Source organism: Brevundimonas diminuta, from assembly GCF_022654015.1.
Classification (GTDB): domain Bacteria; phylum Pseudomonadota; class Alphaproteobacteria; order Caulobacterales; family Caulobacteraceae; genus Brevundimonas; species Brevundimonas diminuta_C.
The window spans coordinates 2,235,798-2,291,667 of record NZ_CP073063.1 but is presented as its reverse complement, the minus strand read 5'-3'; the positions used below and the strand labels follow the sequence as shown (position 1 = coordinate 2,291,667).

53 protein-coding genes and 1 tRNA gene (2 of these 54 only partly in view) are annotated in these 55,870 nt (G+C 66.8%); 26 read left to right on the top strand and 28 right to left on the bottom strand.

What is annotated here, in order from left to right; translation table 11 throughout:
- Window positions 1–499, bottom strand: the 5' portion of a protein-coding gene (locus KAK88_RS11410; protein WP_242076733.1) for a site-specific tyrosine recombinase XerD. The gene continues 404 nt to the left of window position 1, outside the view; only the first 499 of its 903 coding nucleotides appear in the window; it begins with the start codon at window positions 497–499; its stop codon lies off the left edge, out of view.
- 125 nt (window positions 500–624) lie between these two features.
- Here KAK88_RS11410 and KAK88_RS11405 point away from each other — a divergent pair, with 125 nt between their 5' ends.
- From KAK88_RS11405 to KAK88_RS11395, 3 genes are read left to right on the top strand one after another with little or no spacing between them, the layout of a single operon-like run.
- The gene (locus tag KAK88_RS11405) at window positions 625–1,191 is read left to right on the top strand and encodes a shikimate kinase (protein ID WP_165117140.1); all 567 of its coding nucleotides are present in this window, start codon (window positions 625–627) and stop codon (window positions 1,189–1,191) included.
- On the top strand, window positions 1,188–2,294 hold the full coding sequence (aroB, locus tag KAK88_RS11400; RefSeq protein WP_242076732.1) for a 3-dehydroquinate synthase: 1,107 nt from the start codon (window positions 1,188–1,190) through the stop codon (window positions 2,292–2,294). Before KAK88_RS11405 ends, aroB begins: the two co-directional genes overlap by 4 nt.
- On the top strand, window positions 2,294–2,881 hold the full coding sequence (locus KAK88_RS11395; RefSeq protein ID WP_242078595.1) for a GNAT family N-acetyltransferase: 588 nt from the start codon (window positions 2,294–2,296) through the stop codon (window positions 2,879–2,881). The genes aroB and KAK88_RS11395 overlap by 1 nt, the downstream gene beginning before the upstream one ends.
- Here KAK88_RS11395 and KAK88_RS11390 read toward each other — a convergent pair.
- Together KAK88_RS11390 and tadA are read right to left on the bottom strand one after the other, a co-directional pair.
- Entirely contained in the window at window positions 2,878–3,303 is a 426-nt protein-coding gene (locus KAK88_RS11390) for an MliC family protein (RefSeq protein ID WP_084140420.1), read from the bottom strand. The genes KAK88_RS11395 and KAK88_RS11390 overlap by 4 nt on opposite strands.
- Window positions 3,304–3,353: 50 nt before the next feature.
- Complete coding sequence (gene tadA, locus KAK88_RS11385; protein WP_242078594.1) at window positions 3,354–3,812, bottom strand: tRNA adenosine(34) deaminase TadA; 459 nt, start codon at window positions 3,810–3,812, stop codon at window positions 3,354–3,356.
- A 12-nt stretch (window positions 3,813–3,824) separates the two neighbouring features.
- On the opposite strand from tadA, the gene KAK88_RS11380 reads away from it, so the two are divergent.
- The 3 genes from KAK88_RS11380 to rsmD are packed head-to-tail and all read left to right on the top strand — an operon-like array spanning window position 3,825 to window position 6,578.
- Complete coding sequence (locus KAK88_RS11380; protein WP_242076731.1) at window positions 3,825–5,339, top strand: pseudouridine synthase; 1,515 nt, start codon at window positions 3,825–3,827, stop codon at window positions 5,337–5,339.
- A gap of 22 nt (window positions 5,340–5,361) precedes the next feature.
- The gene (locus KAK88_RS11375; protein ID WP_242076730.1) at window positions 5,362–6,003 is read left to right on the top strand and encodes a TMEM175 family protein; all 642 of its coding nucleotides are present in this window, start codon (window positions 5,362–5,364) and stop codon (window positions 6,001–6,003) included.
- Window positions 6,003–6,578, top strand: a complete 576-nt coding sequence (gene rsmD, locus KAK88_RS11370; protein ID WP_242076729.1) for a 16S rRNA (guanine(966)-N(2))-methyltransferase RsmD — start codon at window positions 6,003–6,005, stop codon at window positions 6,576–6,578. The genes KAK88_RS11375 and rsmD overlap by 1 nt, the downstream gene beginning before the upstream one ends.
- Window positions 6,579–6,612: 34 nt before the next feature.
- Here the strand turns inward: rsmD and KAK88_RS11365 are convergent, their stop codons facing one another.
- From KAK88_RS11365 to topA, 5 genes are all read right to left on the bottom strand, one after another.
- Window positions 6,613–7,083, bottom strand: coding sequence for a low molecular weight protein-tyrosine-phosphatase (locus KAK88_RS11365; protein WP_242076728.1), 471 nt, complete (start codon window positions 7,081–7,083; stop codon window positions 6,613–6,615).
- Window positions 7,083–8,219 carry an XRE family transcriptional regulator gene (locus KAK88_RS11360; RefSeq protein ID WP_242078593.1) on the bottom strand — a complete coding sequence of 379 codons (1,137 nt, stop codon included), beginning with the start codon at window positions 8,217–8,219 and terminating at the stop codon, window positions 7,083–7,085. Before KAK88_RS11360 ends, KAK88_RS11365 begins: the two co-directional genes overlap by 1 nt.
- A gap of 5 nt (window positions 8,220–8,224) precedes the next feature.
- Window positions 8,225–8,896: a hypothetical protein gene (locus tag KAK88_RS11355; protein WP_242076727.1), complete on the bottom strand. Its 672-nt coding sequence runs from the start codon at window positions 8,894–8,896 to the stop codon at window positions 8,225–8,227.
- A 96-nt stretch (window positions 8,897–8,992) separates the two neighbouring features.
- The gene (gene mutL, locus KAK88_RS11350; RefSeq protein ID WP_242078592.1) at window positions 8,993–10,882 is read right to left on the bottom strand and encodes a DNA mismatch repair endonuclease MutL; all 1,890 of its coding nucleotides are present in this window, start codon (window positions 10,880–10,882) and stop codon (window positions 8,993–8,995) included.
- A gap of 199 nt (window positions 10,883–11,081) precedes the next feature.
- Window positions 11,082–13,706, bottom strand: coding sequence for a type I DNA topoisomerase (gene topA, locus KAK88_RS11345; RefSeq protein ID WP_242076726.1), 2,625 nt, complete (start codon window positions 13,704–13,706; stop codon window positions 11,082–11,084).
- Between the two features lie 201 nt (window positions 13,707–13,907).
- Here topA and KAK88_RS11340 point away from each other — a divergent pair, with 201 nt between their 5' ends.
- Window positions 13,908–14,045, top strand: a complete 138-nt coding sequence (locus KAK88_RS11340; protein ID WP_242076725.1) for a hypothetical protein — start codon at window positions 13,908–13,910, stop codon at window positions 14,043–14,045.
- Here KAK88_RS11340 and dprA read toward each other — a convergent pair.
- Window positions 14,042–15,115: a DNA-processing protein DprA gene (gene dprA / locus KAK88_RS11335; protein WP_242076724.1), complete on the bottom strand. Its 1,074-nt coding sequence runs from the start codon at window positions 15,113–15,115 to the stop codon at window positions 14,042–14,044. The two genes, KAK88_RS11340 and dprA, sit on opposite strands and share 4 nt — an antisense overlap.
- Entirely contained in the window at window positions 15,112–15,750 is a 639-nt protein-coding gene (gene plsY, locus KAK88_RS11330; RefSeq protein ID WP_242076723.1) for a glycerol-3-phosphate 1-O-acyltransferase PlsY, read from the bottom strand. The genes dprA and plsY overlap by 4 nt, the downstream gene beginning before the upstream one ends.
- Window positions 15,751–15,878: 128 nt before the next feature.
- Here plsY and KAK88_RS11325 point away from each other — a divergent pair, with 128 nt between their 5' ends.
- On the top strand, window positions 15,879–16,811 hold the full coding sequence (locus KAK88_RS11325; RefSeq protein ID WP_242076722.1) for a glycerophosphodiester phosphodiesterase family protein: 933 nt from the start codon (window positions 15,879–15,881) through the stop codon (window positions 16,809–16,811).
- Window positions 16,812–16,819: 8 nt separating this feature from the next.
- On the opposite strand, the gene pyrC is transcribed toward KAK88_RS11325, so the two are convergent.
- The 4 genes from pyrC to ruvX are packed head-to-tail and all read right to left on the bottom strand — an operon-like array spanning window position 16,820 to window position 20,513.
- Window positions 16,820–18,094 carry a dihydroorotase gene (pyrC, locus tag KAK88_RS11320; RefSeq protein WP_242076721.1) on the bottom strand — a complete coding sequence of 425 codons (1,275 nt, stop codon included), beginning with the start codon at window positions 18,092–18,094 and terminating at the stop codon, window positions 16,820–16,822.
- Window positions 18,091–19,074, bottom strand: a complete 984-nt coding sequence (locus tag KAK88_RS11315; protein WP_026108614.1) for an aspartate carbamoyltransferase catalytic subunit — start codon at window positions 19,072–19,074, stop codon at window positions 18,091–18,093. Before KAK88_RS11315 ends, pyrC begins: the two co-directional genes overlap by 4 nt.
- 39 nt (window positions 19,075–19,113) lie before the next feature.
- Window positions 19,114–20,037 (bottom strand): AEC family transporter, encoded by a 924-nt coding sequence (locus tag KAK88_RS11310; protein ID WP_242076720.1) that lies wholly within the window; start codon window positions 20,035–20,037, stop codon window positions 19,114–19,116.
- Window positions 20,034–20,513, bottom strand: a complete 480-nt coding sequence (ruvX, locus tag KAK88_RS11305) for a Holliday junction resolvase RuvX (protein WP_242076719.1) — start codon at window positions 20,511–20,513, stop codon at window positions 20,034–20,036. Before ruvX ends, KAK88_RS11310 begins: the two co-directional genes overlap by 4 nt.
- Before the next feature lie 73 nt (window positions 20,514–20,586).
- Here ruvX and KAK88_RS11300 point away from each other — a divergent pair, with 73 nt between their 5' ends.
- The 4 genes from KAK88_RS11300 (at window position 20,587) to gatB (ending at window position 24,492) form a co-directional block, all read left to right on the top strand.
- Window positions 20,587–21,132: a hypothetical protein gene (locus tag KAK88_RS11300; RefSeq protein WP_242076718.1), complete on the top strand. Its 546-nt coding sequence runs from the start codon at window positions 20,587–20,589 to the stop codon at window positions 21,130–21,132.
- A 95-nt stretch (window positions 21,133–21,227) separates the two neighbouring features.
- Window positions 21,228–21,515 (top strand): Asp-tRNA(Asn)/Glu-tRNA(Gln) amidotransferase subunit GatC, encoded by a 288-nt coding sequence (gene gatC / locus KAK88_RS11295; protein WP_039247681.1) that lies wholly within the window; start codon window positions 21,228–21,230, stop codon window positions 21,513–21,515.
- A 2-nt stretch (window positions 21,516–21,517) separates the two neighbouring features.
- Window positions 21,518–22,996: an Asp-tRNA(Asn)/Glu-tRNA(Gln) amidotransferase subunit GatA gene (gene gatA, locus KAK88_RS11290; protein WP_242076717.1), complete on the top strand. Its 1,479-nt coding sequence runs from the start codon at window positions 21,518–21,520 to the stop codon at window positions 22,994–22,996.
- A gap of 2 nt (window positions 22,997–22,998) precedes the next feature.
- Window positions 22,999–24,492: an Asp-tRNA(Asn)/Glu-tRNA(Gln) amidotransferase subunit GatB gene (gene gatB / locus KAK88_RS11285; protein WP_242076716.1), complete on the top strand. Its 1,494-nt coding sequence runs from the start codon at window positions 22,999–23,001 to the stop codon at window positions 24,490–24,492.
- 119 nt (window positions 24,493–24,611) lie between these two features.
- On the opposite strand, the gene KAK88_RS11280 is transcribed toward gatB, so the two are convergent.
- Both KAK88_RS11280 and KAK88_RS11275 read right to left on the bottom strand, forming a co-directional pair.
- On the bottom strand, window positions 24,612–25,661 hold the full coding sequence (locus KAK88_RS11280) for an RcnB family protein (RefSeq protein ID WP_242076715.1): 1,050 nt from the start codon (window positions 25,659–25,661) through the stop codon (window positions 24,612–24,614).
- A 162-nt stretch (window positions 25,662–25,823) separates the two neighbouring features.
- Window positions 25,824–26,408: an RcnB family protein gene (locus tag KAK88_RS11275; protein WP_045811611.1), complete on the bottom strand. Its 585-nt coding sequence runs from the start codon at window positions 26,406–26,408 to the stop codon at window positions 25,824–25,826.
- Between the two features lie 314 nt (window positions 26,409–26,722).
- On the opposite strand from KAK88_RS11275, the gene KAK88_RS11270 reads away from it, so the two are divergent.
- Window positions 26,723–27,028, top strand: coding sequence for a hypothetical protein (locus KAK88_RS11270; protein WP_039247692.1), 306 nt, complete (start codon window positions 26,723–26,725; stop codon window positions 27,026–27,028).
- A 9-nt stretch (window positions 27,029–27,037) separates the two neighbouring features.
- On the opposite strand, the gene KAK88_RS11265 is transcribed toward KAK88_RS11270, so the two are convergent.
- Window positions 27,038–27,787, bottom strand: coding sequence for a polysaccharide biosynthesis/export family protein (locus KAK88_RS11265; RefSeq protein WP_242076714.1), 750 nt, complete (start codon window positions 27,785–27,787; stop codon window positions 27,038–27,040).
- Between the two features lie 121 nt (window positions 27,788–27,908).
- Between KAK88_RS11265 and KAK88_RS11260 the strand changes: the two genes are divergently transcribed.
- The 4 genes from KAK88_RS11260 to KAK88_RS11245 all read left to right on the top strand — a co-directional run bounded on the left by KAK88_RS11260 (window position 27,909) and on the right by KAK88_RS11245 (window position 32,397).
- Window positions 27,909–29,348: a GumC family protein gene (locus KAK88_RS11260; protein WP_242076713.1), complete on the top strand. Its 1,440-nt coding sequence runs from the start codon at window positions 27,909–27,911 to the stop codon at window positions 29,346–29,348.
- Window positions 29,349–29,395: 47 nt separating this feature from the next.
- A complete protein-coding gene (locus tag KAK88_RS11255; protein ID WP_242076712.1) occupies window positions 29,396–30,097 on the top strand; it encodes a hfsB in 702 nt (233 codons plus the stop codon).
- A 120-nt stretch (window positions 30,098–30,217) separates the two neighbouring features.
- A complete protein-coding gene (locus KAK88_RS11250; RefSeq protein WP_242076711.1) occupies window positions 30,218–31,882 on the top strand; it encodes an FAD/NAD(P)-binding protein in 1,665 nt (554 codons plus the stop codon).
- An 11-nt stretch (window positions 31,883–31,893) separates the two neighbouring features.
- Window positions 31,894–32,397, top strand: a complete 504-nt coding sequence (locus tag KAK88_RS11245; protein WP_242076710.1) for a DUF1543 domain-containing protein — start codon at window positions 31,894–31,896, stop codon at window positions 32,395–32,397.
- Here KAK88_RS11245 and KAK88_RS11240 read toward each other — a convergent pair whose 3' ends face one another.
- From KAK88_RS11240 to KAK88_RS11225, 4 genes are read right to left on the bottom strand one after another with little or no spacing between them, the layout of a single operon-like run.
- Window positions 32,398–33,330: a glycosyltransferase family 2 protein gene (locus KAK88_RS11240; RefSeq protein ID WP_242076709.1), complete on the bottom strand. Its 933-nt coding sequence runs from the start codon at window positions 33,328–33,330 to the stop codon at window positions 32,398–32,400.
- Window positions 33,331–33,332: 2 nt separating this feature from the next.
- Window positions 33,333–34,265, bottom strand: coding sequence for a glycosyltransferase family 2 protein (locus KAK88_RS11235; protein WP_242076708.1), 933 nt, complete (start codon window positions 34,263–34,265; stop codon window positions 33,333–33,335).
- Window positions 34,262–35,722: a lipopolysaccharide biosynthesis protein gene (locus KAK88_RS11230; RefSeq protein WP_347264863.1), complete on the bottom strand. Its 1,461-nt coding sequence runs from the start codon at window positions 35,720–35,722 to the stop codon at window positions 34,262–34,264. The genes KAK88_RS11235 and KAK88_RS11230 overlap by 4 nt, the downstream gene beginning before the upstream one ends.
- Window positions 35,719–37,203 carry an exopolysaccharide biosynthesis polyprenyl glycosylphosphotransferase gene (locus KAK88_RS11225; protein ID WP_242076707.1) on the bottom strand — a complete coding sequence of 495 codons (1,485 nt, stop codon included), beginning with the start codon at window positions 37,201–37,203 and terminating at the stop codon, window positions 35,719–35,721. The genes KAK88_RS11230 and KAK88_RS11225 overlap by 4 nt, the downstream gene beginning before the upstream one ends.
- Window positions 37,204–37,342: 139 nt before the next feature.
- On the opposite strand from KAK88_RS11225, the gene KAK88_RS11220 reads away from it, so the two are divergent.
- Window positions 37,343–37,434: transfer RNA gene (locus tag KAK88_RS11220), tRNA-Ser, on the top strand.
- A gap of 98 nt (window positions 37,435–37,532) precedes the next feature.
- Here the strand turns inward: KAK88_RS11220 and KAK88_RS11215 are convergent.
- Entirely contained in the window at window positions 37,533–38,240 is a 708-nt protein-coding gene (locus tag KAK88_RS11215; protein ID WP_242076706.1) for a fatty acid desaturase, read from the bottom strand.
- Between the two features lie 98 nt (window positions 38,241–38,338).
- On the opposite strand from KAK88_RS11215, the gene crtY reads away from it, so the two are divergent.
- From crtY to KAK88_RS11200, 3 genes are read left to right on the top strand one after another with little or no spacing between them, the layout of a single operon-like run.
- Window positions 38,339–39,505, top strand: coding sequence for a lycopene beta-cyclase CrtY (crtY, locus tag KAK88_RS11210; protein ID WP_242076705.1), 1,167 nt, complete (start codon window positions 38,339–38,341; stop codon window positions 39,503–39,505).
- Window positions 39,505–40,986, top strand: coding sequence for a phytoene desaturase (locus KAK88_RS11205; protein WP_242076704.1), 1,482 nt, complete (start codon window positions 39,505–39,507; stop codon window positions 40,984–40,986). Before crtY ends, KAK88_RS11205 begins: the two co-directional genes overlap by 1 nt.
- Entirely contained in the window at window positions 40,983–41,915 is a 933-nt protein-coding gene (locus KAK88_RS11200) for a phytoene/squalene synthase family protein (RefSeq protein WP_242076703.1), read from the top strand. Before KAK88_RS11205 ends, KAK88_RS11200 begins: the two co-directional genes overlap by 4 nt.
- Window positions 41,916–41,918: 3 nt before the next feature.
- Here the strand turns inward: KAK88_RS11200 and KAK88_RS11195 are convergent, their stop codons facing one another.
- Genes KAK88_RS11195 through KAK88_RS11185 form a run of 3 tightly spaced genes read right to left on the bottom strand, consistent with a single transcriptional unit; the run spans window position 41,919 to window position 44,786 of the window.
- Window positions 41,919–42,932, bottom strand: coding sequence for an ABC transporter permease (locus KAK88_RS11195; RefSeq protein ID WP_242076702.1), 1,014 nt, complete (start codon window positions 42,930–42,932; stop codon window positions 41,919–41,921).
- Between the two features lie 50 nt (window positions 42,933–42,982).
- On the bottom strand, window positions 42,983–43,900 hold the full coding sequence (locus tag KAK88_RS11190) for an ABC transporter ATP-binding protein (protein WP_242076701.1): 918 nt from the start codon (window positions 43,898–43,900) through the stop codon (window positions 42,983–42,985).
- On the bottom strand, window positions 43,890–44,786 hold the full coding sequence (locus KAK88_RS11185) for a polyprenyl synthetase family protein (RefSeq protein ID WP_242076700.1): 897 nt from the start codon (window positions 44,784–44,786) through the stop codon (window positions 43,890–43,892). Before KAK88_RS11185 ends, KAK88_RS11190 begins: the two co-directional genes overlap by 11 nt.
- A gap of 109 nt (window positions 44,787–44,895) precedes the next feature.
- Between KAK88_RS11185 and fni the strand changes: the two genes are divergently transcribed.
- Window positions 44,896–45,939, top strand: coding sequence for a type 2 isopentenyl-diphosphate Delta-isomerase (gene fni, locus KAK88_RS11180; protein ID WP_242076699.1), 1,044 nt, complete (start codon window positions 44,896–44,898; stop codon window positions 45,937–45,939).
- Here fni and KAK88_RS11175 read toward each other — a convergent pair.
- Window positions 45,906–46,391 carry a sterol desaturase family protein gene (locus tag KAK88_RS11175; RefSeq protein WP_242076698.1) on the bottom strand — a complete coding sequence of 162 codons (486 nt, stop codon included), beginning with the start codon at window positions 46,389–46,391 and terminating at the stop codon, window positions 45,906–45,908. The genes fni and KAK88_RS11175 overlap by 34 nt on opposite strands.
- 74 nt (window positions 46,392–46,465) lie before the next feature.
- Here KAK88_RS11175 and KAK88_RS11170 point away from each other — a divergent pair, with 74 nt between their 5' ends.
- Window positions 46,466–47,215, top strand: coding sequence for a sterol desaturase family protein (locus KAK88_RS11170; RefSeq protein WP_242076697.1), 750 nt, complete (start codon window positions 46,466–46,468; stop codon window positions 47,213–47,215).
- Between the two features lie 20 nt (window positions 47,216–47,235).
- Here the strand turns inward: KAK88_RS11170 and KAK88_RS11165 are convergent, their stop codons facing one another.
- Both KAK88_RS11165 and KAK88_RS11160 read right to left on the bottom strand, forming a co-directional pair.
- Window positions 47,236–48,570 (bottom strand): sigma-54-dependent transcriptional regulator, encoded by a 1,335-nt coding sequence (locus tag KAK88_RS11165; RefSeq protein ID WP_277928790.1) that lies wholly within the window; start codon window positions 48,568–48,570, stop codon window positions 47,236–47,238.
- Window positions 48,567–50,318: an ATP-binding protein gene (locus KAK88_RS11160; RefSeq protein WP_242076696.1), complete on the bottom strand. Its 1,752-nt coding sequence runs from the start codon at window positions 50,316–50,318 to the stop codon at window positions 48,567–48,569. Before KAK88_RS11160 ends, KAK88_RS11165 begins: the two co-directional genes overlap by 4 nt.
- Window positions 50,319–50,639: 321 nt before the next feature.
- On the opposite strand from KAK88_RS11160, the gene KAK88_RS11155 reads away from it, so the two are divergent.
- The 3 genes from KAK88_RS11155 to KAK88_RS11145 form a co-directional block, all read left to right on the top strand.
- A complete protein-coding gene (locus KAK88_RS11155) occupies window positions 50,640–51,992 on the top strand; it encodes a dicarboxylate/amino acid:cation symporter (protein WP_431307218.1) in 1,353 nt (450 codons plus the stop codon).
- Window positions 51,993–52,054: 62 nt separating this feature from the next.
- Window positions 52,055–55,126: a TonB-dependent receptor domain-containing protein gene (locus KAK88_RS11150; RefSeq protein ID WP_242076694.1), complete on the top strand. Its 3,072-nt coding sequence runs from the start codon at window positions 52,055–52,057 to the stop codon at window positions 55,124–55,126.
- Window positions 55,127–55,140: 14 nt separating this feature from the next.
- Window positions 55,141–55,870, top strand: the 5' portion of a protein-coding gene (locus KAK88_RS11145) for a hypothetical protein (RefSeq protein ID WP_242076693.1). 623 nt of this gene lie beyond the right edge of the window; the window shows 730 of its 1,353 coding nt (coding positions 1–730); its start codon is at window positions 55,141–55,143; its stop codon lies beyond the right edge, outside the window.

The window sequence follows — 55,870 nt, the reverse complement described above, 5'->3', positions numbered from 1 at the left end:
GCACGATCAGATAGGCGGGGTCGCGCCGAACGGCCTCGACTTTGAGCCCCAGCAGTTCGGACACGCGCAGGCCGGACGCGTAGGCCATCTCGACCAGGGCGACCAGGCGCAGGCCCGCCGCCGCATCGCGGGCGGCCGAGGCGGCCAGCAGGGCGTCGATCTCGACGCGGCTCAAGACCTTGGGCAGGGGCCGCCCCTGTTTGGGCGCGTCGAGGCGGCGCGAGGGATCGTCGGTGCGCCAACCCTCGGCCAGGGCGAAGCGGTAGAACTGGCGCGCGGAGGAGCGACGACGGGCGGCGGTGGCTGCGGACAGGCCGCGCCGCGACAGGTCCGCGAACCAGGTCTCGACGGCCTCGGCGTCGGCCTTCATCAGCCCGCCGGCGTCCGACAGCGCCATCTCCGCGTCCGCCAGATCGCGGCCATAGGCGGACAACGTATGGGGCGATGCGTCGCGTTCGACCGCCATCATCTCCAGAAAGGCCTCGATCTGGGGCGTCATGCGGCGATCCTCGGCCTGAACGACTGGCGCAGGGTCAGGCTTGGTGTAGAGGTTTTCTGGATCATGCCTGCCCGCGCCGCCGCCTTCGCCTTCCTCTCGACCGACCGTTCCGCCGGAGCCGCCGGATGAGGCGGCGCGCGAATCCGGGTCCGACCCGCACCATAGCCCTGGTCGGCCTGATGGGGGTGGGCAAATCGTCGGTCGGTCGTCGGCTGGCCAATCGGCTGCGACTGCCGTTTGCGGACGGGGATGTAGAGATCGAGGCGGCGGCCGGAATGACGGTTTCGGAAATCTTCGCCGCCCTGGGCGAGGCTGAGTTCCGCGCGGGCGAGGCGCGGGTGATCCGCCGCCTGCTGGAGGGGCCGCCCATCGTGCTGGCGACCGGCGGCGGGGCGATGATGAACCCGGAGACGCGGGCGCTGCTGAAGGCCAAGGCCGACACGGTCTGGCTGAGGGCCGATCTGGCGGTCATCGCGGAACGGGTGGCGCGCCGCGACACCCGGCCCCTGTTGCGCGGCAAGGACCCGCTGGAGGTGCTGACCGGCCTGGCCGAAGCCCGCTATCCCATCTACGGCGAGGCCGATGTGACCGTGGACGTCGGGCAGGGCTCGCACGGCCAGGCGGTGGACGCCATTCACAAGAACCTGCGCCGACACTGGCGCCAGAGACGACGCACGGAGACCCCGCAATGACGATCATTCCGGTCAGCGGCGGGGCCTTTGCCGCCTATGACGTCGTGGTGGGGCGCGGGCTGCTGGCGCAGGCCGGCGCACACATCGCACCGTTGGCCAAGGGGCGGACGGTCATCGTCACCGACGAGACGGTTGCGGGCATCCACGCCCAGACCCTGACCGCGTCGCTGACGGCGGCGGGCGTGACCAGCGAGATCGTGGCGGTGCCGGCAGGCGAGGGCTCCAAGTCCTTCGCCGAGCTGGAGCGCGTGCTGGACCGGCTGCTGGAGATCGGGCTGGACCGCAAGGATGTGGTCATCGCCCTGGGCGGCGGGGTCGTGGGCGATCTGGCTGGCCTGGCGGCGGCGCTGTTCATGCGCGGCATCGACTTCGTGCAGATCCCGACGACCCTGCTGGCCCAGGTCGATTCCTCCGTCGGCGGCAAGACGGCCATCGATACGCCGCGCGGCAAGAACCTGGTCGGCGCCTTTCATCAGCCGCGTCTGGTGCTGGCGGACATCGACGTGCTGGCGACGCTTCCGGAACGCCAGGTGAGGTCCGGCTGGGCCGAGGTGCTGAAGCACGGACTGATCTGCGACGCGTCGTTCTTCGACTGGCTGGCAGGCGAGGGGGCTGCGGGCGCCAAGGGCGATCCGGCGGCGCTGGAACGGGCGGTGATCCGCTCGGTCGAGATCAAGAGCGCGGTGGTCGGCGAGGACGAGAAGGAGGCGGGGCGGCGCGCCCTGCTGAATCTGGGCCACACTTTCGGCCATGCGATCGAGACCGAGGTCGGCTTCGACGAAGGGGCGCTGGCGCACGGCGAGGCGGTCGCCTTGGGCTGCTGCATGGCCTTCCGCTATTCGGCGCGCGAAGGACTGTCTTCGGCCGCCGATGTCGAACGGGTCGAAACGGTGGTCGCGGCGGCTGGGCTGCCGACGCGGCTGGATCAGGCGGGATCGTTCGCGGCCGACCGTCTGCTTGCCCTGATGGCGGGCGACAAGAAGGCCGAGGGCGGGGCGCTGACCCTGATCCTGGCGCGCGGCATCGGCCAGGCCTTTGTCGCCAAGGGCGTGGATGCGGCCAAGGTACAGGCCTTCCTGATCGAGGAAGGCGCGACCGCGTGATGCGGATCGCCGGGGTCCCGCTGGAGGACCGCTTCGTGCGGCTGGAGCCGTTCGAGGAAGGACTGAAAGCCGAGGTCAAGGCCGCGCTGGATTGCGATCCTGAGGCCTGGGACATCATGGTCGCGCCGGCCTATGGCGATCATTTCGAGGTCTGGTGGAATGCCGCGCTGGCGGCGATGCAGGCGCAGACGCGGATCGCCTATGCGGTGCGGCGGCGCTCGAACGGGGCGGTGGTCGGGACGACCAGCCTGTACGAGATCAACCCCGCCTATCGCCGCTGCGAGATCGGCTCGACCTTCTATCGGCCCGAGGCGCGGGGCGGGGCGATCAACCCGGCCTGCAAGCGGCTGTTACTCGGTCATGCCTTCGATGCGGGCGCGGTTCGGGTCGAAATCATCACCGACGCCGTCAACGCCCACAGCCAGGCCGCCATCCTGAAGCTGGGCGCCAAGGCCGAAGGCGTGCTAAGGAAGCACAAGATCACCTGGACCGGCCGGGCCCGCGACACCGCCATGTTCGCTGTCATCGACGACGACTGGCCCGAGGTGCGCCAGACGCTGGACCGGCGCTTAGCGGCGTTCGCTTAGTCCACCGCCCGGCATTCCGTCGGCTGGCGGCCTTCGACCGACCAGGTGGCGAGGACGCCTTTGCCGCGCAGTTCGACGTTGGAGGCGCGGTACCAGATGCCGTCGGCGGCGCGCTCCTGATACAGGTCGATGGCCTCGCCGGAAGAGTTGCGGATGGTGGCCATCTGGCGCGGGTTGTCGAAATCGACCGACAGGCGCTCGCCGTTGTCGCAAAGATAGACGGTGTGCACGACGCGGTTCAGGGTGCGGTCCTGGATTTCCGCGCCGGTGCGCTGGCGGGCGGTCTGGGCCTCGATGGCGCGTTCCTTGACCTCGTCGCCAGTGCGCGGCGCCTTGTCGGGATCGGCGCCGCAGGCGGTGAGGAGGGCCAGGGCGGCGAGGCCGCTGAACACGATCGACTGCGGCAGATCCGGCTTGAACAAGGTCTTTTCCCTCCACGGCCCCGCCCAACGGCGCAGCTTTTCGCGGCGTTCTAACGTGCGCCGCCTGTCGCCGTTCCCCGTCTTTGACGGAAGAAGGATTTGAGCAGCGACGACGCCTCGTCTGCCAGAAGGCCTGAGTCCGTCGTCGGGCGCCAGTGGCAGGTTGGTTGTTCGAACAGGCGTGGACCGTGGATGACAGCGCCGCCTTTGGCATCGTCGGCGGCCCACACGACGCGGCCGATGCGGGCATGGCTGATGGCGCCGGCGCACATGGCGCAGGGCTCTAGCGTCACATAGAGGGTCAGGCCGGTCAGGCGATAGTTGTCCAGCGCCGTCGCCGCGCGCCGCATGGCGACGATCTCGGCGTGGGCGGTGGGGTCGTGGGCCGCAATCGGACCGTTGGCGCCGGTCGAAATTACCTCACCTGAAGCAGGATCGACAAGAATTGCGCCCACGGGCACCTCTCCTGCGTCCGCCGCCGCTTGCGCTTGGTCCAGCGCCATGCGCATGAACCGCTCATCATGGTCCGCCATACAGACGACAACGACAAGAAGCCCCGCGCCCGTCAAGACGAACGGTCGCCCCGGCCCTTTAAATCCTCCGGTCCCCGCAAGAGCGGCGACGGGACGAGATCATTCGGCGACAAGCCGCGCGGCCCTCGCGAAGACGGCGCCAAGCGTTTCGGCGACAAGCCTGATCGGCCCCGCAGCGACCGTGCCGGCGGCAAGGACGGCAAGTCCAAGACGCCGGAAACGCCCCTGCGCGCCGAGCGAATCGCCAAGACCATGGCCCGCGCCGGCATCGCCTCGCGCCGCGAGGTCGAGCGGCTGATCGGTCTGGGCAAGGTGGCGGTCAACGGCCGCATCCTGGATACGCCAGCGACGCTGGTGACGCGCGACGACGTGATCACGGTGGACGGCAAGCCCATTGGTTCGACCCAGGCGACGCGCGTCTGGCGCTATCACAAGCCGGCGGGTCTGTTGACCAGCCATAGCGATCCGACGGGTCGCCCGACGGTGTTCGACGCCCTGCCGGCCGGTCTGCCGCGCGTGATCTCGGTCGGACGGCTCGACCTAGCGACCGAAGGCCTGCTGCTGCTTACCAACGACGGCGAGCTGAGCCGGGCGCTGGAGCTGCCCTCGACCTCGCTTGTGCGTCAATACCGGGCGCGGGCGCGGGGCAAGATCACCCAGGAACAGCTGGACGCGCTGAAGGACGGCGTGGTCGTGGACGGCGTGTCCTATGGTCCCATCGAGGCCAAGCTGGACAAGGCCAAGGAGTCCAAGTCGGAGGACGGCAAGGCGCCGGCGAACCTGTGGATCTCGGTCTCGATCACCGAGGGCAAGAACCGCGAAGTCAGAAAGGTGCTGGAGTCCGTCGGCCTGACGGTCAACCGGCTGATCCGCCTGGCTTACGGCCCGTTCCGCCTGGACGTGCTGCCGGTCGGGTCGGTGGAAGAGGTCGGGCCGCGCGTGATCCGCGAGCTGCTGGCCGACTACATCCGGCCCGAGAACCTGCCGACCGGCAATACGGTCGAGACGCCCGCGCCCATCCCCGGCCGTCGGGTGTCGACGCCCATCGTCAAGGGCCGGTCGGGTTCGGCCATGTCGGACCCGTCGCGCAAACCCAGCCGCGTCCGCGCCGCCGAGACGGCCCAGGCGGATGCGGTCGAGCGCCGCGAGCGTCCGCCCAAGAAGGAAGGCTGGGCCAAGGCCGCGCCCAAGTTCGAGCACTCCAAGAGCTTCAAGCCGCGCGAGCGCACGGCCCCGGCCGGGGACCGCCCGGCGCGTGAGGATGGAGATCGGCCCAAGCGCGCCTTCAAGCCGCGCGACGACCAGTTCATCGACGATCGGCGCGGCAAGCCCGGCGGCAAGCCGACGGGACGCGCCGGTTCCGGCCCTCGCGCAGGTGGTCCTGGCGGAAAGCCGAGCGGCGGCCGCGACTTCAAGCCTCGCACGGGCGGCGGCGGCAAGCCGGCCGGTCCATCGGGAACGAGCGGACGCGGACCCGGCGGCAAGCCCCGTTCGCCGCGCTGAGGCCTTAGCGAGCGAGGGGGACATGACCGACCAGACGGCGGACGTTGTTCCGCAAAAGGATCACAGCCTGGACCGGCTGCTGCTGTTCTCGGACGGGGTGTTCGCCATCGCCATCACCCTGCTGGCCATCGAACTGCATGTGCCCGAAGGCTGGAACGGACAGTGGGCCAGCCTGTGGGCCGAGCGGTGGCCGATGTTCACGGCCTTCGCGCTGAGCTTCGCCATCATCGGCGTGTTCTGGAACACGCACCGGCGAGTGTTCGCCCGCATGACCGGGTTCAGCAACGGGGTGATGCTGTTCAACATGCTGGCCCTGGCGGGGGTGGTGCTGATGCCGTTCGCCACGACCCTGCTCTACGAACAGCCGCGCAACGGCGAGGGGGCCTGGATCTATTTGAGCCTGGTGGCGCTGGTCGGCGTGATGCATGCCGGCGCCTATGGCTGGGCCGCCTTCGTGACCGATGCGATCCGGCCGCGGCCGCATTGGGCGGTGCGCGCCACGGTGGTCGTGACCCATGCCCTGATGCCCGGGCTGGCCTGCGCGCTGAGCTTCTTTCTGATGGCGCGGGGCGTGGGGCTGCTGGCGGCCATGACGGCGCTGGCGCTGGGTCTGTTGATCGCCGGCCGGGTCTGGGTCGGACGCCGTTTTGGCGGAACGGCCTGATGCGGATCGTCGCCGGAAGTCTGAAGGGCCGGGCCATCGTCGCGCCGGAGGGGCAGGGCACGCGTCCGACCTCGGACCGCGCGCGCCAGGCCGTGTTCAACGTGCTGGAACACGCCGCCTGGGGCGAGAGCCTGCAAGGCTTGCGGGTCATCGACCTGTACGCCGGTTCGGGCGCCCTGGGGTTCGAGGCGGTCAGCCGGGGCGCGGGCTTCTGCCTGTTCGTCGAGACGGACGACGGGGCGCGCGGCGCGATCCGTGAGAACGCCGACGCCTATGGGCTGATGGGATGCACGCGGGTGCATCGCCGAAGCGCGACGGACCTGGGCGTGCGGCCCGGCCCGATCGCCGAGGCGTTCGACCTGGCGTTTCTGGACCCGCCCTATGCCAAGGGGTTGGGGGAACAAACGCTGGCGCGGCTGATCGAGGGAAGCTGGCTCAAGCCCGGCGCCCTGGTGGTGTTCGAGCGCGGTTCCGACGAGCCGGAGATCGACACCCCCGGCTATCAGCGGCTGGACGCGCGTGACTATGGCGCAGCCAGGGTGCTGTTCCTGAAGGTTTCGCCGACAGCCGAGTGATTGGCGACGCTGCCCGTCTCTCAACGGGTGGGGGTTACAGCTTGGCGACCAAAGCTTTCGCCGCCGCCGTCACCTCGGCCCAGGTGATTTCGAAACCGTCGTCGTCGCCAAAATAGGGGTCGGCGACGGCCTGACCCTCGCGGCGGGGGACGTGGTCGAGCAGCAGGCTGAGCTCGGCGGTCGCATCGGCGGGACGCAGGCGGCGCAGGTTTTTCAGATTGTCGTGGTCCAGGGCGATGACGTGGGTGAAGCGGCGAAAGTCCGCCTGCGTCACCTGCCGCGCCTTCAACCCCGAAATCTCGACCCCATGACGTCGCGCCGTCGCCTGCGCCCGCGGGTCCGGCGCCTCGCCCGCATGCCAGTCCCCGGTCCCGGCGGAATCGACGATCAGGTCGAGCCGGAGCCGCTCAGCCTCGGCGCGCAGGGCGGCCTCGGCGAGGGGAGAGCGACAGATGTTGCCGAGGCAGACGAAGAGGATGGAGGGCGGTCCCCGGTGGCTGCTCATCAGTTTTGGTTGGCGAATTGTAATTTTACAATCCGTCGGTCCAAATATCCCGAATTCACGCCGGATAAAGACTCTACATCCGCCATGTTCATGGAGAGAGAGCTTTCAATCTGCTCTCTCGTGAAAACGCCATGCTCAACAAGCATCTCAATTCCCTGTTGCAAGACGTTGGGTTTGGCTACGGGGAAATAATCGTCAAGAGGTTCTACTTTTCTAATCTTTCGGGCGTTCATCTGCCTAAATATGTACGAGAACTGATTTTCTGAGAGGATGTTCAGGTCGCGGCATCGATAAGCCATTGCGACGATAGATACTCCCCAGCGCTCTTTGAGAGCTAAGAAATAGTCAATCGAAGTTCCAAGTACCTCTCGGCTAAACGACTCTGATGGCATGAGGAATGCACTCGCGAACCGGTTAGCTTGTCGCTCGATTCGATCTAGATTGTCAGAGTTGATCTCGACATCAGAGTGCATAACCAAGTGTCCAAGCTCGTGTGCGAGATTGAACTTGTCTCTTGGCCCGCTTGTGACTTCGGCTGATAGGAGAATAAAGGCTCGGCCCCCGATCCAGCAACTAACGGCATCCATATCTAAGCAGTCAACGCGTTCTCGAACTAAAATCACGCCATGTCGTTCGAGAACTTCTGCAAGATCGCGGATGGGGCCTCTTCCCAAATTCCAATGATCTCTAAGGGCTTCGGCAGCAGCTTCGATTTCTTCAACGTCGTCTCGATCAGCGTCGAACCATACGGTCGGTAAGCTAAGCTGTGGCAAGTCTATGAACCGGCTTATCATAGTTGTAATGTCGCCAGCCCATTGCAGGCGACGAATGATACGCTTGCGCTGCTGCTGCTCCATTCGCTTCAGGCTGCGGAAGAAGGGTGACTTAGGTTCTCCGGCACGCGAGGGCATTGTGGTAAAGAATGCCACAGGTTGGGCAGTCTCAACCACAATCTTTCTCATAACCTCTCCGCTTGGAGAGGCTTGGCCTGTTTCATATTGAGCGACAGCTTGGCGCGTGACGCCCAACCGTTCAGCGAAAATCTCTGCGCTATAGCCGCGCGCTTCCCGCGCCTCTCGGATACGCTCCGGGATAGGCTTGGCTGTCTGCCTTTCGGTCCCAGCACCGACACTCATGAAAATCACTCAGTCTTCTTAGCGTTATCGCTGTCCTCGCTTTTCTGAAGCGATTCCTCAATGTGCTCGCGGAAACGAAGGCGCATAGCCTTGGTAGGGGCTTCCGGCTCTTTTGCTGTTGCCGAGTTGCGTGCCGCCCGCTCGATTACATTGATCCGAGCCAACCATTCATCGCGCGTCGCTTTTGGCATTGCCCAACAAACGTGACCCAAAGAGGAGCCTTCAACGCCGAAGGTCAACCAAGCGTAGCAGTTCGCTAGATTTTCCGTGCCTGGCAACAGAACAACGTTGTCAGCAAACAAGTCCAACTGGTTTGAATGTCGCTGATCTTGTCGAGTGGGAGTGTCCTCAGGGAAGGCGGCTGGTCCATCGGCTCGGCAAATGTGAGCACGGAAATTGCCAGAATGAAGTTCGACCCAATGGCCGCCCCCCCGAGGCATTCGGTCAATCGACGAATTGAAAGGGAGATCTCCATTTTTGCAGAGTTCATGGATGCGGAAAAGGACCGCCGCACGTCTGAGATGGCCGCGCAAATCACGTCCCACAGGCGTCGCGAGAAACAGTTCATTCTCAAGTGCAGCGTTTGCCAGAAGGACGCCCTGTTTAACTCCTAGAATGACAGCCGCATCAGTCGATGCGGGAAAGGCGTCTTCAAGTTGAGATTGGAAGACTGACACGAGTGCTCCTCTGCTTCGCTGTGCAAGGGAATTCCCGAAAATGGTATCTCGCGTCAAGTGGATTCCTGATCGAGCTTAAAAATGTGTCGAATTTCCTCACCGTCTCCCGAACAGCTTCTCCAGATCGTGCAGCTTCAGCTCCACATAGGTCGGGCGGCCGTGGTTGCATTGGCCGGAGTGGGGGGTGGCTTCCATCTGGCGGAGCAGGGCGTTCATCTCCGGCGCCGAGAGGACGCGGCCTGAGCGGACGCTGCCGTGGCAGGCCATGGTTCCGCAGATGGCGGCGAGACGTTCCTTGAGCGACAGGGCCTGGCCGTGTTCGGACAGGTCGTCGGCGATGTCGCGGATCAGGCCCTGAACATCCGTATCGCCCAGCATGGCCGGGGTCTCGCGCACCAGGACGGCGCCGGCGCCGAAGGCCTCGACGATCAGGCCCATCTCGGCCAGTTCCTCGGCCCGCCCGGCGACGCGCTCGGCCTCGGCGGGGTCCAGATCGACCACCTCGGGCGTCAGCAGGGCCTGGCGGGTCACGGACCCCTCGGCCATCTGGGCCTTCATCCGTTCATAGACCAGCCGCTCATGCGCCGCGTGCTGATCGACGATGACCAGGCCGTCGCGGGTCTGGGCGACGATGTAGTTGGCGTGGAGCTGCCCCCGCGCGGCGCCCAGGGGGTAGTCAAGGGGGTCGGCCGGAGCGTGAGCGGTGAATCGTGGCTCGTGACTGATCGGGGAGGCATCGGCGGATGGCGACGGCCATGCGGGGCCGTCCCAGCTGGGTTCGACGCGGGCGCTGCGTTCGTTGAGGCCGGGGAGAACTTGCGCGGCCGCAGCGGGCTGGGACCAGCCGGTCCAGCCGCTGAAGCCTTGCGCCGACGGGGCGCTGGGGCTGTAGGCGGGGCCGGATGCGACACCGGTGTGGGGCTGAAAACCCGACAGGGCGTCGGCCGCGACGGTTGTCGAGGCGCGATGGCCGGCGGCGTGGAGCGCGTGCCGCAGGGCGCCGACGATCAGGCCGCGCACCAGGGCCGGATCGCGGAACCGGACCTCGGCCTTGGCGGGGTGGACGTTGACGTCGACATAGAGCGGATCGATGTCGAGAAACAGGACGGCGGCCGGATGCCGGTCGCGCGCCAGAAAGTCGGCGTAGGCCCCGCGCAGGGCGCCTTGCAGCAGCCGGTCCTTCACCGGGCGGCCGTTGACGAACAGATACTGATGCGCCGCATTGCCGCGCGAATAGGTGGGCAGGCCCGCATAGCCCGACAGGCGCACGCCGTCGCGTTCCTGATCGATCAACAGGGCGTTGGCCTCGAAGTCGCGGCCCAGCAGGGCGGACAGCCGCTTCAGCCGGCCTTCGTCGCCGGGGTGTTCGGCGGGCAGGCGCAGGGTGACCTTGCCGTCCAGCGACAGGGTGAAGGCGACGGCCTCGTGCGCCATGGCCTGGCGCTTGATCTCCTCTGAGATGGCCATGGCCTCGGACCGCTCGGACTTCATGAACTTGAGCCGGGCGGGGGTGGCGTAGAAGAGGTCGCGCACCTCGACCCGCGCGCCGTGCGGGCCGGGGAAGGGGGCGGGGGCCAGGGGACGGGTCTCGCCGCCCTCGACCGTGATGGCCCAGGCGTCGGTTTCGTCGCGGGATCGGGTGGTGATCGACAGGCGGGCGACCGAGCCAATCGAAGGCAGGGCCTCGCCCCGGAAGCCCAGGGTGTGGATGCGCAGCAGGTCGACGTCGCCGGCGTCGTCCGGCTCAAGCTTGGAGGTGGCGTGGCGCTCGATGGCCAGCGGCAGTTCCTCGCGCGGAATGCCCTTGCCGTCGTCGGCGATCAGGATGCGCGACAGGCCGCCGCCGTCGGCCTGGATCTCGATGTTGCGGCCGCCGGCGTCCAGGGCGTTCTCGACCAGTTCCTTGATGGCGCTGGCCGGCCGCTCGACCACCTCGCCGGCGGCGATGCGGTTGACGGTTTCGGGGGAAAGGCGGCGGATGGGCATGAGCAGGTGAAGATAGGGCGCGGGGGGGATTCGCGCCATGCACGATCCTTTCCCTCTCCCGTTGGGAGAGGGTGGCCCGAAGGGCCGGGTGAGGGTCGGGCGGTGGGCCAGTTCGCAACACCGCGACCCTCACCCTTTCGCGCGCAGGCCGATCGCTGACGCTCTCGGGCGCTCAAGCCCTCTCCCAACGGGAGGGGGATCAGTCTTCGGTCTTGGACTTGGCGGCCTTCTTCGCCGGAGCCTTCTTGGCGGCTGGTTTCTTGGCGGCGGCCTTTTTCGGAGCGGCGGCCTTCTTGGCGGGCGCCTTCTTCTTGGGCGCGGCGCCGGCCTTGGCGGCCAGAAGAGGCAGGGCGTCTTCCAGGGTCAGGTCTTCGGGCGCCGTGCCCTTCGGCAGGGTGGCGTTGATCTTGCCGGACTTGACGTAAGGGCCGAAGCGGCCGGCCATGACGTGGATCGGCTCGCCCGTTTCCGGGTGGGCGCCCAGGTCCTTGAGCGGAGCCGCAGCCGCGCCGCGGCCGGGACGACCGGCGCGCTTTTCCGCCAGCAGGGCGACGGCGCGGTTCAGGCCGACTTCGAACACCTCGTCGATGTCAGACACATTGGCGTAGGTGCCGGCGTGCAGGACGAAGGGTCCGTAACGGCCCAGGCCCGCCGTGATCATCTTGCCGTCCTCGGGGTGGACCCCGACCTCGCGCGGCAGGGCCAGCAGGCGCAGGGCCTGGTCCAGAGTCAGGGAGGCCGGCGACCAGCCCTTGGGCAGGGACGAGCGTTTGGGCTTGTCGCCCTCGGGCGGCGTGATTTCGACATAGGGGCCGAAGCGGCCGATCTTCAGCTGGACCGGCTGGCCCGTCTCCGGATCGACGCCCAGTTCGCGATCACCGCTCTCGGCCGAGCCGTCCTCAGCCGACGGACTGGCGACGGGACGGGTGTATTTGCACTCGGGATAGCGATCGCAGCCGATGAAGGCGCCGAAGCGGCTGGTCTTCAGGCTAAGCTGACCCTGGTGGCACAGGGGGCACTCGCGCGGATCAGTCCCGTCGCCCTTGTCCGGGAAGATGTGGGCGCCCAAGCTTTCGTTCAGGGCGTCCAGAATGGCGGTGGTGCGCAGTTCGCCGGCGGCTTGGGTCGCGGCGTGGAAGTCCTGCCAGAAGTTGCGCAGCAGCACCTTCCAGTCCAGCTGACCGGCCGAGACCTCGTCGAGCTGGGTCTCCAGCGCGGCGGTGAAGTCGTATTCGACCCACTTCCTGAAGAACTGCTCCAGGAAGGCCGTGACCAGCCGTCCCTTGTCCTCGGGATAGAAGCGGTTCTTGTCGACGCGGACGTATTCGCGGTCGCGCAGGGTCGACAGGGTCGAGGCGTAGGTCGAGGGTCGGCCGATGCCCAGCTCTTCCAGCTTCTTGACCAGGGTGGCTTCCGAATAGCGCGGGGGCGGTTCGGTGAAATGCTGGTCGGTGCGGATGGCGTCGACCTTGGCCTTGGCGCCTTCCTTCAGAGACGGCAGGCGGCTGGTGTCGTCGCTCTCGTCGTCTTCGGCGCCCTTCTGCTTTTCGTCGCGGCCTTCCTCATAGACGGCGAGGAAGCCGTCGAAGGTGACGACCTGGCCGGTGGCGCGCAGACCCGTCTGGCCGTCGGCGGTCTCGATGTCGACGGTGGTGCGGTCCATCCGGGCCGCCTCCATCTGCGAGGCGACCATCCGTTTCCAGATCAGTTCATAGAGGCGCTGAAGATCGGATTCGAGGCGCAGGCTGTCGGGATGGCGGGCGATGTTGGTCGGCCGGATCGCTTCGTGCGCTTCCTGAGCATTCTTGGCCTTGGTCTTGTAGTAGCGCGGTTCTTGCGGGACGAAGGCCGGGCCGAACGCTTGGCTGATGACCTCGCGCGCCTGGGCGATGCCCTCCGGCGTGGTCTGGACGCCGTCGGTCCGCATATAGGTGATCAGGCCGCCGGTCTCGTCGACGCCTTCATACAGTTTCTGCGCCGCCTGCATGGTGCGCTGGGCCGAGAAGCCGAGCTTGCGCGCCGCTTCCTGCTGCAGGGTCGAGGTGGTGAAGGGCGGGGCCGGATTGCGGCGAACGGGCTTCTTTTCGACCGCATTGATGGTGAAGTCGCCGGCGGCGATGGCCGCGCGGGCGGCGGAAGCCGTCGCCTCGTCCTTGATGTCCAGACGCTGGATGCGCTTGCCGGCGTGCTTGACCAGGCGAGCGGTGAAGGGCGGGCTGTCGGCGTTCAGGTCGGCCTCGATAGACCAGTATTCCTGAGCCTTGAACTTCTCGATCTCCATCTCGCGATCGACGACGATGCGCAGCGCCACGGATTGGACGCGGCCGGCCGAGCGGGCGCCCGGCAGCTTGCGCCACAGGACTGGCGAGAGGGTGAAGCCGACGAGGTAGTCCAGCGCGCGGCGGGCCAGATAGGCTTCGACCAGCTCCATGTCGATCTGACGCGGATTGGCCATGGCGTCGAGCACGGCGGACTTGGTGATGGCGTTGAAGGTGACGCGTTCGACGTGGGTGTCCTTCAGCGCCTTCTTCTTGTTCAGCACTTCCAGCACGTGCCAGCTGATGGCCTCCCCTTCGCGGTCGGGGTCGGTCGCCAGGATGACGCGGTCGGCGCGCTTGGCTGCCTCGGCGATTTCGGACAGGCGTTTGGCGCCCTTGGCGTCGGCTTCCCAATGCATGGAGAAGTCGTCGTCGGGCAGGACCGAGCCATCCTTGGACGGCAGATCGCGCACGTGGCCGTACGAGGCCAGGACCTCATAGTCCGAGCCCAAATACTTATTGATGGTCTTGGCCTTTGCGGGGCTCTCGACGATGACGAGGTTCATAACGGTCCGGTCTCGGGAAGGGGCGCGAACGTGGTTGGAGCGGAGCCGTGAGTCAATCGCACCTGCCGTCTTACATCTCTAGATAGTGCTTTCGATGCTAAATAGTTGTGCTACTTTCTCGCTGAGATTGATCCGTCTCTCAGAGGAGGTGCGACATTGGGTAAGACGCAACCTAACCACGACGTTCACGGTGAGGCCGACATGAAGCTTTTTGCTGTAAGGGAATACATCGGCACCATGGCGCTGGAAATGGCGCGGCTGGCGCGGGAAGAAGGCGACGTGCGGCTGGCCGTCTTGCTGGAACAGGCGGCGGCCGTGGCGGGTCATCCGCCGGCCTAGAGCGAAGCGAGACCTCCGGCCAGCAGGTCGGCGCGGCCGGTCAGGCTGAGCTCCAGCAGGGCGGCGGCGACCTGGGACACCGGGGCGTTCAGGGCGCGGGCGATCTCGTCGCGCGGCGTCGGGGTTGGCGACAGCAGGGCGGCGACGCGGTCGAGTAAGGCGTCGTCGAGGTCGCCGTCGAATCGCAACGGATCGGCAGGCGGCTCGCGAAGGGTGCGCAGGGTGTTGAAGGCGCGGTCGATGTCCTCGATCCCCTCGCACAGGATGGCGCCCTGACGCAGCAGTTCGTTCGGACCGCGCGCGCGGGGATCCAGCGGCGATCCGGGCACGGCGAAGACATCGCGGCCCTGTTCGGCGGCGAGACGAGCGGTGATCAGGGAACCGGACCGGACCTCGGCTTCAACGACCACAACCCCGCGCGACAGGCCCGAGATGATGCGGTTGCGGCGCGGGAAATCGCGCGCCTGGGCGCGAGCGCCGACCGGGCTTTCGGAGACGACGCAGCCTTGTTCCGTCAGGCGGGCGTAGAGGTCGGCGTGTTCGGACGGATAGATGTCGTTCACCCCGCCCCCCAGGACCGCGACGGTCCCGGTCGCCAGGGCGCCTTCGTGGGCGGCGGCGTCGATGCCGCGCGCCATGCCCGAGACGACGATATGGCCGGCCTGACCGAGTTGCTGCGCCAGACCGCGTGCGATCCGCTGGCCGCCCGCCGAGGCGATGCGGGCGCCGACGATGGCGACGCTGGGCTGGTTCAGCAGATCGACGCGACCGCGCGTCCACAAAATCGGCGGCGGCGGATCGAGCGCGGCGAGCATCTCGGGATATTCGGGATCGCCCAGCACCAGCAGGCGGGCTCCGATGGCGTCGCCGGCGGCGATTTCGCGTTCGACCGTCTCGACGGGCGGCGGAACGGAGGCGGCGCCGAACTTGCGCACCAGATCGGGCAGGGTGTCCAGCGCACTGAGGGCCGAGCCGTAGCGGCCGATCAGTTGGGTGAAGGCGACGGGGCCGATGCGGTCGGTGCGGGCGAGCCGCAGCCGGGCGAGGCGTTCGGCCGGGTCCAGGCTCACGCCTTCTTGGCCCCGATGCGCGGTTCCTCGCCCTTAAGCAGCCGGGCGATGTTCTGGTGATGTCGAACCCAGATCAGGATAGCGGCGAAGACGGTCAGGGTGAGGATGGGCAGGCTGACCGGCAGGCCGACGACAGCGAGCGGCAGAAGGGCCAGCAGCGGCGCGGTCGCCGATGAAATGAGCGCCGCCAGCGACGAATAGCGGAACAGGAAGGCGCAGAGCAGCCAGACCGCCCCCGCCATCAGGCCCAGCGGCCAGGCGGCGGCCAGCAGCAGGCCATAGAAGGTGGCGACGCCCTTGCCGCCCTTGAAGCCCAGCCAGACGGGAAAGAGGTGGCCCAGGAAGGCCGCGCCGCCGGCGATGGCGCCGGCCAGTTCGCTGCCGAATAGATGACGGGCGATCAGCAGGGCGACCGCGCCCTTGCCGGCGTCCAGAAGCAGGGTGGCCAGGGCAAGATCCTTGCGGCCGGTGCGAAGGACATTGGTCGCGCCGATATTGCCCGAGCCGATATTGCGCACGTCGCCGGCGCCGGCTGCACGCGTGATCACCACGCCGAACGGAACCGAGCCGAGCAGATAGCCGCCCAGCGCCACCAGCGCCAAGGTCCCGAAAGCTGGGGCCACTAGATCCTGCACGTTGATTCGCTCCCCGCGTGTCGTTGCGGCAAAATGCGTCGCGGGGCGGTCGGGAGCAAGGGCGATCCGACCTCTTGACCCGATGATCGGCGCAGCGTTTGGTCCGCGCGTCTTTCCGGAGCCGATCCATGACCCGTATTTCCGCCGCCGCCGCGACCCTGCTGCTGCTTTCGACGACAGGTTGCGTGGGCGCTCCGCCGGTGGCGTCTGCGCCGCCCTCGGGTCCGGCGATGGCGGCCTATTTCGACTGCGTGCGGGACGGCGGCGTGGCGATTTCGGCGCACCGGGCGGTTTCGGCGCTGGACCAGCCAGAGAACTCCATCGCCGCCATCGAGGCGACAGGCCGGGCGATCCCCAATGCGATCCTGGAGCTGGACGCGGTCCTGACCAAGGACCGTCAGCTGGTTCTGATGCATGACGACACCATGGACCGGACGACCACGGGGCGCGGGCGGGTCGCGGACCTGACGCTGGCCCAGGTGAAACAGGCGCGGCTGAAGGCGTCGAACGGCGCCTTGACGCGCGCCGCGCCGCCGACGCTGGGCGAGGCGCTGGACGCCGCCGGACGCGTGGGCGCCATCGCCAGCATCGACCTGAAGCCTGCCGACGGCGAAACCACGGTCGATCTGGCGCGAGCCGTGATCGATCAGGTGCGCCAGTCGCGGGCCGGAAACCGGGTGATCCTGATCACCTATAATGACGCCGATGCGCGGGCGGTGGCGGCTATGGCGCCGGAGATGATGATCTCGGCCGGGTTAAGCGGCGTGGATAACCTGAGCGGGCTGAACCCGGCGCAGATCCTGGCCTGGACCGGCACGCGCGAGGAGCGTCCGGCGCTGTGGCGCGCCCTGCGTGAGGCCGGGGTCGAGGTTCAGTTCGGCACATTGGGCGCCGAGGGCATGCGCCGCGACGACCGCTACGCCGCCGATGGCGACGTTTCGGAATACCGCGATCTGGTGCGCCAGGGCGTGACCGTCATCGCCACCGACACGCCGCTGGCCGTCAAGTCGGTGCTGGGCGCCGAGGTGGCCAAGGCCGCGACGTGCGCGCGGCCGCGCTGAGCTGATCTTCAGAAGACCTTGCGACCGTTCACCCAGGTTCCGATCAGCTTGCCCTGAAGCCGGCGGCCGTCGAAGGGCGAGTTCTTGGACTTGGAGTGAAGGGCGTCCGCGTCGATGATGACGGGGGCGCCGGCGTCGAACAGGATGATGTCAGCAGGGGCGCCCTCGGCCAGGACGCCGGCGTCGAGGCCGAGCAGGGCGGCGGGGCCCTGGGTCAGCGGACGCAACACGTCGAGCAGGTCCAGACCATCTTCGTGATGCAGGGTCAGGGCGGCGGGCAGCAGGGTCTCCAGGCCGATCGCGCCGGGCGCGGCCTCGGCGAACGGGCGGCGCTTGTCCTCGGCCGGGGCGGGAGCGTGGGCGGAGGTGATGACGTCGATCAGGCCCTCCCGCACGGCCTCGATCAGGGCCTGGCGGTCGGCTTCGGAGCGCAGCGGCGGGTCCAGCCGGTAGAAGGTGCGATAATCGCCGATGTCCACCTCGTTGAAGCACAGGTGGTTGATCGAGACGCTGACGGCGACCTCCAGCCCCTTCGCGCGGGCGCGGGCCAGGGTGTCCAGCGCGCCCTCGGTCGAAATCTGATCCACCAGGAACCGCGCGCCGGTCTGTTCGACCAGGGCCAGATCGCGCTCCAGCCCGATCCGCTCGGCGATGGCGGGGCTGCCGGAAAGGCCCAGGCGCGTGGCCAGTTCGCCGGAGGCGGCGACCGCGCCTTCCGTCAGCCAGGGATCGGCCGGGCGGCAGGCGATCAGGGCGTTAAAGGCGGCGGCGTAGCTCATCACCCGTTGCAAGGTGCGGCTGTTGACGATGACTTTGTCGCCGTCGGTGAAATACAGGGCGCCGGCCTCGTCCATCAGGCCGATCTCGGCCATGCGCTGACCGTCCAGAGCCTTGGTCGCGGCGCCGGCGGCGCGGACGTTGACGAGGTTCAGCGCCGCGCCGCGCCGCTGGATGAAATCGATCATGGCGGGGTCGTCGACGGCGGGGTCGGTGTCGGGCTGGACGACGATGGTCGTCACGCCCCCGGCGGCGGCGGCCAGGCTGGCGGACTTCAGCGTCTCCTTCGGCTCGGCGCCGGGTTCGCCGGTCTTGACCCGGATGTCGATCAGGCCGGGCGCGAGGCAGAAGCCGTCGGCGTCGATGATCTGATCCGCCGCCAGGTCCGGCGTCGGGCCATGGATGACGCGGCTGATGCGGCCGTCCTGGATCAACAGGCCGCCTGGGCCGTCATAGTCGGACGCGGGGTCCAGCAAACGGGCGTTGATGATGGCGACGGTGGTCATCGGGCGTCTCCCCAACGGGCGGAGAGGGAGGCCAGCACGGCCATGCGGGCGGCGACGCCCATCTCGACCTGATCCTGGATCAGAGAGACATCCAGGTCGTCAGCCACGTCGGAATCGATTTCGACGCCACGGTTCATCGGGCCGGGGTGCATGACCCGCGCGCCCGGATTGGCCCAGGCCAGCTTCTCGCGATCCAGGCCCCAGAAGCGGAAATATTCACGGGTCGAGGGGACCAGGGCGCCGGCCATCCGCTCCAGTTGAAGCCGCAGCATCATGACCACGTCGCAGCCCTTCAGACCCTCACGCATGTCATGGAAGACTTCGCAGCCCCAGCGATCGGCGTCGCCGGGCACCAAAGTCGGCGGGCCGATCAGGCGGACCCGCGCGCCCATCATCTGCAGCAGGGCGACGTTCGACCGCGCCACGCGGCTGTGGGTGATGTCGCCGCAGATGGCGACGGTCAGGCTGGTCACATCGCCGAAAGCGCGGCGCATGGACAGCAAATCAAGCAGGGCTTGGGTCGGGTGTTCGTGGCGGCCGTCCCCGGCGTTGACGACGGCGCAGCCCACCTTCTGGCTCAACAGTTCGGCCGCGCCCGAGGCCGAGTGGCGGATGACCAGGATGTCGGGCTTCATGGCGTTCAGGGTGACCGCCGTGTCGATTAGGGTTTCGCCCTTCTTCACCGAAGAGGCGGCGACCGGCATGGTCACGACGTCGGCGCCCAACCGCTTGGCGGCGATTTCGAAAGAGGAACTGGTGCGGGTTGAGTTCTCGAAGAACAGGTTCACGACCGTGCGGCCGTGCAGCAGGTCCAGGGCCTTGGACGACTGGCGATTGAAGTCGACGAAGGCGTCGCCCAGGTCCAGCAACTGCGGCGTCACATACGGATCGAGGTCCGATGCGGCCAGGAAGTGCGGTTTTGGGAACGGAACCAGCCGGTCGCGGATGGTCTGATCGGTGACTTGAGCGGGCTGGGTCATCGAGACGCGGCTATAGGCGCGACTCGGTCTGAACGCCAGTCAGGTGAAGTGGAACAGGGCCAGCAGAATGGGAATGACCACGGCGCTGCCCACGGTGGTCAGGGCGATGACGCCGGCGATCAGGGGGGCGTCGCCGCCCATCTGACGCGCCAGGATGTAGGAGGCGGCCGATCCGGGAGCCGCGCCGCAGATCAGGGCGATGCCCTGCGCCAGACTGTCGCCGCCCAGGGCCCAGGCGATGAACCACATCAGCGGCGGCATGACGCCCAGCTTGACCAGGCTGACAGCGGCGATGGTGGTGCGGCGGCGTTTGACCTCGGCGAAGGACAGACCCGCCCCGGCGACGATCAGGCCCAGCGGCAGGGCGGCGGCGCCCAGCAGGTCCATCGCATCCGACAGGCCCGGGATCAGCGGGACGCGCAACAGGTTCAGCGCCAGGCCGATCAGGCAGGCCAGCAGAATCGGATTGGCCAGCATCGACTTGATCAGCCCGACCACCGACGGCTCGCGGCGCAGCGAACCCCATTTCGCCAGCACGGCGACGCAGGCGATGTTGGTGACGGGAATGATGAAGGCGATGGCGACCGCGGCCAGCGCCGTGCCTTCCGAGCCATAGACCGACTGGATCACCGGCACGAAGACGAAGCTGTTCCAGCGGATCACGCCCTGAAAGACGCTGGTGTAGGCCGGGCCGTCCAGTGTGATCAGGGGCTTGGCCGCCAGGGTCGCCGCCGCCACGATCAGGGTCGCCCCGACCGCCGCCGCGCCCGCCACGGTCGCGCCGCCGCCGGCGAGGTCGGCGTGCCAGATCGCGGGGATCAGGAAGCTGGGGTAGAAGATGTTGATCGACAGCTTCTCGATCGGCCGCCACGCCTCGTCGGGCAGGAAGCCGGACTTTCGCAAGCCGTAGCCCAGGGCGATCATCAGAAAGACCGGCAGGACGCCGGCGATCAGGGCCGTCAAACCCAGGTCGCCTGATCCCGAACCCGATCAAGCGCCCCTTGCAGAATCCAGGCGGCGGCGGTGCGGTCCACGACCTGGGCGCGGCGTTTGCGGTTCAGGTCCAGATCCTCGATCAGGAAACGCTCGACGGCGCTGGTGGACAGCCGCTCGTCCCAGAAGGCGATGTTGACGGGCCGCAGCCGCTCCAGATTGCGGGCGAAGGCGCGGCACGACTGGGCGCGCGGGCCTTCCGTGCCGTCCATGTTGGCGGGCAGGCCGATGACCAGGGCCGAAACCTTGCGATGCGCCATCAGTTTGAACAGGTGTTCGGCTTCAAGCGTGAACTTTGACTTGCGGACCAGCTCCAGGGGCGAGGCGATCAGGCGGGTGGAATCCGACACGGCGACGCCGATAGTTTTTTCGCCCAAATCCAGCCCCATCCACGGCGTGTCGGGCGGGCAGGCGGCGGGCAGGTCGAGGAGGTCGAGGACGGGCACGGCCTGCGGTTAGGACTGGCGCGGGCCGAAGTCAAAGGCGATGGTGACGATGATGGACAGGAAGGACGATGATATGCGCATAGCGACAGCAGCGATGACGGCTTTCGGGCTTGTGCTGAGTGGTTGCGGACAGTCCGATACGCCGGCCAGGACCCCGACCGCACAGGATACCCAGACTGCGGCAGCCGCGCCGACGCCGGCCGCCATCACACGCGCGGTCACGCCCCCGACCACCAAGCCGGTCGGGCCTGCCGAACGGCGCGCGGCTGCTGCACGCGAAGAGATCGGCACGGCGGCCGACGTGTCGCAGTTGCTGGCTCTGCCGGACCAGAGCGCCAAGGTCTTCAGCCTGTCGGGCGGCGATCCGGCGGTGAATGGCCTGGTGACCTATTTCGCCCTGTTTGGCGGCCCGGCAGAGGGCTGGCGCGCCTATCCTTTAGGCGACTACGCCGAATGGAAGGTCGTTGAGGCAAGGGCCGGTCGCGTGGTCCTGTCGGTGCGTCAGGACACGGCGGGGCCGAACGGCGACATCCTGAAGGTGGAGCGGACGGTTCAGATCGACTTCCCCCCGAGCGGCGAGACCCCGCCCGACGCGGTGTCCGTCAGCACGTCGCAGTGAGATCACGCCTGACGACGGGTGGCTGATCCTTGTGAATCCCAAAGCGTGCGGCTAATCCGACCGCTTCGTTTTCATTTTGTGTGTTGGAGGGCCGCATGGCCATCGACGCTGCGACGGTGCGCAAGGTTGCGCATCTCGCCCGCATCAAGACCCCCGAGGACCGGCTGGAGCCGCTGGCGCAGGAGCTGAACGGCATCCTGGCCTGGATCGAGCAGTTGGATCAGGTGGATGTCGAAGGCGTGGAGCCGATGACCTCGAACGTCGCCCAGCCGCTACGCCTGCGCGACGACGTCGTCACCGATGGCGCGAAGGTCGATGCGGTCCTGTCGAATGCGCCCAAGTCGGCGGACGGCTTCTTCGTCGTGCCCAAGGTGGTCGAATAGTCATGAGCGACCTGACCAAACTGACCCTGAAGGGCGCCGTCGACGGACTAAAGGCCAAGGACTTCACCTCGGCCGAAATCACCCAGGCCTTTCTGACCACGATCGAGGCCGCCAATCCGACCCTGAACGCCTATGTCGAGGTGACGGCGGACAAGGCCATGGACATGGCGCGCGCGTCGGACGCCCGTATCGCCTCCGGCCAGGCCGGGGCGCTGGAAGGCGCGCCGTTGGGGATCAAGGACCTGTTCTGCACCGAGGGCGTGCAGACGACGGCCGGGTCCAACATGCTGCGCGGCTTCACGCCCCCCTATGAATCGACCGTCACCGCCAACCTGTGGCGCGACGGGGCAGTCATGCTGGGCAAGCTGAACATGGACGAGTTCGCCATGGGCTCGTCCAACGAGACCTCGGCCTTTGGTCCGGTGAAGAACCCGTGGAAATCAACCGGCTCGAACGCCGAGCTGACGCCGGGCGGTTCGTCGGGCGGTTCGGCCTCGGCCGTGGCGGCCGACCTGTGCCTGGCCGCCACCGCATCGGACACCGGCGGTTCGATCCGCCAGCCCGCCGCCTTCACCGGCACGGTCGGGATCAAGCCCACCTATGGCCGCGCCAGCCGCTTCGGCATGGTGGCCTTCGCCTCATCGCTGGACCAGGCCGGGCCGATCACCAAGACGGTCGAGGACGCGGCCTTGCTGCTGCAATCCATGTGCTCGTTCGACGCCAAGGATTCGACCAGCCTGGACATCCCGACGCCCGACTGGACCCAATCGGTCGGCCAATCGGTCAAGGGTCTGCGCATCGGCGTGCCGCGCGAATATGTCGTGGACGGGATGCCGGCCGAGATTCAGGCCCTGTGGGATCAGGGCGTGGCCTGGCTGAAGGACGCCGGCTGCGAGATCGTCGAGATCAGCCTGCCGCACACCAACTACGCCCTGCCGACCTACTATATCGTGGCGCCGGCCGAGGCCTCGTCGAACCTGGCCCGCTACGACGGGATGCGGTTCGGGCATCGGGCGGAGGACTTCAAGTCGCTGGACGACCTGTATGCGACCTCGCGCGCCGAGGGCTTCGGCAAGGAGGTCCAACGTCGCCTGACCATCGGCGCCTATGTGCTGTCGGCCGGCTTCTACGACGCCTACTACGTCAAGGCGCTGAAGGTGCGTCGCCGCATCGCCGAGGACTTCGACAACGTCTGGGGCCAGGTGGACGCCATCCTGACGCCGTCGACGCCGTCGGCTGCGTTCGCGCTGGGCGACAAGCAGATCGACCCGCTGACCATGTATCTGAACGACGTCTTCACGGTGACGACCAATCTGGCCGGCCTGCCGGGCATTTCGGTCCCGGCGGGCGTGGACGCCGGCGGCCTGCCGCTGGGGCTGCAGGTCATCGGCAAGGCGCTGGACGAGGCGACGGTCTTCCAGGTCGGCGCCGCGTTGGAACGGGCGGCGGGCTTCACGGCCAAGCCGGGCAAGTGGTGGTGAGCATGAGCGACAATACCAAGACCATCAAAGGCCGCACCGGCGATTGGGAAATCGTCATGGGCCTGGAAATCCACGCCCAGGTGGCGTCGAAGGCCAAGCTGTTCTCCGGCGCCGCCGTCGGCTTCGGCGCGGGACCGAACGAGCAGGTGTCGCTGGTCGATGCGGGCTTTCCCGGCATGCTGCCGACGCTGAACAAACACTGCGTCGAACAGGCGGTGAAGACGGGCCTGGGCCTGCGCGCGCAGATCAACCGCCGCAGCCAGTTCGACCGCAAGAACTACTTCTATCCCGACCTGCCGACCGGCTATCAGATCAGCCAGCTCTATTACCCCATCGTGGGCGAGGGCGTGGTCGAGGTGGAGGCCGAGGACGGCAGCTTCTTCAACGTCGGCATCGAGCGGCTGCACCTGGAGCAGGATGCGGGCAAGCTGATCCACGACCTGTCGCCGACCGAAAGCTACGTCGACCTGAACCGGGCCGGCACGGCGCTGATGGAGATTGTTTCTCGTCCCGACCTGCGCACGCCGGACGAGGCGGTGGCCTATGTGAAGAAGATCCGGACCATCCTGATCTATCTGGGCACCTGCGACGGCGACATGGAGAAGGGCAATCTACGAGCCGACGTAAACGTGTCTGTCTGCCGGGCCGGGAACTACGACAAGTTCAAGGAAACGGGCGACTTCAGCTATCTCGGCACGCGCTGCGAGATCAAGAACGTCAACAGCTTCCGCTTCATTTCTCAGGCGATCCAGTATGAGGCGCGCCGCCAGATCGAGATCCTGGAAGACGGCGGTTCGATCACCCAGGAGACGCGCCTTTACGACCCGACGGCCGGCGAGACGCGCTCGATGCGGTCCAAGGAGGAGGCGCAGGACTATCGCTACTTCCCCGATCCCGACCTGCTGCCGCTGGATCTGGAAGAGGCGTGGATCGCCGAGATCAAGGCGTTGCTGCCCGAGCTGCCGGACGACAAGCGCAAGCGTCTGATGGCCGACTATGGCCTGTCGCAATACGACGCCATCGTGCTGATCTCGGAACAGGCCAAGGCCGACTATTTCGAAGCCGCCGCCAAGGGGCGGGACGCCAAACTGGTGTCGAACTGGGTCACCAACGAGGTGTCGGCGCGCCTGGCGGCCGAGGGCAAGGACTTCAGCGAGAACCCGCTGCCGGCGGCGCACGTCGCGCAGCTGGTGGAGTTGATCGAGACGAACGTCATCTCGTCCAAGATCGCCAAGGAGGTCTTCGATCACGTCTGGAACGGCGAAGGCTCGCCGGCCGAGGTGGTCGAGAAGCACGGCCTGAAACAGGTCACGGACACCGGCGCCATCGAAAAGGCCGTGGACGAGATCATCGCCGCCAATCCGGACAAGGCGGCGGCGGTGGCTGAAAAGCCCCAGGCCATCGGCTGGTTCGTCGGTCAGGTCATGAAGGCCACGGGCGGCAAGGCCAACCCGGCGGCGGTCAACGACATCCTGAAGGCCAAGCTGGGGCTCTGATGCTTGGGGCTGCGGCCCCCAAACCCCGGCTTGTCGCTAACGCTCGCGACGCGGTCCTCGCTGCTTGAGCGACAAACTGCACGATAAAGGCCCGGAGATTGCTCTCCGGGCCTTTGTTCTTACCAGCGCCAGGCGTCGCGGATGACGTCGATGATGTAGCCGTCGTATTCGTCGATCAGATACAGGGTGTTGTCGACCGAGACCCAGCGTGTGCCCTCCGGCGGATAGCCCAGGCCGTAGGTGCGCCAGTCGTTCAACTGATAGCGCCAGAAGGCTTCCGGCAGGTACTGGCCGACCGACCACGACCGGCCCCAGTAGGAGCGTGGCACGCTGTAGTAGCCCCAGCCCGGCGCGAAGTAGAAGCCGACGCGCACGCCGTTGTATCCCCTGAAGCGCCGATCGTTGCGCCACCAGTCCGAGCGGTGGTTGCGATAGAAGTCGCGCCGCCACTGATCGCCGTTGAAGCGCTGGCGGAACTCACGGTGCTGACGGTCGCGGTCACGACCGTTGTTCCAGCCCGAGCCCGGACGGTCGGGACGGTTCCAGCCGTTACCGGGACGGTCTGGACGTTGGCCGCCCGTATTTGGGCGGTCGGGCCGGTCGGGTCGGTTCCAGCCGCCTTCGGGGCGGTCTGGACGTTGGCCGCCGGTGTTCGGGCGATCGGGTCGGTTCCAACCGCCTTCGGGTCGGTCTGGACGTTGGCCGCCGGTGTTCGGACGATCAGGACGGTTCCAGCCGCCTTCGGGCCGGTCTGGGCGTTGGCCGCCGGTGTTCGGACGATCGGGACGGTTCCAACCGCCTACGGGACGATCCGGACGCTGGCCGCCGGTGTTCGGACGATCGGGCCGGTTCCAACCGCCTTCGGGACGATCCGGACGCTGGCCGGCCGCATTGGGCCGTTCGCCACCCGACGGGCGCTCGGCACGGGGCGTATCGTTTGCGGGGCGGCTGGGACGTTCGGGGCGAGGCTCGCGCGGTCCGTCTTCACGACCCATCTGCGGACGCTCGGGCCGGTTCATGCCGCGGGCCCGCCCTTCGCGCTGCGGTCGTTCCTGCTGAGCCTGACCCTGTTGAGCCTGTTCCTGTTCTTGGGCGAGGGCCTGCATCGGAGCTGCAAGCGGGCCGGCGACGGCGGCGATGGCGGTGAAAGCCATCAGGAGGCGTTTCATGGTCTTTCGTTCCTGCACGCCGGGTCTCCGGCGGCTTGAGACGATCATCGATCCGTGGCGATGAACCCAGGCTGAACACCGTTCGCAATCAAGGGACTGTCCGAAAAAGCAGAACCCCGCAGGCAAGACCTGCGGGGTTCGATCGTCCGGTTATGGCGAGGCTTAATAGACGCCCGAGAGGACGCTGGCGATCAGGCCGCTGGCCACAGCGATCAACAGGATATCGTTGCCGGCGTGGACGTAGCGATAGCCGCGCGGCGCTTCGCGAAGACCGTAAACATAGGGGTCGCGGACATAGTAGTTGCGATACTGGTAGGGCAGATAACCGCCGGTGCGCCAGCGATAGTTGCTGTAGCGCGGCTCGACCCGATAGTAGCCATAGCTGGGGGCGTACCAGTAGCCTGCGCGCGGACCGTTGTAGCCACGGAAGTCCGAGCGCCCGCGCCACCAGTTGCTGTTATTGCGGTCCCAGCGGTCGTTGCGCCAATCGCGACGGTCGTCCCGGCGTTCGTCGCGATAGTCACGACGGTCGTCGCGGCGGTCCCGGCGATAGTCCTGGCGGCTGTCATAGCGACCGTCGCGCCAGTCGCGGCGATCTTCACGGCGTTCCTGACGGAAGTCGCGGCGGTCGTCACGACGATCCTGACGATACTCGCGGCGGTCGCGGTCCTGGGCCTGGACGAGCATCGGCACGGCCGTGGTCGACAGGGCGAGGGCGACGACGGCGGCCTTGGTGAGGCGGTTCATCTTCGTGCTCCATTCTGGGCCGCCGACGGATGTGCCGATCCGACCCGTTAATGATGAGCAAGGTCGGATTTCGCGCCTGAATGCCCGCTGAACGATCCCGTCAGGTTTGCAGCGCGCGTAGGCCGCGCCTGCGAGGCGTAAACGAGAGATTTATCAGAGATTTCCGAGATCTGAATCGCGTCGGAAGTATTCATTTCTGCTTTACTGAAAAGTGCGTGGAAGGCCTCTCGCCGTTAACTTTAACTTCAAACCACCGGTATTTGATGGCGTCTCAGAGGCGGGTCCAGAAGGGCGCCCGTTGAGGAGATACGGTGATGAACGCGCAAGAAATGGCGCACGACCTGCAGGCCCACGACGACGGTCTGCCCCTGCCGACCCCGGACATGTCCGGCGACGACTTGTTCAAATTGGGCATGATGTACTCGGCCGGATCGGGCGGTTGCCCGATGGACCGGGTGTCGGCCCACATGATCTTCAACCTGGCGGCCATGAAGGGTTCGATCGAGGCGCGCGTCTACCGCCGCGAGATGAGCCTGGAGATGGAACGCGAGGAGATCGCCGAAGCCCAGAAGGCCGCGCGGCGCTACATCGACCAGGGCGTGGTTCAGCTGGTCGCCTAAGCGGCTGGCTCAGAACTGGGCGTAGCCGTTGCCGTTCGATCCGTTGATCGAATAGCTGAAGCCGATCGGCAGCGCGGCGCGCACCTGGGTGAAGAAGGCCGCCAGCTCGCCCAGTGTCGAACGCGGTACGAAGACGATGTCGCCGCGCCGCAAGGCCACGACCTCGCCGCGACGGGGACGCAGGTCCACCACCCGCATCATGCGTGATCCGCCGGGCCCTCGACGGATCAGGGCCACGCTGTCCTGACGCGACGTCGGGGCGAAGCCGCCGGCCTGGATCACCGCCTGATAGGCGTCCAGATCGCCGATCATTTCGAAGACCCCCGGGTTGCGCACCTCGCCGTCGACCCAGACGCGGATCGGCCCGGCCTGACGCAGGGTGACCTCGACAACAGGGCGCACCAACTGGGTCGCATAGGCCGCAGAGACGACCTGCTGAAGCTGGGGCAGGGTGCGATCCGCCGCCATGACCGATCCGATCAGGGGCAGGGCGATACGACCATCGGGACTGACCTTGAGGGTCCGGGTCAACTCCGAGGCCGTCGGCGTCGCCACCTCGATTTCGTCGCCAGGATACAGCAGATATTCCGGTTCCTGATCCGTCCAGGGGGCGAAGGCCAGGCCGGCGAGGTCGTCGTAGGGCGACCGATCGACGCGCCGGGGATCGCGAACGCCGCCGGCCCCGCCGCAGGCCGCCAGCGAGGCGGCGATGGAGGCTGAACCCAGGGTCAGCAGAAACAGGCGGCGATCGGTCAGCATGGGAATCGGTCGGCCTCGACGAGGGATTTGAGCCAACCTCGCCGGTTATGGGTAACCATCAGTTAACGCCGGTGGGCGAAGGGTGAAGACAACACGCCTTTCAAGGGATTCGGCCCGCCCGATGCGCTCCACCGCCCACGTCACCACAAGGCCGCGCTACGGCGTTCTGGACGTGATCGGCCTGTTGTTCCGCGAATTGCTGCTGATGATCGTCGTCTTCGTGGTGATCCTGGGGCTGGGGTTCGCCGCCGCCATGACGCTGAAGAAGAGCTACACCGCCACCGGCTCGGTGTTCGCAGGCGTGGGTCAGGAATACGTCTATCAACCGCGCGTCGGCACGGCCGAGCGGGGCCAAGCGCCGCAGGGCGACGAGGTCGCCAACTCCGAAGCCGCCATCCTGGGTTCAAGCGCTGTTCGCCAGAAGGTGGTCGATGCCCTGGGCCCGGCCGCCATCCTGGGCGAGCCGCACAAGGGCAGTCCGCAGGCCGCGCGGTCCGCTGCGCTGAAGGCCGTCGGCGGCGGCCTGGGCGTCGCCACGGCGCCGGGCAGCGCGGTCATCCATCTGACCTACAAGGCCGACGATCCCGAACGCGCGGCCCGGGTCCTGAACACAATCATCGAGCAATATCTGATCTACCGCCGCGAAGTCTTCCAGGACAAGACGCCGGCCATCGCCAGCCAGCGCATCGCCTTCGAGGATGAGCTCGGCAATGCGGACCGCGCCTACGAGGCCTTCCTGGCGTCCAACGACATCGGCGACTTCACGGCGGCCAAGGCGACGTTGGCGGCGACCTATCAGACGGTCTTCACCGACCGGATGTCGACGCAGAGCCAGCTGAACCAGACCGCCCAGCGGCTGAACACCCTGATCGCGCAGCAGGCGGGAACCCCGGCGGAGGTGGCGCTGCAGCAGGATCTGAACATTTCGGCCCAGGACCAGGTGCTGCAACTGCGCACCGAGCGCGAGCAACTGTTGTCACGCTATCAGCCCGACGCCCAGCCGGTGAAGGACATCGAAGCGCGGATCAACCAACTGCAAGCCTATGTTGCGACCGGCACAGCCGTCGGAGCCAAGGAGGTCCGCACCGGACCGAACCCCGTCTGGACCGAGCTGGAAACCACGCGGATCAACACCCGGGCCGAGCGGGACTCGCTGGCGGCGCGTCTGGCGGTGCTGGATCGGCAGCTGGCCGACATCCGTTCGCGGCAGACGCGGCTGACGGCGCTGGAATCCGAGAACACGACCCTGGCCGGCAATCGCGAAGTGCTGAGCGCCTCCATCCGGGAGTTCCAGCAGCGCGAAACCCAGAGCCGCGCCGACAACGCGCTGGTCGCCGCCGGCGCCGACAACGTCACCGTCATCGAACGCGCCCAGCCGCCGGCGACCGGAAAGAGCCTGAAGATCCCGCTGCTGGCGGCGGTCTTCCTGTTCGCGGGTTTCACGGCCCTGTGCGTCGGCCTGTTGCGGGTGTTCACGCGTCGCGGCTTCACGACCCCGGCCTCGGTCAGCCGCACGCTGGACATGCCGGTTCTCGCCGTCGCGCCGGCCAAGGCGGCTTAGCGAAACTCGTGCTAGGCTGAGGGCTTAGGGAGCGCCTTGGCGATTCGATGGTCGATCTGACTTCAGAAATGGCGGGCCTTTGGGCGACGTTGGGACCGGCGCCGGCGCACCGCGCGCGCGTGATCCAGTTTGCCTCCGCCGTCACCGGAGAGGGCGTCTCGACCGTGGCGCGCGAGTTCGCGCGGCTGGCGGCGGTGCGGGCGCGCAAGCCCGTCTGGCTGATTGACGGCGATCTGGCGCAGCAGAGGCAGTTGGAGACAGTGTCAGCCGAGCCGGATCGTTTCGGCCAGGTCGGCAAGGCGGCGCAGGGCTCGCCCGACGGCTCAAGCTTCTACGCCGTGACGCCGCGCGTGACCGGGCGCGACGGCAAGCCGGTGCCGGATTCGCGGCTGCTGACGGCGCGGTCCTGCCTGGGCGGCCGGTTGTGGGTCACGCATTTCCACATGGAAGCGCTGCGGTCCGGGCACCGGGTCGAGGCGGTCGGAGAGCCCCGCTATTGGGAGGCGCTGCGGCCCCACGCCGACACCATCGTCATCGACGCGCCTGCCGCTGACCGCAACGACATGGCGATCATCCTGGCGCCTTTTGTGGACATGACAGTTCTGGTGATCGCCGCCGAAAGCACGGCCGCCCATGCGCCGGTCATCTTGCGCGACGAGATTGAGGCTGTAGGGGGAAAGATCGCCGGCGTGGTCATGAACCGCTCGACCTACAAGGCGCCGGGGTTCTTGCAGCGGCTGATGGGCTGAAGCCTTTCCTAGTAGACGTTTCAGACGTCCGATTCCGCACATTCGGCAAGAAGATGAAGCGGTTGCGCTGAAATCGAGCGCGGATGCGGCGCCTTTGCGTGCGTCGCGCATTGTGTGGCCATGACAAAGTCCGTCGCATTCGTCGGAGCGGGGCCGACGACGCTCTACGCCCTGCATGCCCTGCTGTCCCAAGGTGTTGTTTCGGCGCGGGTCACAGTGTTCGAGGCGCGCGAGACGGCTGGCTGCGGTAGTCCCTACAGCCCGGACTGGAACGACCCGGCGATGCTGTCCAACATCGCCAGCATCGAAATCCCGCCATTGCAGGACACGCTGGCCGACTGGCTGTCGGCACGAACGCCCGCCGAGTTGGCCGAGCTGGACGTGGATGGGGCGTCTCTCGATGAGCGCACCTTCGTCCCGCGTGTCGCCTTGGGGCGATATTTCGAAAGTCAGTTCGCCACCCTGGTCCAGCAGGCCCGCGCCAAGGGCGTTCTCATCGATGTGCGGACGGGATGTCGGGTCATCGACGCGGCAAATCGCAAGGACGGCATCGAGCTGACCTTCACGTCGCCGCCGTCGTGGAAGGTCGCCAAGGCTGTATTCGACCACGCGGTTCTGGCGACGGGTCACCAGTGGCCGTCGCGGCCGGACGCCCAGCCCGGATATTTCCTGAGCCCATGGCCTGCGTCTGACCTCGCGGATGTTCCGGCGACACGCATCGGCATTCGGGGGTCGTCGTTGACGGCCATCGATGCGGCCGTCGCCCTGGCCACGTCGCACGGCGACTTCGTTCGGCGGGACGATCGGCTGATCTATCAGCCGGCACCGGATACCGAGGATTTTCACATCGCCATGATGTCGCGAAAGGGGCTGCTGCCCGAGGCGGACTTCTATTTTCCGCTGCCGCATGGCCCGCTGACCTATTGCACGCCCGAGGCTGTCGCTGCGGCTGTGGCACGCGGCCCTGACGGGCTGCTGGACGCCGTGTTCGACCTGTTTCGAACCGAGCTGATCCATCTGGACCCTGACTACGCCGCCGAGACGGGACTGCATGATGCGACGCTGGAAACCTTCGCCGAGGCCTATTTCGCTCGCCGCGCGGCGGTCGATCCGTTTGTTTGGGCCGCCGCGAACCTGAAGGAGGCGCAGGCGAACCATGCCGCACAGGTGACCGTGGCCTGGCGCGACGGCATCCTTCGCATGCACGAGATCGTCGCCGTCATCGTGTCGCATCTGGACAGCGCCGAGTTCGAGCGGTTCAGCCGCGCCTTCAAGCCGATCTTCGTCGATATCTACGCCGGCGTGCCGCACGAATCGATCGAGCGTATGCTGGCGCTGCACGCCGCCGGGCGGCTGGACGTCATCGCCTTGGGCGACGATCACGACGTCGATACGCGTTGTCCCGAAGGCGGGGCTCGCGTCACGATCAATGGTGAAACGCGTCATTTCCCGATCTTCATCGAGGCGACGGGTCAGGCGGCCCTGAGCGGCATCCAGTTTCCGTTCCTGTCGCTGCTGGAGCAGGGTATCGTTCGAGATCAGGTCGCCAACGATGCGCCCGACGTGGTCCGGGGGATTGCTGTCGATGACCTGTTCCGGCCGGTCGATGCGCCCCTGCCGATGGATCGGCTGTTCTGTCTCAGCCTGCCGTTCATCATGGGGCGGCATCCCTTCGCGCAAGGCATCACCAGTTCGCACGAAATGGGCGGGATCGTCGGTCGGCGACTGGCGTTGATCCTGAATACCGCAAAGCCTGCGGTCGACCACGCCGATACAGCGGCCTGACGCGAGGACGAATGAAACTGTTTGCGATCTACATCGGCGGGGAACACCCCGGCGCGAATATCGAGGTCCACGATATGCGCTTCCTCGTCGCCCCCACGATCGAAGCGACGAAAGACGCCTTGCTGGCGCAGTGGTGGGGACGTGAAGGGACGTTGCACATCGATTGCTGGTCGGAGATTTCGCAGGCGGACGGCTATGAGGTCAGCCTGTCGCCGACGCCTTATGAGGGCAAGGAAAAGCTCTACTACGTGAACCTGGGCGGCTACGACGGGGTGGGGTTCGCCGAGCAGCACCGCAATGTCTTTGTCGTCGCCGACGGCCTGCCGGCAGCCAAGGCGCGCGCCATCAAACTGGCCCACGATTGGACGGACGCGCATCGGGACGAGATGTATGAGGCCGAACAGGCGTTTGCGCTGGACGACGTTGCAGGCGCTGAACGTCTGTACATCCACCTCAAGCCCAGCCTGATGAGCGGCGATCCGGACTTCACCTGCCGCTACATGCCGATCCGCTGATCAGGCCGGGGGGCGCCTCAGCATTGCCGCGCCGTAGAGTTTCGGCTCGAAGCCTTTGGTCCAGAAGACCTTGCCGAGACCACGCGCGCAGCGGTCGTAGGTGTGGGCGCGGTCGGGACGGCGAAGGACGGCGGCCAGAAGCGATGCGGCACCCCAAATCCCGGTCTGGACTAGGCCTACCAGCATCCATTTGACGACGCCCGGCCAGTCGCGGCGGTCGGCGGCCATCTGGATCGGGCTCTGGCCATAGGCGAAGGCGCGGGTCAGAGCGTAGGTCAGCGTCGCGCGGTGGGGCGGTGCGAACTCGTCCACCCAGGCCTCGGCGGCCCAGCCGAACCGGCCGCCGCGCGACGACAGGGCGGTGAACAGCCGGTCGTCCTCGCCGCCCGTCTCGTTCATGGCGACGTCGAACGGGGCCTCGCCGAGCAGGGCGGTCGCCCGCACCATAAGACTGTTTCCGCAGCCGTGGATGTCGTCGGTCAGTCCGGTCTCGCGCGGGCCGTCGCGTCCAAAGAACCGCTCCAGATAGGCGGTGGTCCAGCCGGTGTTTTCCGGCACCCGTCCGCGAATGGGGCCGAAGACAACATCGGCGCCGGTCTGGGTTTGGGCGCTCAGCAGGGCGGCGAGCCAGCCGGGAGAGGCGGCTTCGTCGTCGTCCAGAAAGGCGATCAGGGTCGCGTCGGTGGCGGACAGGCCGACATTGCGCGCGGTCGCCACGCCGGGGACGGGGGCGTGGGCGTAGATCAGGGGCACGGGCGCCTGGGCGCGCAGGTGCTCGATCAGGGGCGCGGCTGATCCGTCGGGGTCGTTATCGGCGACGACGATGGCGGCGACGCGCTGCAGCGATCCGGTCTGAGTGAAGACCGACCGCAGGGACCGCTCCAGACTGTCCGGCCTGCGCAGGGTCGGGATGATGACGGCGACATCGCGCATGGTCAGACGGCGTCCGCATAGACGGCGGCGCGGTAGAGCCTGAGCGCGAACGCGCGCGCCTTGATCGGCAGGGCCGTGGTCAGGGCGGCCTGTTTCATCAGGCGGCGCGCCAGGGGCAGGGCGGGCAGGCGTTTCAGGGCGCGCGCGGCCTTGTAGCTGGGATAGGTCTGGACGATGGCGGGATGCAGGGCGACGACGCGGGCGAAGTTGCCGGCGCCCTGATCGAACTTTCGCGCCAGATCCTCGACCGTGTCCAGGCCCATATGGGTGGCGGGATTGTCGATGTGGACGACGGGAAAGCGGCGCGAGACGCGCATGGCCCACTCCACGTCCTCCCAGCCCCAGCCGCTGAAACCGGGATCGAAGGCCTCGGCAGCGAACACGTCGCGGCGCACCAGCAGGTTGGAGGTGTAGACGTATTTCTCGGGCGTCAAGGCGCGCTGGGACGCGGGCAGGCACTCCGAGGCGCCGGACAGGGCGCGGTGGACGGCGAACCGCGCGTCGGTCGGCGCCTGATCCAGCGAGAAGCCGCCAAAGGCGACGGCGGGCGCGCTGTCGGTGACCAGTCGCAGCCAGTTTTGCAGAAAGACCGCCGTGTCGGGCCGCATGTCGCTGTCGAGGAACAGATAGGCCTCGCCCCGCGCGGCGGTGGTCAGCCGGTTGCGGCCCCTTGCGCGGCCCTCGTTGGTCGTCAGGGTGATCAGGCGGGCGGGCAGATGCAGGGCGTCGATGGTCGCCTGAAGCCGGGTCGTCAGATCAGCGTCGGCTGTGCCGTCGTCGAGCAGGATCAGCTCGACCGCGCCGGACAGGGCGATGGCCTCGGTGTCCAGTTGGCGCAACAGGCCTTGCGGATCGTCACGCAGGAAGGGGATCAGGACCGAGATCGTCGGCATCGCCTGCGACCAGGCGGCGTTGTCGTGGATCTGGGCGCTCATGCCGTCACGCTCCGGCGCGCGCGGATCAGGCGCATGAGCACGTCACGCACCCCGGCGGCGTTCAGCGTCAGGGCCACGATGGCATAGACGAGGCCGCCCACACTCGCGTCCAGCATCAGTTCCAGGAACCCGCCGATGGGGGGCAGCATCCAGACGACCCCGGCCATGACGGTGGAGGCGATTCCGCAACGGATCAGCGCCTCCCACGGCATGGGCAGAGCGATGGCGCGGCGGCTGAGCAGGATGCAGGCGATCAGGCCGATGGCGAAGCTGGCTGTGGTCGAGACGGCGGCGCCGGTGACGCCCATGCGCGCGATCAGCATCAGGTTCAGCGCGACGTTGCACAGGGCCGGGATCGCCATGGTCACCAGCAACAGGCCGGTCTTCTTGCCCAGGGTGAAGCCGAAACCGAAATAATAGGCGATCATGCCCGACAGGAAGGAGGAGGCGGCGATCCACGGCGTCACAAGCGCAGCGGCGGCGCGCAGATCCTGGCCGATCATCAGCTCCGCCAGCGGTCGCGCGACCAGCGACAGGCCGACGGCGGCGGGCAGGCCGATCAGGATCAAGGTCGAACCCTGCTCGATAGCCGTCTGACGCAGCGCCTCGCGCCCGCCGCGCTCCAGCGCCATGACCATGGCCGGCGCGCCCGCCGCCCCCAGCCAGATGAAGATGACGTCCAGCGTCCGGTTCGCCAGGCTGTAGCTGGCGTGATAGGCGCCGACCGCCGCCGCATCCATGAAGGCGGCCAGCAGAAACCGGTCCGTCGAGGCCAGCACCAGCGCCAGCGTCAGAGACGCCGCGATGGGATAGCCATAGAGGGCGTAGGCTTTCAGCCGCGTGCGATCCACGGTTCCGCCCGTCGCCTGTCGCAACTCGCCCGGCAGGATGAAGGGCAGGGCGAACAGGGGGGCTATGGCCAGGCCCAGCAGGGGTGAGGCCGCGCCGGCGCCGGCCAGCGCGAACCCGGCCCCGACCAGAAAGCCCAGGATGGCCACGCCGATGTCCACGGCGGCGGATTTCGACACCTCGCCCGCAGCGCGATACCGCTCCTGCGCCAGCTTCGCGAGGTTGCGCACGGGCGCGCCGGCCAGGCCGAAGGCGACGGCGATCTTGAACGCCGGCGTCAGCGGCGCCAGCCAGACGATCAGCGCCGCGATGGGGGTGAAGACGGCGATGATGGTGAAGGAGGTGCGGTACAGGCTGGCGAAATGGGTCGCCATGCCCTCGGGCGTGCGCTCGGCCGCCCAGAACCGCGCCATCGACGCCTCCAGCCAGGTGAAGGTGACGGTGTGGGCCAGGGTCGTCACCGAAAACGCCAGGGCGTAATGGCCGAAGTCTTCGGCGCTGAGCAGGCGCGTGAAGACGAAGATCGTCAGAAAACCGACGACCCCCTGGACGATCTGGGCCGGCAAATAGCCCCAGACGCCGCGCCAGAACATGCGCTTCTCGCTCAACGCAGGGCCGCCCGGTCGCCCAGCAGAACGGGGATTGTGACGGCGATGACCCACAGGTCCAGCCAGAAGGACTGGCGCTCGATATATTCGATGTCGAGCTGAATGCGCTCGCGCACCTGGGCCTCGGTGTCCACGGGCCCGCGCGAACCCTTGATGGCGGCCCAGCCGGTCATGCCGGGCTTGATGCGGTGGCGATGGGCGTATTCGGCGACCAGCAGGGCGGATTCGGTCTCGCCGGTCTTCATGCCGATGGCGTGGGGGCGGGGGCCGACCAGGGACATCTCGCCCGACAGGACGTTGAAGATCTGGGGCAGTTCATCCAGGCTGGTGGCGCGAATGAAACGGCCTACGCGGGTCACGCGGTCGTCGTCGATGCAGACCTGGCGGCTGGCGGTCGCATCAGCGGCGGCGTGGCGCATCGAGCGGAACTTCCACACCACGATGGTCTCGTGATTGAAGCCATGGCGGCGCTGGCGGAAGAAGACGGGGCCTGGGCTGTCCAGCTTCACCGCCAAGGCGACCAGGGCCATGATGGGCGCAGCGACGACCAAGGCAACGGCGCCGATCAGCAAATCCTGCATCCGCTTGTTGAAAGCTCGCCTGTCGGGATCGACGGGACCGTCCAGGGACGCCAGAGGCGCATTGGCCAGCCTGTTTAGTACCCCGTCGCGTCCCAACTCCGAATCGACCAGGACCGTCAGCGGATTGGGCAGGGCGTTCAAGGTTTGCGTCAGGTCGCGCACGCGCTGGCCCGCCTCCGGATCGATAGCCAGGACGATGCGGTCGATATAGGGCGTCAGCCGGTGGGTGAGCAGAGCCTTGGCGGTCCCCAGCACCGGCACGCCGGCGACGCTGTCGGGCGAGCGGGCCAGCCGGTCGTCGAACACGCCCAGCACATTCATGTCACGCCGCTCCAGCGCCTGTTCGATCAGACGTCGTGCGTTTCGGGTCGCGCCGACGATGACGATGTTGGGTGACAGCACACCCAGCCGACGCCACCGCGCAATGACGACCAGCCACAGGCCGTGCAACAGCGCCAGGGCGGCCGTCGTCGTCAGCGCCCAGGGCGCAATGACGTCCAGCGCCGGCCGGTCCAGCAGCCAACCCAGGACGAGCGCAATACCGGCCGAGACGACGCCCACGCCTACAACGCCAGCCATATGCAGAGGCCAGGGCGTGTCGCGTCCGAATCGATAAAGCTGAAGCGCGCGCATCAGCACGAGCACCAAAACGGCGCCGACGACCACGGGCGCGGCGTCGCCGACCGTGATCGACCCCAGTCCCGTCGGCTGGATGGCCACGATCGCGCTGAACGCCAGCCCGCACACCATCAGCACGTCGATCAGCCGGAAATAATGCGCCGACAGACGCACGGACGACCGCTCGCGCGCATTCAGCCAGATCTCCGGCCGGAACGGCCCGCGCGAAGGCCGGCCTTTCAGCGGCGTGTCGGCGGCGAGATTGGCGGGACGGTCGAGCAACAGGTGATCCAGCAGCGATCCGGGGGGGCGAATGATGGCCGCGATACTGCCGCTTTGGCCTCTATGTCGCGTTAACGTGGACGCTTTCTCTCGAACCGGATTGCGCGACGCATCAGCCTCCGCTATCGACGCCCTCGCAGGAGACGTGGCCGAGTGGCTGAAGGCAACGGTTTGCTAAATCGTCGTACCCCGTAAGGGGTACCGAGGGTTCGAATCCCTCCGTCTCCGCCATTCCTCTTAGAATATGGGCCGACAGCAGCCACCCGCTGCGCAAAGGGTCAGTTGGCTCCGCGCGTCATGTCGCCGTTGAAAACGACCACCGTGGACGACTAGCTGAACAGACGCCACCAGGGTTTCCAGGGGGTCAGGTGGTGTTCGTGGTGACGGCCGAAGTGGAAGCAGGTCAGCAAGGACAGGACCGGGCCGAAGGGACTGGTGCGGGCGTTGTGGTGGTCGGGGAAGGCGTCGTCGGTATGCCGGTGCGGCAGCCAGGTGCCGAAGGTGAAGAGCTGTAGCGCCGAGAGCAGCGCGGGCGCGGCCCAGAAGACTAGAAGATTGGGTATGCGGGCGCCGAGGATGAGCACCGCAACGGCCACGAGCACCGTCAGAACGGCCAGTTCTCGCCAGCCGAAATAGGTGCGGAAGAAGCCGTAGAACCAGGGCAGGAAGGCGCGGGGGGCGTCGGCGTGAAAATCGGGATCGTCCGCCGTGCCGGGCGCCGCGTGATGGGCGTGGTGGGCCGTCTTCAAGGGCGCGAACCGAAAACCGGCGTAGAGGGCCAGCGCCAGGCTGCCGATCGCGGTGTTCAGCCGGGGGCGGCCCGGCGCCAGAGAGCCGTGCATGGCGTCGTGGGCGACGATGAACAGGCCGACGGACAGCCACGTCTGGACGGCGACGATCAGCGGAACGGTCAGGACGCTCCAGATCGTCCAGCGATGAAAATAGACGCCGTAGATATGCAGGCTCAGCCAGGCCGCCGCGATCAGGCCAGCCAGCGTCAGGCCGATCAGGGCCTGGTTTGGGACGACCCGTGACATTGGCGTGACGGCGGACATGGCGCGACACTTAGCGCATCGCGGCCCGGTAAGCATCCTGTTCGCTTGCCGCATGCGTCCGCGCGTGCCACCTGTCTGGAATGCAGGTCGACGCCTTTGACACTTCCGCGCCGGACCTTCTGCTGGTCGGCGGCGGCCTGGCCAATGGCCTGCTGGCGCTGCGGCTGTCACAGCTGCGGCCCGATCTGGATGTGCGAATCGTTGAGACGGCGCAGACCCTGGGCGGGGTCCACACCTGGTCCTTCTTCGACAGCGACCTGACGCAGGCTCAGCGCGACTGGATCGCGCCCTTGGTGGTGCATCGCTGGCCGGGATACAGCGTCCGTTTTCCCCAGTTCGAACGCGCGCTGTCGACGCCTTATTGCAGTGTCACGGCCGAAGGGTTCGCGGCGGTGGTCGAGGCGGCCTTGCCCGGACGGATCATGCTGGGTGCGCCAGTCGCCTCAGTGTCGCCGACCGAAGCGGTTCTGGCTGATGGACGGCGTTTGAGCGCCAAGGCGGTGATCGATGGGCGCGGGCCGACCGCGACGCCGGATCTGGCGCTGGGTTTCCAGAAGTTCGTCGGACTGGAGGTGCGGCTGGCGGCGCCGCACGGTCTGACAACGCCCATCGTCATGGACGCCTGTGTCGACCAGGCCGGGGGCTATCGGTTTCTCTACACCCTGCCGTTCGATGAGCGGACGCTGCTGATCGAGGATACGCGCTATACCGACGGGGATGCGCTGGATCGCGAGGCGTTCCGTCAGGGTGTGCTGGATTACGCCCGCGCGCAGGGCTGGGAGATCGAGACTGTCTTGCGCGAGGAGGACGGCGTCTTGCCCGTGGCGCTCGATGGGGACATTGGCGCGCATTTGTCGCGGATGGGGCCGACGGCGCTCAGCGGTCTGCGCGCCGGGCTGTTTCACCCGACCACCGGCTATTCCCTGCCGGACGCCGTGCGCCTGGCCGACCGGTTGGCGCGGGATTTCGAGCCGGCGACGGTCGCCGAAGACATCCGTCGCCATGCGCATGACGTATGGGCCGGACGAGGCTTTTATCGGTTGCTGAACCGGATGCTATTTCGTGCGGCGCGGCCCGATGAACGATACAAGGTGCTGGAGCGGTTTTATCGTCTGCCCCAGCCTTTGGTCGAACGCTTCTACGCCGCTGGATCCACCCTTGCCGACAAGGCGCGGATCCTGAGCGGAAAACCCCCGGTGCCGATCGGCGCCGCGCTGACCTGTCTGGTCGAAAGAGGACGTGCGTGATGCGGGCTGCTGTAATCGGATCGGGCTTCGGAGGCTTGTCGCTGGCCATACGGCTGCAGTCGGCGGGCATTCAGACCACGGTGTTCGAGGCCCGCGATCTGGAGGGCGGCCGGGCCTATGTGTTCAAGGACAAGGGCTACACCTTTGACGCGGGTCCCACCGTCATCACCGACCCGTCGGCGCTGGAGGAACTGTTCGAGGCCAGCGGGCGCAAGCTGTCGGACTATGTCGAACTGCTGCCGGTCGCGCCCTTCTACCGACTGTGCTGGGAAGACGGCGACGTCTTCGACTACGTCAACGATCAAGATGAGCTGGACCGCCAGATCGTGGCGCGCAATCCGGCCGACAAGGAAGGCTATCGCAAGTTCCTGGCCTATTCGCAGGACCTGCTGAAGGAAGGCTATCTGAAGCTGGGAGCCGTGCCGTTCCTGGACTTCGCCAGTATGGTCAAGGCGGCGCCGGAGCTGATGCGGCTTCAGGCCTGGCGGTCGGTCTATGACAAGGTCGCCAGCTATATTCAGGACGAGCATCTGCGTCAGGCGTTCAGCTTCCACTCCCTGCTGGTCGGCGGGAATCCGTTTGCGACCTCGTCGATCTATGCCTTGATCCATGCGCTGGAGCGGCGCTGGGGCGTGTGGTTCCCGCGTGGCGGCACCGGAGCCCTGATTCAGGCCATGGTGCGTCTGCTCAAGGATCTGGGCGGTGAGGTGCGGCTAAACAGTCCGGTCGAGCGCATCATCATGGCGAACGGTCGCGCGACCGGCGTGGTGGTGAACGGCGAGACGCTGGCCTTCGACATGGTCGCCTCCAACGCGGACGTGGTTCACACCTATCAGCGCCTGCTGGGTCAGGAGCCCCGTGGTAAGAAGGAAGGCGCCAAGCTGGCGTCGCGACGTCACTCCATGTCGCTGTTCGTCATCTATTTCGGCCTGAAACGCGTCCACCCGGAGGTGCGCCACCACACGGTGCTGTTCGGGCCGCGCTATCGCGAACTGATCGCCGAAATCTTCAAGGGGCCGGATCTGCCCGACGACTTCTCGCTGTATCTGCATGCGCCGACGCGGACCGATCCGTCACTGGCCCCGGAAGGCTGCGACGCCTTCTATGTGCTGGCGCCCGTGCCGCACCTGGCCTCGGCGGACATCGACTGGGAGGTCGAAGGGCCGCGCTATCGCGACCGGATACTGGCCTATCTGGAAGAACGCTACATCCCCGGCCTGACGGCCGATCTGGATACCTGCCGCATCTTCACGCCGGTCGATTTCCGCGACCAGCTGAACGCTCACCAGGGTTCGGCCTTCTCGCTGGAGCCGATCCTGACCCAGAGCGCCTGGTTCCGGGTGCATAACCGCGACGACCAGATCCCGAACCTTTATTTCGTGGGCGCCGGCACCCATCCCGGCGCGGGCGTGCCGGGCGTGGTCGGATCGGCCAAGGCCACCGCCGCCCTGATGATCGAGGACGCGAGGCAGCCGGCATGACCGACGCCGTCCTGGATCACAGCCGCCAGTCGATGGAGCAGGGGTCCAAGAGCTTCGCCGCCGCCGCGCGCCTGTTTCCGGCGGCGATCCGGGACGACGCCTGGATGCTGTATTCCTGGTGCCGGCATTGCGACGACGAGATCGACGGCCAGGTGCTGGGCCACGGCGCGGTCGGCATCGATCCGGTGCTGGCTGGTGAGAGACTAGACGAATTGCGTCTTCGCACCGCCGCCGCCCTGGCCGGAGAGCCGCAGACGGACCCGGTCTTCACCGCCTTCCAGCGCGTCGCCATGCGTCACGGCATTCCGGCTGACGAGGCGATGGACCTGTTGCAGGGGTTCGAGATGGACGTGGTTGGCCGACGTTACGATACGCTGGAGGACACGCTGGACTATGCCTATCACGTCGCCGGCGTCGTCGGGGTGATGATGGCGCGGATCATGGGGGTGGACGATGCGCCTACCCTGCGACGCGCCCAGGACCTGGGGCTGGCGTTCCAGCTGACGAACATCGCCCGCGACGTGGTCGAGGACGCGAAGGGCGGGCGCGTCTATCTGCCCGGCGCCTGGTTGGATGAGGCGGGCGTGCCGCGCGATCAGGTCGATCAGCCCCAGCACCGCGCTGCTGTGGCTCGGACCGCGCAGCGCCTAGTGGCGGCGGCCGAGCCCTTCTACGCCTCGGCCCGGTGGGGTTTGCGCGATCTGAACCCGCGCTCGGCCTGGGCCATCGCCACGGCGCGCGGCGTCTATCGTTCGATCGGCCGCCATGTGTCGCGCGCCGGCGTGAGCGCCTGGGACGGGCGGACGTCGGTCGACAAGGCGGGCAAGCTGATGCTGTTGGGGCGGGGTGGCCTGATCGCCCTGTGGTGCAAGACGCTGGACGCCTGGCGCGAGCCGCCGCCGCGCCCGGCGTTGTGGACGCACGTCTGATGATCAGCGAGCCGCGCGCCGCCTCTCCAACATCAGGGCGACCGCAAGGCCCCCTGCGCCCAGACCGGCCATGACCGCCCAGGCGGCGATGACGGTCGAGGTGAACTCACCGCGCCAGATCACGGCCTGATAGGCCTCGATGGCCCAGGCGTGGGGCGTGATCCAGCCGAGGTCGCGGAAGGCCTCGGGCATCAAAAAGCGCGGCGCCATCGATCCGCCAAGAGCGGCCAGCAACAGGACCACGAAGGTCGTCAGCGGCTGAGCCTGTTCGCGCGACCGACATGCCGACGTCAGGGCCAGGGCCAGGCCGGCGGCGCAGAAACCGACCGCTAACGCGGTGACCGCCGCCGCCGCCATCTGCCAGGGCTCCAGGGCGGGCAGCTTGACCCAGGCCGCGACGAAGACCGTCGCCGACTGCATCACGCCCACCGCCGTCAGCCAGACGGCGCGTCCAGCCAGGATGGGCGCAAGGCCGCCGCGCGCCAGGGCCAAACGTGACTGAAGACCGGATCGCCGCTCGTCCAGCCCGCCCATGGCCCCGTGCATGGCGGCGAAGAAGACGAACATGACGCTGACCGCGCCCGCATAATAGGTCGCCTGCACATCACCCTGGGGACCGATCTGCAGCGTCTGAACGCGCGGTGCGGGTCGTGCGACCTGACCCGACAGCGCGGCGGCCATCGGCTCCAGCCGCGCCTGAAGCGCCGATGCCGCCACGTCCCGGCCGGCGGCGGAAACGATCACCAGTTTTGGCGGTCCCTGCGTCGAGGGACGGATCAGTATGCCCGCGTCGGCGCGACCGTCGATGACGGCGCGGTCGAAGGCCTCGCGATCTTCGGCGACGCGAAGACGCGCGCCCATGTCCTTCGACACCGCCTCGCGGACCGCCGCCGTCGCGGGCGTGCGCGACGCGTCATGCAGGACGACGGTGGTGTCTATGTCGCCCCGCGCGCCCGCGCCGAAGATCGCCGCGAACAAAAGATAGACCAGGGGCGGCAGCAGCAGGGTCAGGATCACGCCTGCCCGGTCGCGCCAAAACCCTCTCGCCCAGGCGGCCGCCACCGCCATCATGACGGAGCCTGCGACAGCTGTGCGACCAGATCGTCCAGGCCGGGGCGGCGCACGGCGACCTCGCCATCCTCGCCATCGACGACGGCGGCCAGCATCTGGGCGATGGCCAACGCGTCCTCGCAGAGCCGACGCCACTCCAGCCCGTCTTCGGACGCGGTCAGCCCCGCCTGGGCGAACCATTGGGCAGCAGGGTCCGACGCCGGTCGGGTCAGGCGAATGCTGAGCAGCCGGGCTGAGCCGAAGGCGCGATGAAGTAGGGCGTTCGGCGCGCCTTCCGCCAGAAGTCGTCCCTGCGCCAGGACACCGATCCGGTCGGCCGTATCGGCGACGAAGACGGCGTCGTGACTGATCAGAAGGCAGCCGGCGCCGGCCTTTGCGGTTTCGCGCAGGGCAACGGACAGGACGCCGCGGGTCGCCGCATCCACCCCTTCCGTCGGTTCGTCGGCGATCAGCAGCCGCGGGCGCCCGACCAGGGCGGCGCTGAGGTTGGCGCGCCGTTTCCAGCCGCCGGACAGGGTGCGCACCGGCTGGTCCGCGCGCGGGCCGCACCCGGTCAGGTCGAGCGCGCGGTTCACCGCCGCGCCGCGATCCCGCTTGGGTACGCCGCACAGGCGCGCCGTGACATCGACGTTCTCGCGTGGCGACAGGGCTGGGAAAAGGGCGCTGTCCTGCGGCGCCAGCCCGATGCGCCCGCGTGGTCCGCCGCCTTCGCCCAGGACGACACGCCCGCGCCGCGCGGGCAGCAGACCCGAGGCGACACGCGCCACCGTGGACTTGCCCGCACCATTCGCCCCGAGCAGGGCATAGACCTCACCCGCAGCGATGCTCAGGCTGAAGTCGGTCAGCACGGATCGGCCGTCGTAGCCCGCATCGATCCCGCTCAGCGACAGGGCCGGCGCGACGTCAGACCCCAAGTTCGGCCTGCTGGAATAGGTCCAGGACGTAGAGGGCCAAGGGACTGTCATGGCCGACCGCCTCGACCGCCTTGGCCAAGGATTGCCGCACCGCCGCGCGAGTCCGGCATTCGCCCCACAGATCAACGAAGGTGGTGGTGTCGTCGTCCTGACCCACGTCCTTGCCGACCGCATCGACGGTTGAACAGACATCCAGCAGATCGTCGCAAAGCTGGAAGGCAAAGCCGATCGCCTCGCCGAAAATCGACAGCCGCGCCAGATCCTGCACGTCGCCGCCGCCGAGCAGACCGCCGCCGCGCACGGTGGCGACGACCAGGGCGCCGGTTTTCAGATCGTTGATCTGGCGCAGGGCGGTTTCGTCGCGATCCCTTGCGTCGTCGCGCAGATCGCGCATCTGACCCTCGGACAGACCATCGAAGCCGATCGCCTGCGTCAAAAGGTCCAGGGCCGCCAGACGCGTTTCCGCCGGCGCCGGAGTCCGCAGCACCAGACGCGTGGCCTGGTTCAACAGAGCCACGGCCGCCAGAACCGCCGTATCCTCGCCGTGGCGACGGTGCAGGGTCGGCTGGCCGCGACGCAGGGAGGCGTCGTCCATGCACGGCAGATCGTCCAGAACCAGCGACGCGGCATGGACCATTTCCAGCGCGCAGGCGTAGTCCAAGGCGTCTTCCGGCTCGCCGCCGACATGCGCCGCTGCCAGCATGGCCAGCACCGGCCGGAAGCGTTTTCCCTGTCCCAGCAAGGCCTCGCGGGCCGCCGTCGACAACAGGCCGTCATGCGCCGGGGCGACCTCGGCCAGACGCGCCTGGACCTGCAGACGCAGATCGTCGGGGTCGCAGGATGCGCCCGCCAGATGCGGTTGGCGCCGGATGCCGACGATGGCCATACAGATCTCCCATTGTCGCCGACGTCGCGTTGCGACCACGCGCCGAACCCTTATGATGCCATACGGCATCACGACTGCGTCGGATGCAACCCGCCAGGAGCCGTTTGCGATGTCCACCGACGCCGATGCCTTGATCCGGCGCAAGGACGAACACATCGACCACGTGCGGGCCGGGCGAGGCGTCAGCCAGACGACATCGGGTCTGGACGCCATCCGTTTTGTTCACGACGCCCTGCCGGATATCGATCACGACGCGATCGATCTGGCCACGCGCTTTCTAGGGCGCCGGGTCGCCTTGCCGTTCCTGATCAGTTCGATGACCGGCGGGCCGTCGCGGGCCGAGGCGATCAATGCACGGCTGGCCGAGGCCGCCCAGGCGTTAGGCGTCGTTCTGGCGGTTGGCTCGCAGCGCGTGGCGCTGGAGACGAAGGGCGGTTTGGGCCTGGGGCTGGATCTGCGTCGCCGGGCCCCCGATGCGATGATCCTGGCCAACCTGGGCGCCGTGCAGTTCGCCCTGGGTTATGGCGTTGACGAGGCGCGGCGGGCCATGGAAATGATCGGCGCCGACGCCCTGATCCTGCATCTCAATCCGTTGCAAGAAGGCGTTCAGCCCGAGGGCGATCGCGACTGGCGTGGCGTGGCGCGAGGCATCGAACGGGTCGCGGAGGCCTTCCCGGCTCGTCTGATCGTCAAGGAGACCGGCGCCGGCCTGTCGGGCGCGGTGGCGCGCCGTTTGGCGGATATGGGCGTCGCCGCGCTGGACGTGGCCGGGGCGGGCGGCACCAACTGGGGCCTGATCGAAGGCGCACGAGCGACGGGCGGTCGGGCGGAAGCGCTGGCCGCGCCCTTCGCCGGCTGGGGCGTACCGACGGCCCGCAGCCTGGCAGACTGCGCCCAAGCCGCGCCGGAACTGGATCTGATCGGATCGGGCGGCATCCGCGACGGGCTTGATGCGGCGCGTGCGATCCGGCTGGGCGCCTGTCTGGTCGGCCAGGCGGCGGGCGTGCTCGAAGCGGCGCTGACCTCGACCGAGGCGGTGGTCGATCATCTGGACTTGATGGCCGCTCAGCTGAGACTGGCCTGTTTCTGCACCGGGTCGGCGGACCTTACCGCCCTGGCTCAGGCGCCGTTGCTGGAAGCGCCGCGTTTCTGAGACAGTTCGGCCTTCAGCGCCCGCGCCGAGCGCACCCAGAGAAAACCGAACGATACGCAGCCCTCGCGCGTCCGCACCGCGTGATGCAGCCGGTGGGCCTGAATCCGCCGCGTCCAGAACCCCGATCGCCCCGCAATCCCCGTCGGGAACCGGCGATGCACCAGCCCGTCGTGGAAGAAGAAATAGATCAGTCCATAGGCTGTGACACCCAGGCCGATCGGCAGCAACCAAGGCCACAGATGCAGACCCAAGGCGACGAGGATGATGGCCGGGGCGGCGAACACCACCGCGAACAGGTCGTTCTTTTCCAGCACGTCGTCGTGCGGCTCATGATGGCTGCGGTGCCAGGTCCACAGAAGGCCGTGCATGACATAGCGATGCATCGCCCAGGCGAAGACCTCCATCCCCAGGAAGGTGGCGAGGAACAGCAGGATCATCGTCGGCCAAGACATGACCGCATCATAGGCGCTTTGGGGACCGCGCGTCACGACTTGACCCGGCGCGACGTTTCGCCGTCTGTGCGCCCATGTTGAAGGACCTGTTCGTCACCACCCTTGCACTCAGCCTGATCATCGGCGTGCGCTATCTGCTGGTCGGTGTCGTGACCCATGGCTTGCTATGGGGCGGAGCGGGACGGGGGTGTCAGCTGAATCACAGGCCGCCGGCGGCGAAACGCATCCGCGCCGAAGTCATTGCGTCCCTGATCGCCTGCCCGATCTACGCCCTGCCGGCCGCACTCGTCATCGAACTCTGGAAGCGCGGCGGGACGGCGATCTACGACAATATCCATGCTTGGCCGCTGTGGTGGCTGCCCGTCAGTTTCATCGTCTACATGCTGGCCCACGACGCCTTCTACTATTGGATCCACCGCGGGCTGCATCACCCGCGCATCTTCCCCTGGGCCCACGCCGAACATCATCGGTCGCGCGACCCCAGCGCCTTCGCCTCCTTCGCCTTCGATCCGGCCGAGGCGATCGCCACGGCCTGGTTCCTGCCGGCCCTGACCCTCTTCATCCCGATTCACTGGGGCGTGGCGCTGGCGCTGCTGACCCTGATGACCGCCACCGCCGTGCTGAACCACGCCGGCCGAGAAGTCTGGCCCGCGTCCTGGCTGAAACGCGCGCCCCTGCGCTGGATAATCACCGCCACCCACCACGACGCGCACCACAAACGCTTCAACGGCAATTACGGCCTGTATTTCCAGATGTGGGACCGATGGGCAGGCAGCGAGATTTCTTCCGCTCGGCGAAAAAACGAGGAGACTCGACCGCTTTGATCCAGGATGGTGGGGCGTTCTCAGCGGAAATCGGCGGGCTTTAGGCCATGCCGCTGCAGCTTGTCGTACAGCGTCTTCCTCGGAACCTGCATTTCGGCCAGCACTGCGGATATGTCCCCACGATGGGACTGGAGCGCGTCGCGCAGCAGTTCGCCTTCGAACCTGTTGACGCGGTCGGGAAGACTTAGGCCGTGATCGGGCGCGCGGGTGTTGTCATCGAGTGACAAGGCGACGCGTTCCGCAAAATGCGCCAGTTCGCGGATATTGCCGGGCCAGTCGGCCTCGACCAGCAGGCGTCTTACGCTGTCGCTTATAGAGGGAATATCGACGCCGTGGCGGTCCGCCGCGCGACGCAGGAAGTGGGCGAACAGCAGGGGAATGTCTTCTCGCCGTTCGCGCAGGGGCGGTACGCGGAGTCTCACCACGTTCAAACGGTAATAGAGGTCTTCGCGAAAGGCGCCCCCGCGCGCGGCCTCGCCCAGATCGATCTTTGACGAGGCCAGTACACGCAAATCTAAGGCGCGGGGCTCGTTGGCACCGATGGGATGGACCTCGCGTTCTTCCAGGACACGCAAAATCTTGACCTGAACGGCCAGAGGCATGCTCTCGACCTCGTCCAGAAACAATGAGCCGTTGTGGGCGCGTTCGACGTGCCCGACCCGGCGGCGCAAGGCTCCGGCGAAGGCGCCGAGTTCGTGTCCGAACAGTTCGCTCTCGATCAGCCCGTCAGGCAGGGCACCGGAGTTGACGGCGACGAACGGCGCCAATCGTCGCCGGCCGCCGTTGTGCAGGGCGCGCGCAACGGCCTCCTTTCCTGTGCCGGTTTCGCCTTCGATCAGCACGTCCATTCGGGCGTCGGCGATCTGAGCGATGGTGGCGCGGAGGGCGGTGATGGCGCGAGACGATCCGGCCAGGGGCAACTCCTGTCCGCTGTCCGAGGCCATCGCCAGCAAGCGACGGTTTTCCAGGACCAGACCGCGTTTTTCCAGAGCGCGGTTCAAGCTGTCTTGAAGGCGCTCAAACGGAAAAGGCTTAGCGACGAAGTCGTAGACGCCGTCCTTCATCGCTGCGACGGCGTCGGTGATGTCGCCATGGCCAGTGATCATGATGATCGGCAGGGCGGCGTCCAACGCTTGCAGGCGGCTGAGCAACTGACGGCCATCAAGGCCAGGCATCCGCAGGTCGGTGATCACGACGCCCGGAAAATCGGCGTCGATCGCTCTCAGCGCGGGTTCCGCCCCTGAGAAAGCGCGAACGTCATAACCTTCTAGGATCAGGCGCTCGACCAAGGCATGGCGGAAATCGGCGTCATCCTCGATCAGGGCGACGGCAGTGGGGCGGGCAAACTCCATCATGCGATCCTCAACGTGGCGACAAAGGTCGCTCCGATGTCCTCGTCGACCAAGTCGAGCTCGCCACCGAACCCGGCGATCAGATCTCGACAGATGACCAGACCCAGGCCGAGCCCATTTGCGCGTGTGGTGACAAAGGGCGTGAACAGTTGGGCGCGCACAGCGGGCGGGACGCCTGGACCATTGTCGGTAATGCTCAATCGAACACGGTCCTTATCGCGCGAGACCTTCAGCGTTAGTCGTGGCCGATCGCAGCCTTCCAGCGCTTCTGAGGCGTTCTTGACCAGATTGACGATCACCTGTTCCAGACGAAAGCGATCGGCGCGTACTGTGACGTCTGCGTCGCCTTCGCGGATCAGTTCGACGCCGCCCTCGTCCAATCGGCCGCGCGTTAACAGCAGAGCGCCGTGGATCGCGTCCTCCAGACGGACGATGCCGAGTTTGGGATCTGACTTTCTAGAAAAGACCCTCAGGCCTTCGGTGATGGCGCCGATGCGCTGGGTCAGGTCGCTGATCCGCATCAGCGCCCCTCGCGCCTTGGCGGGATCGTCGCGGTCAAGCAAAACGCCGGCGGTCTCTGCCTGGGTCTGGATGGCGGCGACCGGTTGATTGATCTCGTGCGCCACGCTGGCGACGATCTGCCCCAGTGCGGCGAGTTTGCTGGCTTGAACCAACTCGTCACGCAACAGTTCGCGTGCGGTCTCGGCTTGGCGGCGTTCCTCGATCTGGCGATTTAGGGCGGCGTTGGCGTTACGAAGCTCGTGGGTGCGTTCGTTGATCAGCCTCTCCAGTTCCAGCCGCGCCTCTTCCTCGGCACGGGCGCGGACAAGGGCCTGATGGCGACGACGCAGGAGCACGACGATGACGCCTGCCAGCAGGGTGACGATCAGGGCCGCAAGCGCCCGCGCGGTTGCGACGGCCGTCCCAATGGATCCACGATCCGGCGACAGCAGGTGCAGAGTCCAGCCGGGCGTTTCCGTTGGGATCGCCGCATGCATCCAGCGCTGCTCGCGGCCGTCGACTGGAGCCTGGATCAGACGCGGCCGATCGTTGGGCGGCGTTACGAAGGGGAGGGGGCGCAACGCCTCGGGTTGAAGCGTCTGATCGGTCAATGTCAGCCTCCGCCGACGTTCGTCCAGCGCTTCTGTGGTGCGGAAACGCCATGCCGGCACGCTGGTGATCAGCACGACGCCGCCGGGGTCGACAACATAGGCCGGCTCACCAGACGCGCGCCATTCGGCCTCGAGAGCGGCGAACTCGACCTTGACCACGACGACGCCCACGGCGGAGCCGCTCGACCCGTGAACACGCCGCGCCAGATAGAGTCCGGGTCGGCCGGACACGGTGCCCAAGGCGAAGAATTCCGCCTGGCCCTGGCGCATGGCGTTGATGAAATAGGGGCGAAACCCATAGTCGGCGCCGACGAAACTGGTCGGCAGGCGCCAGTTGCTGGCAGCGCGGGTTCGTCCGCTGGCGTCGATGATATAGATGGCGGCCGCTCGTGTCTGACGCGCCAAAGTCTCTAGTTTAAGGCTGACAGCATCGCCTTTGGCAGTCTGCGGGGCGCTCAGCAGGGCGGCGATGTCGGGATCGCTCGCCAACGCCAGCGGTAGGGAGCGGTGCTTCTCCAGTTCGCTGCGTAGCACGGCCGCGTGCAGGGCGGCGGCGGCCTCTGTCTGCCGAGCCAGTTCGATCTTAGCGTCACGCCGAGCGACCTCGCCTGCGCCGAAAGCCGCCAAGGCTGCGATCATGAACCAGCACACTGTCGTTACCAGCCAACGGGAGCGCCAAGGTTTTCGAGCCGAGTCTGTGACCGGTGCATCCTGCATGTTCGCAGTGTGCGGATAATCGCACGACAGGGCCAGCCTGCTGGGTGAAAAACCGCACAGATATCTCAACCGATCCTCACGACTCTCCGGAAAGTGCCGAATTTTCATAAACATCGAGAGGTTGGATCAATTGCTTTCGCGATGAGGGTTCTCGTTGGAAGCTCTATCCAACGGAGCGTGGCGAAGATCGCGCCCATCGAGGAGACTGCGGGATCACCCCCCGCACATCAGGAGCCCTTCGTGATCTCAGTCCCGTCAGAGGCCGCGCCGGTCGTTCGCCGGCCGTTCTATCGCCACCTGTATTTCCAGGTGCTGATCGCCATCGCGCTCGGCGCACTTATCGGGCACTTCTGGCCGACATTCGGCGAAAGCCTGAAGCCGCTGGGCGACGGATTCATCAAACTGGTGAAGATGGTGATCGCGCCGGTGATTTTCCTGACCATCGTGACCGGCATCGCCGGCATGCGTGATCTTGGCAGCGTCGGTCGCGTCGCCGCCAAGGCTTTCGCCTACTTCCTGGTCTTCTCGACTCTGGCTCTGATCGTGGGCCTGATCATCGCCAATCTAGTGCGTCCGGGCCATGGCTTGAACATCGACCCGGCGACGTTGAACGCCGGCGCGGTCGAGCAGTATGCGGCGGCCGCGCACGAGAGCACGATCGTCGGCTTCCTGATGGGCGTCATTCCCGACACGCTGGTCAGCGCCTTCTCGACCGGCAACATCCTGCAGGTTCTGTTCGTGTCGATCCTGTTTGGCCTCGCCCTGGCGTTGGTGGGAGAGCGGGCCCGGCCGGTGGTCGACCTGTTCGAGACCCTCAGCCTTGCCGTGTTCAAGCTGGTCGCTATCGTGATGAAGGCTGCGCCCATCGGCGCCTTCGGGGCCTTCGCCTTTACGATCGGCGCCTATGGCATCGCATCGATCGCCAATCTGGCCGCCTTGATCGTGACCTTCTACGTCACCGCGATCATCTTCGTCGTGGGCGTGCTGGGTCTGGTGGGCGTCGCCAACGGCTTCAACATTCTCAAGCTGATCCGTTACCTCAAGGAAGAGCTTCTGCTGGTGCTGGGCACTTCCAGTTCAGAGGCGGCCCTGCCCAGCCTGATCTCCAAGATGGAACGCGCGGGCGCCGCCAAGTCGGTCGTAGGCCTGGTCGTGCCGACCGGCTATTCGTTCAATCTGGACGGCACCAACATCTATATGACGATGGCGGCTCTGTTCATTGCTCAGGCGCTGAACATCGAACTCACCATTTGGCAGCAGATCACGCTTCTGCTGGTCGCCATGCTCAGCTCAAAAGGCGCAGCGGGCATCACGGGCGCGGGCTTCATCACCCTGGCGGCGACCCTGTCGGTCGTGCCGGATGTGCCAGTCGCCGGCATGGCGCTGATCCTGGGCATCGATCGCTTCATGAGCGAATGCCGGGCCCTGACCAACTTCATCGGCAACGCCGTGGCCACCATCGTCGTGGCCCGCTGGGAAAACGCGCTGGATCGCGACGCCCTGAAGGCCGCGCTGGACGGACATCCCTTGCCGGTGGCGGCGCTGCCTGACCCTGCGGCGGGGCCTGGAGACGATCTGGTTCTCGCCAAGGACTGACGGCGAGAACGACTTTTGAATGACGGGATCGCCGACATAACGACGGCCCGGGAGGAGGAAACATGAAGATGCAATCCAAGTTCGCACTGATGGCGGGCGCGGCCTCGGCTGTCCTGCTGATCTCGGCGGGAGCGGCTCTGGCTCAGGAGGCCCCGCCTCAATCCACTCCAGCGCAGGAGGCTGAGGCGGCGCAGGTCGAGGACATCGTCGTCGTCGGCTCCCAGATTCGCGGCGCCTCCACCACGGCGGCTCTGCCGGTGACCGTCGTCACGCAGGAAGAAATCATCGCGACCGGGGCCGTCAGCGGTGATGATCTGCTGCGGTCCATTCCCCAGATGGGCGATGTGCTGTTCTCCAGCGCCAACAATCCTCAAACCTCGAACGCCGCGCGAGGCGACGTCAACTCGGTCAATCTGCGCTCTCTCGGGGTCGGTAACACCCTGGTGCTCTTGAACGGGCGTCGGATCGTTCAGCACCCCACCAGCCAGGGGACGTCAGACACCGGCACGGTGCCGGTGCTCAGCTACAACTCCAACGCCATTCCCGTCTCAGGGCTGGAGCGGTTGGAGGTTCTGCTGGACGGCGCCGCCGCCATCTATGGCGCGGATGCGGTCGCGGGCGTCGTGAACACTGTGCTTCAGCAGGATTTCGATGGCTTGGAGATGAAGGCCCAGTACGGCGGCGCCGAGGGCACGCATCGCCGAGAATTCACCTTCGGTATGTTCGCAGGCAAGGATTTCGAGCGGGGCAATCTGTCGGGCTTCCTCGACTACATCAACCGCACCGCCCAGCAGGCCAGCGACGAACCCTATACCGCCTCTGACGACCGCCGCAGCCTGTTCGCCAACGTACCGGGCTATGAGAATTCGACCGACACCGATGGGCGCTCTTCCTATACAGCCTGGGCCAACTTCCAGACACCATTCCAGGTCCGACGGGGCACGACTGCTCTGACGACCGGCGCCGGCGCCTTCCACAATCAGCCTTCCAGCTTCGGCTGCACCGCGCCGGTTGGGGGTGATGTTTGCCTGGCCAGCGGCAATATCAGCTACAGCGGCGCTGGCCGCGAGTTGCGCTATGACGGGGCGCGGGGCACCACCCAATCGCCGGATATCGAACGGTTGAACCTGTTCGTGTCGGGTCACTACGATCTCGACAACGGCGTCACGGCCTTTGGCGAACTCGGCTATTACACGGCATCGACCCAAAACATTCAGCCGCCGACCATCCTGCTGAACCCGCTCTGGATCCCAGCCAGCAACTACTGGAATCCGTTTGGCCCCGTCACCTTTGCCGACGGCACGCGCAATCCCAATCGTCTCGCTGGCCTGACAAACGTCCCCACAGCCGGGACGGCCGTTAAGCTGGTTCGGTATCGCTTCAATGATCTGGGCGCCCAAGTGGTGGATGTCGACAACTGGCAGTCCCGATTCCTGGGCGGCCTGCGGGGCGAATGGCGCGGCTTCGATTGGGAAAGCGCGCTGTTGTATTCGGAAGCCGAGGCCACCGACAGCTCGAACGCTGTCAATCTGACCGCGCTTCAGGCCAATCTCGCCCTGTCGACGCCCGACGCCTACAATCCGTTCAGCGGCGGCTGTGTGAACGATACCAGCTTCGGCGATTGCACGCCCAGTTCTCAGGCCGCGATCGACGCCATCACGACCGACCTGACGCGGGTCTCCAAGACAACGCTGGCGCTGTGGGACTTCAAGCTCAGTCGTGCGGATGTCTTCGCGTTACCGGCCGGACCTGTCGGTATGGCCCTGGGCGTCGAGGCGCGTCGGGAAATTCAGCGTGACGACCGCGACGCCGATCTGGACGGCACCAACGTCTTCCGCGACAGCGTGTCGGGCGAGATCAGCCAGTCCAACATTGCGGCGGTCAGCTCAAACCCCGATACCTACGGCAAGCGCGAGGTCTATTCGGCCTATGTCGAGTTCGCTGTGCCTGTCGTTTCGCCCGAGATGAACATTCCGATGGTTCGCAGTCTCGATTTCCAACTGGCCGGCCGATACGAGCACTATTCCGACTTCGGCGATGTGGCCAAGCCCAAGATCGCCATGGCCTGGGACCTGGTCGAAGGCGTGCGCGTCCGGGGCTCGTATTCCGAGGGTTTCCGCGCCCCGAACCTGGAACAGACCAACGCGGCGCAATACGGGCGTCTGTCGACCAATAACGATTACATCCGCTGTGAGGCCGATCTGCGCCTGGGTCGGATCACCAACTTCAACCAATGTTCGCAACCCGCCAGCGCCTCGCTGCTGGTGTCGGGCAATCCCGAGCTTCAGCCCGAGGAAAGCACCAATCAGTCCATCGGCCTGGTTTTGCAGCCCTGGTTCATTCCCGAGCAGTTCGGCCGGTTCACCTTCACGCTGGACCGCTGGAAGATCGAGCAGGAGAAGATCGTCGGTCTGCTGGGCGCGCAGTCGAACGTCGTGCTGGACTATCTGAACATCTTGAACGGCACGCGGAACGACAACGTCAACCGTGCGGCGGTGACGGCCGACGACATCGCCTTCTTCCAAGGCAGCGGGATTAGCCCTGTCGGACAGATCGTTTCGGTCGAAGATCAGTTCATCAATCTGCTGCCACAGACGGTGGAGGGGCTCGACATCGGTCTTCAGTGGCGGCTGCGCGGCACGCCGTGGGGCAACTTCCGCGCCAGCGTGAATGCGGCGCACCTGACGAAGTTCGATCGTTCTCCCGGCCCCTTGGTCGAGTCGCTGTTCGCAGCGCGTGAAGCCGGCCAGATCAATGCGAACACGCCGCTGCCGATCTCTCAGACCCTGTTGGCTCGCAACGGCCGGCCGGAATGGCGGGTGACGGGCTCGTTCACCTGGTCGCAAGGGCCATGGCAGGTGGGCGCATTCACCCAATACAACAGCGCCGTCACCGAAACCGGCTTCCTCAGCGCCCAAGGCGATCCCTGGCAGGTCGATAGCCAGATCACTGGCAATCTGTATGGTCAGTATGAGTTCGGCGACAACGCCGGCTTTGCGTCCGGCACAACGGTTCGACTGGGGGCGCGCAACATCACTGACGAGCAGCCGCCGTTGACTTCGTCGGGCTATCTGGGTGCGCTCTACAATCCCTACGGCCGCTACTGGTACGCCAACATCTCCAAGACGTTCTAAGAGGGAGAGATGCGATGACCGACCGTCTCGTTCGATCTCTGGGGGCGCTGGTCGTCGCCTGGGCCGGCATCGCGCCGATGACGCAGGCGCAGGAAACGCAGACGGCCGTCGCGGCGGCTGTCGATTCTGCGCCTGCACCAGCCGATTGCCCGGACTTCGTGCCGCAACAGACGCGGTGCTGGTCGGGCAGGGCGGTCAAAGGCGGCTATTATTGGATCGCCGTCCCTAAGGACTGGAACGGCGCCCTGATCGTTCACGCGCATGGCGGACCCCGCACCAGCGCACCAGAACTGAACGATCCGCTGGAAGACATGGAGCGTTTCTCCATGACGGTGAAGGAAGGCTTCGCCTGGGCGGGCTCGACCTATCGCCGTGGCGGCTATGGCGTACGGATGGCCGCGGAAGATACGGACGATCTGCGCCAGATTTTCTGGAACGCCTTCGGCAAGCCACGTCGAACTCTGGTGCATGGCCAGTCCTGGGGCGGAAATGTCGCGGCCAAGACGGCTGAGCTCTACGCACGCGATGCCGAGGGACAGGTGGTGTGGGATGGCGTCGTCTTGACCAACGGCGTAATTGGCGGCGGAACCCGCACCTACCGCTTTCGCGCAGATTTGAGAGCGGTCTATCAGTTCTACTGCAACAACCATCCACTCCCGAACGAGACTCAGTATCCGCTGTGGCAGGGGCTGCCGCTAGACAGCGATCTGAACCGGGCGCAGCTGGCCGAGCGGGTCAAAACCT

Coding starts and splice junctions, on each gene's coding strand:
- aroB (WP_242076732.1), top strand. CDS start 1,188: ATGACGATCATTCCGGTCAGCGGCGGGGCCTTTGCCGCCTATGACGTC.
- pyrC (WP_242076721.1), bottom strand. CDS start 18,094: ATGACCACCGTCGCCATCATCAACGCCCGTTTGCTGGACCCCGCGTCC.
- KAK88_RS11275 (WP_045811611.1), bottom strand. CDS start 26,408: ATGAACCGCCTCACCAAGGCCGCCGTCGTCGCCCTCGCCCTGTCGACC.
- KAK88_RS11165 (WP_277928790.1), bottom strand. CDS start 48,570: ATGATGGAGTTTGCCCGCCCCACTGCCGTCGCCCTGATCGAGGATGAC.
- KAK88_RS11360 (WP_242078593.1), bottom strand. CDS start 8,219: ATGAGTGTCGGTGCTGGGACCGAAAGGCAGACAGCCAAGCCTATCCCG.
- KAK88_RS11340 (WP_242076725.1), top strand. CDS start 13,908: ATGAAGCTTTTTGCTGTAAGGGAATACATCGGCACCATGGCGCTGGAA.
- KAK88_RS11240 (WP_242076709.1), bottom strand. CDS start 33,330: ATGCGCGATGTCGCCGTCATCATCCCGACCCTGCGCAGGCCGGACAGT.
- KAK88_RS11175 (WP_242076698.1), bottom strand. CDS start 46,391: ATGTCTTGGCCGACGATGATCCTGCTGTTCCTCGCCACCTTCCTGGGG.
- KAK88_RS11365 (WP_242076728.1), bottom strand. CDS start 7,083: ATGAGCAGCCACCGGGGACCGCCCTCCATCCTCTTCGTCTGCCTCGGC.
- KAK88_RS11280 (WP_242076715.1), bottom strand. CDS start 25,661: ATGAAACGCCTCCTGATGGCTTTCACCGCCATCGCCGCCGTCGCCGGC.
- KAK88_RS11150 (WP_242076694.1), top strand. CDS start 52,055: ATGAAGATGCAATCCAAGTTCGCACTGATGGCGGGCGCGGCCTCGGCT.
- KAK88_RS11380 (WP_242076731.1), top strand. CDS start 3,825: ATGGTCCGCCATACAGACGACAACGACAAGAAGCCCCGCGCCCGTCAA.
- KAK88_RS11185 (WP_242076700.1), bottom strand. CDS start 44,786: ATGGCCATCGTCGGCATCCGGCGCCAACCGCATCTGGCGGGCGCATCC.
- KAK88_RS11325 (WP_242076722.1), top strand. CDS start 15,879: ATGACCCGTATTTCCGCCGCCGCCGCGACCCTGCTGCTGCTTTCGACG.
- KAK88_RS11245 (WP_242076710.1), top strand. CDS start 31,894: ATGAAACTGTTTGCGATCTACATCGGCGGGGAACACCCCGGCGCGAAT.
- crtY (WP_242076705.1), top strand. CDS start 38,339: ATGCAGGTCGACGCCTTTGACACTTCCGCGCCGGACCTTCTGCTGGTC.
- KAK88_RS11215 (WP_242076706.1), bottom strand. CDS start 38,240: ATGTCACGGGTCGTCCCAAACCAGGCCCTGATCGGCCTGACGCTGGCT.
- KAK88_RS11260 (WP_242076713.1), top strand. CDS start 27,909: ATGCGCTCCACCGCCCACGTCACCACAAGGCCGCGCTACGGCGTTCTG.
- KAK88_RS11170 (WP_242076697.1), top strand. CDS start 46,466: ATGTTGAAGGACCTGTTCGTCACCACCCTTGCACTCAGCCTGATCATC.
- KAK88_RS11255 (WP_242076712.1), top strand. CDS start 29,396: ATGGTCGATCTGACTTCAGAAATGGCGGGCCTTTGGGCGACGTTGGGA.
- fni (WP_242076699.1), top strand. CDS start 44,896: ATGTCCACCGACGCCGATGCCTTGATCCGGCGCAAGGACGAACACATC.
- topA (WP_242076726.1), bottom strand. CDS start 13,706: ATGAACCTCGTCATCGTCGAGAGCCCCGCAAAGGCCAAGACCATCAAT.
- mutL (WP_242078592.1), bottom strand. CDS start 10,882: ATGCCCATCCGCCGCCTTTCCCCCGAAACCGTCAACCGCATCGCCGCC.
- gatC (WP_039247681.1), top strand. CDS start 21,228: ATGGCCATCGACGCTGCGACGGTGCGCAAGGTTGCGCATCTCGCCCGC.
- KAK88_RS11375 (WP_242076730.1), top strand. CDS start 5,362: ATGACCGACCAGACGGCGGACGTTGTTCCGCAAAAGGATCACAGCCTG.
- gatB (WP_242076716.1), top strand. CDS start 22,999: ATGAGCGACAATACCAAGACCATCAAAGGCCGCACCGGCGATTGGGAA.
- rsmD (WP_242076729.1), top strand. CDS start 6,003: ATGCGGATCGTCGCCGGAAGTCTGAAGGGCCGGGCCATCGTCGCGCCG.
- KAK88_RS11395 (WP_242078595.1), top strand. CDS start 2,294: ATGCGGATCGCCGGGGTCCCGCTGGAGGACCGCTTCGTGCGGCTGGAG.
- tadA (WP_242078594.1), bottom strand. CDS start 3,812: ATGCGCATGGCGCTGGACCAAGCGCAAGCGGCGGCGGACGCAGGAGAG.
- KAK88_RS11235 (WP_242076708.1), bottom strand. CDS start 34,265: ATGAGCGCCCAGATCCACGACAACGCCGCCTGGTCGCAGGCGATGCCG.
- gatA (WP_242076717.1), top strand. CDS start 21,518: ATGAGCGACCTGACCAAACTGACCCTGAAGGGCGCCGTCGACGGACTA.
- KAK88_RS11300 (WP_242076718.1), top strand. CDS start 20,587: ATGCGCATAGCGACAGCAGCGATGACGGCTTTCGGGCTTGTGCTGAGT.
- KAK88_RS11160 (WP_242076696.1), bottom strand. CDS start 50,318: ATGATCGCAGCCTTGGCGGCTTTCGGCGCAGGCGAGGTCGCTCGGCGT.
- KAK88_RS11205 (WP_242076704.1), top strand. CDS start 39,505: ATGCGGGCTGCTGTAATCGGATCGGGCTTCGGAGGCTTGTCGCTGGCC.
- KAK88_RS11200 (WP_242076703.1), top strand. CDS start 40,983: ATGACCGACGCCGTCCTGGATCACAGCCGCCAGTCGATGGAGCAGGGG.
- KAK88_RS11315 (WP_026108614.1), bottom strand. CDS start 19,074: ATGACCCAGCCCGCTCAAGTCACCGATCAGACCATCCGCGACCGGCTG.
- KAK88_RS11405 (WP_165117140.1), top strand. CDS start 625: ATGAGGCGGCGCGCGAATCCGGGTCCGACCCGCACCATAGCCCTGGTC.
- KAK88_RS11270 (WP_039247692.1), top strand. CDS start 26,723: ATGAACGCGCAAGAAATGGCGCACGACCTGCAGGCCCACGACGACGGT.
- KAK88_RS11265 (WP_242076714.1), bottom strand. CDS start 27,787: ATGCTGACCGATCGCCGCCTGTTTCTGCTGACCCTGGGTTCAGCCTCC.
- KAK88_RS11250 (WP_242076711.1), top strand. CDS start 30,218: ATGACAAAGTCCGTCGCATTCGTCGGAGCGGGGCCGACGACGCTCTAC.